The sequence below is a fragment of the Roseburia intestinalis L1-82 genome (assembly GCF_900537995.1).
Classification (GTDB): Bacteria; Bacillota; Clostridia; order Lachnospirales; family Lachnospiraceae; genus Roseburia; species Roseburia intestinalis.
In genome coordinates this window covers 3,076,178-3,133,848 of record NZ_LR027880.1, presented here as the reverse complement: position 1 = coordinate 3,133,848, position 57,671 = coordinate 3,076,178, and the positions used below count along the sequence as shown (strand labels likewise).

General features: G+C 42.8%; 46 protein-coding genes, 1 pseudogene and 1 riboswitch (1 of these 48 cut by a window edge). Of the genes and pseudogenes, 45 read left to right on the top strand and 2 right to left on the bottom strand.

Features of this window, described 5'->3' with window-relative positions; all coding sequences use genetic code 11:
- Positions 1-44: 44 nt before the first annotated feature.
- From yajC to RIL182_RS14630, 32 genes and pseudogenes are all read left to right on the top strand, one after another.
- A complete protein-coding gene (gene yajC, locus RIL182_RS14790) occupies positions 45-368 on the top strand; it encodes a preprotein translocase subunit YajC (protein WP_015520178.1) in 324 nt (107 codons plus the stop codon).
- 124 nt (positions 369-492) lie between these two features.
- On the top strand, positions 493-1,401 hold the full coding sequence (locus RIL182_RS14785) for a hypothetical protein (RefSeq protein ID WP_006856984.1): 909 nt from the start codon (positions 493-495) through the stop codon (positions 1,399-1,401).
- Positions 1,402-1,414: 13 nt separating this feature from the next.
- A complete protein-coding gene (locus RIL182_RS14780) occupies positions 1,415-2,362 on the top strand; it encodes a helix-turn-helix domain-containing protein (protein WP_006856985.1) in 948 nt (315 codons plus the stop codon).
- A gap of 308 nt (positions 2,363-2,670) precedes the next feature.
- A complete protein-coding gene (locus tag RIL182_RS14775; RefSeq protein WP_242655555.1) occupies positions 2,671-3,936 on the top strand; it encodes a radical SAM/SPASM domain-containing protein in 1,266 nt (421 codons plus the stop codon).
- Between the two features lie 25 nt (positions 3,937-3,961).
- Positions 3,962-4,108, top strand: coding sequence for a hypothetical protein (locus RIL182_RS14770; protein ID WP_006857053.1), 147 nt, complete (start codon positions 3,962-3,964; stop codon positions 4,106-4,108).
- A 106-nt stretch (positions 4,109-4,214) separates the two neighbouring features.
- The gene (locus RIL182_RS14765; protein WP_242655556.1) at positions 4,215-4,688 is read left to right on the top strand and encodes a hypothetical protein; all 474 of its coding nucleotides are present in this window, start codon (positions 4,215-4,217) and stop codon (positions 4,686-4,688) included.
- Positions 4,685-6,370 carry an ABC transporter ATP-binding protein gene (locus RIL182_RS14760; protein ID WP_006856988.1) on the top strand — a complete coding sequence of 562 codons (1,686 nt, stop codon included), beginning with the start codon at positions 4,685-4,687 and terminating at the stop codon, positions 6,368-6,370. Before RIL182_RS14765 ends, RIL182_RS14760 begins: the two co-directional genes overlap by 4 nt.
- A 430-nt stretch (positions 6,371-6,800) precedes the next feature.
- Positions 6,801-7,901: a 3-isopropylmalate dehydrogenase gene (leuB, locus tag RIL182_RS14755; protein ID WP_015520185.1), complete on the top strand. Its 1,101-nt coding sequence runs from the start codon at positions 6,801-6,803 to the stop codon at positions 7,899-7,901.
- Between the two features lie 32 nt (positions 7,902-7,933).
- Positions 7,934-9,610, top strand: a complete 1,677-nt coding sequence (gene ilvD, locus RIL182_RS14750) for a dihydroxy-acid dehydratase (protein ID WP_015520186.1) — start codon at positions 7,934-7,936, stop codon at positions 9,608-9,610.
- Positions 9,611-9,718: 108 nt separating this feature from the next.
- Positions 9,719-11,407, top strand: a complete 1,689-nt coding sequence (gene ilvB, locus RIL182_RS14745; protein WP_015560061.1) for a biosynthetic-type acetolactate synthase large subunit — start codon at positions 9,719-9,721, stop codon at positions 11,405-11,407.
- A 20-nt stretch (positions 11,408-11,427) separates the two neighbouring features.
- Positions 11,428-12,510, top strand: coding sequence for a 3-phosphoserine/phosphohydroxythreonine transaminase (serC, locus tag RIL182_RS14740; protein WP_006856993.1), 1,083 nt, complete (start codon positions 11,428-11,430; stop codon positions 12,508-12,510).
- Positions 12,510-13,673: a phosphoglycerate dehydrogenase gene (locus tag RIL182_RS14735; protein ID WP_006856994.1), complete on the top strand. Its 1,164-nt coding sequence runs from the start codon at positions 12,510-12,512 to the stop codon at positions 13,671-13,673. The genes serC and RIL182_RS14735 overlap by 1 nt, the downstream gene beginning before the upstream one ends.
- Before the next feature lie 132 nt (positions 13,674-13,805).
- On the top strand, positions 13,806-15,056 hold the full coding sequence (locus RIL182_RS14730; protein WP_015560062.1) for a DUF1015 domain-containing protein: 1,251 nt from the start codon (positions 13,806-13,808) through the stop codon (positions 15,054-15,056).
- A 155-nt stretch (positions 15,057-15,211) separates the two neighbouring features.
- Positions 15,212-16,126, top strand: a complete 915-nt coding sequence (locus RIL182_RS14725; protein ID WP_006856997.1) for a mechanosensitive ion channel family protein — start codon at positions 15,212-15,214, stop codon at positions 16,124-16,126.
- 419 nt (positions 16,127-16,545) lie between these two features.
- Positions 16,546-16,647, top strand: a pseudogene (locus RIL182_RS22340) (hypothetical protein); the annotation flags it as partial.
- Between the two features lie 155 nt (positions 16,648-16,802).
- On the top strand, positions 16,803-17,006 hold the full coding sequence (locus RIL182_RS14715; protein ID WP_006856998.1) for a cold-shock protein: 204 nt from the start codon (positions 16,803-16,805) through the stop codon (positions 17,004-17,006).
- A 252-nt stretch (positions 17,007-17,258) separates the two neighbouring features.
- Positions 17,259-20,189, top strand: a complete 2,931-nt coding sequence (locus RIL182_RS14710) for an insulinase family protein (RefSeq protein WP_134523391.1) — start codon at positions 17,259-17,261, stop codon at positions 20,187-20,189.
- Positions 20,190-20,207: 18 nt separating this feature from the next.
- Entirely contained in the window at positions 20,208-21,116 is a 909-nt protein-coding gene (gene era, locus RIL182_RS14705; protein WP_006856999.1) for a GTPase Era, read from the top strand.
- Between the two features lie 203 nt (positions 21,117-21,319).
- The gene (recO, locus tag RIL182_RS14700) at positions 21,320-22,084 is read left to right on the top strand and encodes a DNA repair protein RecO (protein WP_006857000.1); all 765 of its coding nucleotides are present in this window, start codon (positions 21,320-21,322) and stop codon (positions 22,082-22,084) included.
- Positions 22,085-22,150: 66 nt separating this feature from the next.
- Complete coding sequence (locus RIL182_RS14695; RefSeq protein ID WP_006857001.1) at positions 22,151-22,903, top strand: hypothetical protein; 753 nt, start codon at positions 22,151-22,153, stop codon at positions 22,901-22,903.
- A 53-nt stretch (positions 22,904-22,956) separates the two neighbouring features.
- Positions 22,957-24,354: a glycine--tRNA ligase gene (locus RIL182_RS14690; RefSeq protein ID WP_006857002.1), complete on the top strand. Its 1,398-nt coding sequence runs from the start codon at positions 22,957-22,959 to the stop codon at positions 24,352-24,354.
- A gap of 6 nt (positions 24,355-24,360) precedes the next feature.
- On the top strand, positions 24,361-25,887 hold the full coding sequence (locus RIL182_RS14685; protein ID WP_006857003.1) for a glucosyltransferase domain-containing protein: 1,527 nt from the start codon (positions 24,361-24,363) through the stop codon (positions 25,885-25,887).
- Positions 25,888-26,077: 190 nt separating this feature from the next.
- The gene (locus RIL182_RS14680; RefSeq protein WP_006857005.1) at positions 26,078-28,816 is read left to right on the top strand and encodes a YfhO family protein; all 2,739 of its coding nucleotides are present in this window, start codon (positions 26,078-26,080) and stop codon (positions 28,814-28,816) included.
- A 24-nt stretch (positions 28,817-28,840) separates the two neighbouring features.
- Entirely contained in the window at positions 28,841-29,914 is a 1,074-nt protein-coding gene (locus RIL182_RS14675; protein WP_006857006.1) for an acyltransferase, read from the top strand.
- A gap of 109 nt (positions 29,915-30,023) precedes the next feature.
- The gene (gene hrcA, locus RIL182_RS14670) at positions 30,024-31,124 is read left to right on the top strand and encodes a heat-inducible transcriptional repressor HrcA (RefSeq protein WP_006857007.1); all 1,101 of its coding nucleotides are present in this window, start codon (positions 30,024-30,026) and stop codon (positions 31,122-31,124) included.
- A 15-nt stretch (positions 31,125-31,139) separates the two neighbouring features.
- Positions 31,140-31,775, top strand: coding sequence for a nucleotide exchange factor GrpE (gene grpE / locus RIL182_RS14665; protein ID WP_006857008.1), 636 nt, complete (start codon positions 31,140-31,142; stop codon positions 31,773-31,775).
- Positions 31,776-31,810: 35 nt separating this feature from the next.
- On the top strand, positions 31,811-33,694 hold the full coding sequence (gene dnaK, locus RIL182_RS14660; protein ID WP_006857009.1) for a molecular chaperone DnaK: 1,884 nt from the start codon (positions 31,811-31,813) through the stop codon (positions 33,692-33,694).
- An 83-nt stretch (positions 33,695-33,777) separates the two neighbouring features.
- The gene (dnaJ, locus tag RIL182_RS14655; RefSeq protein WP_006857010.1) at positions 33,778-34,956 is read left to right on the top strand and encodes a molecular chaperone DnaJ; all 1,179 of its coding nucleotides are present in this window, start codon (positions 33,778-33,780) and stop codon (positions 34,954-34,956) included.
- A gap of 236 nt (positions 34,957-35,192) precedes the next feature.
- Positions 35,193-36,047, top strand: coding sequence for a putative manganese transporter (locus RIL182_RS14645; RefSeq protein WP_022112749.1), 855 nt, complete (start codon positions 35,193-35,195; stop codon positions 36,045-36,047).
- A 28-nt stretch (positions 36,048-36,075) separates the two neighbouring features.
- The gene (locus RIL182_RS14640; RefSeq protein WP_006857011.1) at positions 36,076-36,489 is read left to right on the top strand and encodes a Fur family transcriptional regulator; all 414 of its coding nucleotides are present in this window, start codon (positions 36,076-36,078) and stop codon (positions 36,487-36,489) included.
- 73 nt (positions 36,490-36,562) lie between these two features.
- Positions 36,563-37,651, top strand: coding sequence for a M23 family metallopeptidase (locus RIL182_RS14635; protein WP_015560071.1), 1,089 nt, complete (start codon positions 36,563-36,565; stop codon positions 37,649-37,651).
- Between the two features lie 115 nt (positions 37,652-37,766).
- Positions 37,767-39,437, top strand: a complete 1,671-nt coding sequence (locus tag RIL182_RS14630; RefSeq protein WP_242655558.1) for an ABC transporter substrate binding protein — start codon at positions 37,767-37,769, stop codon at positions 39,435-39,437.
- Between the two features lie 102 nt (positions 39,438-39,539).
- On the opposite strand, the gene typA is transcribed toward RIL182_RS14630, so the two are convergent.
- The gene (typA, locus tag RIL182_RS14625) at positions 39,540-41,378 is read right to left on the bottom strand and encodes a translational GTPase TypA (RefSeq protein ID WP_044998981.1); all 1,839 of its coding nucleotides are present in this window, start codon (positions 41,376-41,378) and stop codon (positions 39,540-39,542) included.
- A 288-nt stretch (positions 41,379-41,666) separates the two neighbouring features.
- Between typA and RIL182_RS14620 the strand changes: the two genes are divergently transcribed.
- The 12 genes from RIL182_RS14620 to RIL182_RS21350 all read left to right on the top strand — a co-directional run bounded on the left by RIL182_RS14620 (position 41,667) and on the right by RIL182_RS21350 (position 55,309).
- On the top strand, positions 41,667-42,302 hold the full coding sequence (locus RIL182_RS14620; RefSeq protein WP_006857013.1) for a single-stranded DNA-binding protein: 636 nt from the start codon (positions 41,667-41,669) through the stop codon (positions 42,300-42,302).
- A gap of 41 nt (positions 42,303-42,343) precedes the next feature.
- A riboswitch (Lysine riboswitch) is annotated at positions 42,344-42,531 on the top strand.
- 165 nt (positions 42,532-42,696) lie between these two features.
- Positions 42,697-43,587, top strand: coding sequence for a 4-hydroxy-tetrahydrodipicolinate synthase (gene dapA / locus RIL182_RS14615; protein WP_006857014.1), 891 nt, complete (start codon positions 42,697-42,699; stop codon positions 43,585-43,587).
- Between the two features lie 104 nt (positions 43,588-43,691).
- Positions 43,692-44,459 (top strand): 4-hydroxy-tetrahydrodipicolinate reductase, encoded by a 768-nt coding sequence (gene dapB / locus RIL182_RS14610; RefSeq protein ID WP_044998983.1) that lies wholly within the window; start codon positions 43,692-43,694, stop codon positions 44,457-44,459.
- Between the two features lie 96 nt (positions 44,460-44,555).
- On the top strand, positions 44,556-46,520 hold the full coding sequence (locus RIL182_RS14605) for a fructose-bisphosphatase class III (protein WP_006857016.1): 1,965 nt from the start codon (positions 44,556-44,558) through the stop codon (positions 46,518-46,520).
- 83 nt (positions 46,521-46,603) lie between these two features.
- Positions 46,604-47,431: a deoxyribonuclease IV gene (locus tag RIL182_RS14600; protein WP_242655559.1), complete on the top strand. Its 828-nt coding sequence runs from the start codon at positions 46,604-46,606 to the stop codon at positions 47,429-47,431.
- Positions 47,432-48,016: 585 nt separating this feature from the next.
- Entirely contained in the window at positions 48,017-49,471 is a 1,455-nt protein-coding gene (locus RIL182_RS14595) for an aminotransferase class I/II-fold pyridoxal phosphate-dependent enzyme (protein WP_015560075.1), read from the top strand.
- A gap of 67 nt (positions 49,472-49,538) precedes the next feature.
- On the top strand, positions 49,539-50,402 hold the full coding sequence (speE, locus tag RIL182_RS14590; protein ID WP_006857017.1) for a polyamine aminopropyltransferase: 864 nt from the start codon (positions 49,539-49,541) through the stop codon (positions 50,400-50,402).
- 97 nt (positions 50,403-50,499) lie between these two features.
- Positions 50,500-51,759, top strand: coding sequence for a saccharopine dehydrogenase family protein (locus RIL182_RS14585; protein WP_006857018.1), 1,260 nt, complete (start codon positions 50,500-50,502; stop codon positions 51,757-51,759).
- An 87-nt stretch (positions 51,760-51,846) separates the two neighbouring features.
- Positions 51,847-52,980 carry a carboxynorspermidine decarboxylase gene (nspC, locus tag RIL182_RS14580; protein ID WP_006857019.1) on the top strand — a complete coding sequence of 378 codons (1,134 nt, stop codon included), beginning with the start codon at positions 51,847-51,849 and terminating at the stop codon, positions 52,978-52,980.
- The gene (aguA, locus tag RIL182_RS14575; RefSeq protein WP_006857020.1) at positions 52,952-54,175 is read left to right on the top strand and encodes an agmatine deiminase; all 1,224 of its coding nucleotides are present in this window, start codon (positions 52,952-52,954) and stop codon (positions 54,173-54,175) included. The genes nspC and aguA overlap by 29 nt, the downstream gene beginning before the upstream one ends.
- A gap of 77 nt (positions 54,176-54,252) precedes the next feature.
- On the top strand, positions 54,253-55,143 hold the full coding sequence (gene aguB, locus RIL182_RS14570; protein ID WP_006857021.1) for an N-carbamoylputrescine amidase: 891 nt from the start codon (positions 54,253-54,255) through the stop codon (positions 55,141-55,143).
- Between the two features lie 16 nt (positions 55,144-55,159).
- Positions 55,160-55,309 carry a hypothetical protein gene (locus RIL182_RS21350; RefSeq protein WP_006857022.1) on the top strand — a complete coding sequence of 50 codons (150 nt, stop codon included), beginning with the start codon at positions 55,160-55,162 and terminating at the stop codon, positions 55,307-55,309.
- A gap of 69 nt (positions 55,310-55,378) precedes the next feature.
- On the opposite strand, the gene asnA is transcribed toward RIL182_RS21350, so the two are convergent.
- Entirely contained in the window at positions 55,379-56,389 is a 1,011-nt protein-coding gene (gene asnA, locus RIL182_RS14565) for an aspartate--ammonia ligase (protein WP_015520213.1), read from the bottom strand.
- Positions 56,390-56,656: 267 nt separating this feature from the next.
- Here asnA and RIL182_RS14560 point away from each other — a divergent pair, with 267 nt between their 5' ends.
- Positions 56,657-57,671, top strand: partial view of a methyl-accepting chemotaxis protein gene (locus RIL182_RS14560; protein WP_006857025.1) — the 5' portion only. The gene runs 968 nt beyond the window's last position; only the first 1,015 of its 1,983 coding nucleotides appear in the window; its start codon is at positions 56,657-56,659; its stop codon lies off the right edge, out of view.

Genomic DNA, 57,671 nt, shown 5'->3' with positions numbered 1-57,671 from the left:
ATTATGTATTGTAATGTCTATTAAATTTAGGAGGAACTGAGAAGATGTCAATTTTAGCATCCACTTCATCCGCATCCACAGCAGCAGGCTGGGGCGGTATGATTATCTGGTTAGTAGTTTTATTTGGTTTCATGTACTTTTTCATGATCCGCCCGCAGCAGAAAGAAGCAAAGAAGAAAAATGCAATGCTGTCAGAACTTGCAGTCGGTGATACCGTACTGACAACAAGCGGATTTTACGGTACTGTGATCGATATCGCAGATGATACCGTGATCGTTGAGTTCGGCAACAACAAGAACTGCCGTATCCCGATGCAGAAAGCTGCAATCTCCGCAGTGGAGAAACCGGAAGAAGCAATGGAGAAATAAGTGTAGTACCAGAAAGCCTGTTATGTGTGGATGAGAAAACATAACAGGTTTTTCTTTATAGGAGTAGAATATTTATGGAATTTATATTCTGCTGCCTGACAGAAAAGTTTTAGAGGGGCAGAAGATGAAATTAAATACGGTAGGGATTGCATTGTCGTATTATCGGGAGAAGTATGGATTGTCCATGACACAGGTTTGTGAAGGAATTTGTTCACCAGCAACGATGTTCCGGATTGAAGAGGGATATCGTGAGGTGGATTCATTAGTCAGTGCGACATTGTTGTCAAGAATAGGAAAGCAGGTTCTTGAATTTGAATTGTTATTGAATGAGAAAGATTACAACTTGTTCCGGTTACGAAAAGATATCCATCGGAATTTAGAAGAGAAAAATCTGGATACAGCGGAGAAACTGTTACAGAGTTATCAAAGTGTAATGCCAAAAAAACAAGTGCTTCATGAACAATATTATCTCTGGGGAAAGGCAGAACTGTTACAGAAACGTGGTGCATCAAAAGAAGAAATCAAGGCTGTATTAGATGCGGCGGTCCTTTTGACAAAACCTTTTTTTGGAAAGAGGAAAAATACTTCTGATTTATACAGTGAAATGGAGATAAAACTTTTTTTGGGGCTGATTCAGTTTTCGGAAGATATTTCATGGAAAGAGGCAGAATTGAAAAGAATGCTGCTTTTTACAAGAAAGTATGATTCGAAAAAAATCAAGGAACAGGCTGAAATGTCCATTCTGAAAGAACTTGCCAGCATACAGGAAGAAAAAGGAGATGCACAAAAGGAACTGGAATACATTGAACAGGCGTTAACACTTGTAAAAGAAAGCAGAACGATGCGTGGACTGGCAGAATTGCATTTTAAGAAGGCAGGACTGTTAAAAGAGCTGATGCAGAGAAACAAGGACATGCAGCAGGAATATCAAAAACAATGTCAGGTGGAACTTACGATGGCTTATTATACGGCACTTGTCATGAACAATGTGGAACTGGTGCAAAAAATAAAAACGACGGGTGACAGAGTGTAGAAAGAGGTGCCATATGGGAAATTATAATGTTGGTGATATGATACGGCTTTCAAGAATTGCAAAGAAAATGACACAGGAAGAATTAAGTGAGGGTGTCTGTTCTGTAGAAACACTTTCCAGAATTGAAAACGGAAAACATAAAGTGAAAAGTGATACATATCGGCAACTTATGGAGAAAATGTACCAGATCACAGAAAAAAATTATGCTGTGTGCGTCAGCAGGGATATGGAACTGATAGAGGAGCGGGAATATTTTGAGGATGCTATGGCAAAGCATGATTTTGAAAAAGCAGACTTTTATATGGAACAGATGAAAAAACTTGTTGGAAAAGACGCATCTACACAAAGATATATCCGCCGGGAAAGTACTTTTTTGGATTATTATATGCAGCGCATTACAGCAGAACAGCTTGTGGAAGCATTAGAAGAGCTTGCAGAAGAAGTTGTACCACAGTATAAAAAATTTCTTGACAGTGATGTGATATATCCTTTCCGGGAACAGGAGATTACACTTTTAAAGCGGCTGGCTGTGGCATATGGCAGAATAGATGAGTATCCTAAAAGTATAAAAATCTGTGAAATGCTGCTGCGCAGCCTGCGGGAAGGATATATGGCAGAATGGGAGATCGAAGAACTTAGTATTGCTGCAAATCTTTCAAAGTATTATGGGGCAGTTGGCGAGTATTGTAAGTCGATGGAACTTTGTGAATATGTTTTGCCGAAAGCAAGGAAACATGCGTATGCATATGTCTTATATTTTATTTTGTTTGATATTGAGTGGAATAAAATAAAAATGATAGAAACCGGGGAACTAGATCAGGGGGAATTAGAGGGGTGTAAGGAGCATATAAAGGGAATTTATTATACGTGTAGGGCAAAAAATAATCAGATTGATATGAGGAATATCAAGAATTTTTATGAGGAATATTTTGGGGAAGCGATAGAGTTGTCCATATTGTAAACATCTATATAAGGTAAATCATCATTTATGGGCATAATGATTTGAGATGTATTTTTTCCCAGGGAAACATTTGTTTTTAATGTAAGTAAAAGTAACATTAAAAATGTTAATCTTGTTAATTTTTTCATATGTATTTGAACCTCGTTTCTATTAATTTAAAAAGATTATATTATAGATATTGCGGAAAGACCATGTCAAAACTGGAAAAACTTTTTTTCCAGTTTTGACATGGTCTTTTAGTGATTTAAAGATTAAAGTAAATGATGTCAACAGAAATAAAATATTACAGTAATGAAAGTGAAAAAAGTATGGATATAGAAACAATAAAAAAAGATTTTCTTTTTACCATAGATGAAGAATTTGGATGTGTTTATTACCTGCCACAGAAACGTCTGGCAAAAATAGACAGAAATACAGCAAAGAATTTAAAAGATTGTCAGGATGGAAAGACTGAATTGACAGATGCATATGAAAATCTGTTGGAAAAATTTAAGAAAAATCAAAGTGTGCATCAAAGTGTATCAGAAGATAATGTAAAGGTTATTCATAAGTTAGAAATTATGGTCTGCACTATTTGTAATCTGAATTGTGTTTATTGTTATGCCAATGGTGGCAATTATTACGGAGAAGAGCAAATGTTATCTTATGAAGTAGTGGATGCTTTAGTCAGATATTTGAAACAGGAACAAATTAAGGTTGAAATGGTACAATTTTTTGGTGGAGAGCCGGCATTGGGCTACAAAATGATTTCATATATCTGTAAAAAGTTTAAAGAAAATGATATATTGGTGCAAAACTATGGAATGGTTACAAACTTTACTTTTTTACCGGAAGAATTGTTAGATGATATTGTAAAATATGGAATCAACCTTACAGTTAGTATTGATGGTCCGAAAGAAATTACAAATGAGCAGAGAATAAGTCGAACTCAAAATATGGATGTGTATGATACGATTGTGAAAAATTTAAATCGCCTGAGGAAAAGAGGAAGAGATGTTAGTGCGATAGAATGTACATGTACAGATTTATACAAAAAACTGGGATATACAGAACAGACATTAAAAAAATTTTTTCATGAAGAATTATCAGTAGAGAACATTATGTTGGAAACTGCAAATGACATCTATGGATCAGACGAAAAATTGATAAATAATGAAATGTATTTTAAAGAAAATCTTTCTTTTATAGAAGAAATGCAGTTCTTACAGATGCTGTATGATGAAAAAAAACAGAATACAGTTTTTTGCAGAGCTGGTTTAAATAATTATGCAGTTTTCCCCAATGGAGATATCTATCCATGCCATATGTTTGTACTTTTAAAAGAAAAATATCGAATGGGGAATATTTTAGATGAGGCATGGGATAAAAGACAGCAGTTTTCAGAAGTTGTTTGTCAATTAAAAAAATTACAATCTGCCTATAGATGTAAGGAGTGTAATGGAAGGAATTTTTGCCATCAATGTGTAGCAGAGGTTGCTTTGAATAAAAATATAATAGATTGTAGTAAACGGGTGTCTTTTTATTCAGAGACTATCAATAATTATGTGAAAAATAAATGCATTAATATAAAATAAACTTAAGATGTAAAAGGAGAAAGATATGATGGAAGAAAGAAAACAGAATGAAAAATTGGTAAAAGTAGAAATGATTGAATTAACGGAAGAAGAAAAAGAATGTATGAAATTATTAGATGAAAAATTAGCAGGTGGAGCAGGAGCAATTTTATGGTGTGCTTGTGTAAATTAGTAAATTAAAAATGCATTTATTTTTAAGGGAAATACCTGTTTGTTACATGTATTTCCCTAAATGTAGTTGTAATACTAAAAATCAAATAGATAAAAATGAGGAGCATATGTATTATCTAATTAAATATGAAGAAAGTGTTGAGAACAGAGTAGCTATTGCGTTAACGGAAAATCCACAAAATGAGATAGCTGTCCTGGCACTTGCAGACTATGAGGACGAAACGATTAGTATAGACGAGATTTATTGTATATTGAGTGAGGGACAGACAGACCTGGCAGCAAAGATTAACATGGAAGATCAAATGAAACTGATAAAGTATTGTGAAAAGAATAACAAGATCCCCGTCGTTATTCATTCGCATTTGTATGCAGAGAAAGAAGTTTCATTTTCAACAATAGATTTAAATTTTGAACATGAATTTCATCATGTGCAGGAAATATTGAATTATTCTGTGAATAGTGTGTTTATAGTGTATGGGAAAACGCAGTCTTATGCCAGATTATGTTTGAAAAATAAATCTATGCCATTTTTGATGGAAGATCAGATAAATTGCATTACATACAGGGAGGGATCTATATGAAAAAGTACATAAAAAAGCATAAGGGAATAGCGGTTCTGTTTATGATAGCAGGTGTTTTAAATGCACTGATAGGCGTGTTTTCTTCTTATACAATGCAGTATGTGACGGAGATTGTCGCAAATGGGAAAAAAGACAGGATAAAAGAGATGTTTCTGATGGTGATAATTTTGGCAGTTGGGCTGGCATTGATTTATTTATTTTACATGTATGCAAAAAATAAATTTTCAATGAAAGTCATATGTGATATCCGCCAGGATTTATTCCAGAGTATATTAAACAGGGATATGACCGGGTATTACAAACAGAATACCAGTTACTATACATCTTTATATCACAATGATTTACAGGTGGTAGAAACGACATTGCTCGCATATTTTATATTGGTCGTCCAGCTGGAAGAAATTGTATTCTCACTTGCTTATGCATTTGTACAGAATGTGGTGCTTTGCATACTTTTAATTGTAGTTGGAATTGTGGGACTGGCAGTTCCTATCATGACACAGCAGATTCTGCAGAAATCCAATATTGAACAGATGGATGAGGCAGCGAAACATAATACACTGATCAATGATGATTTCAGGGGATTTGAAGTTATTAAAAATTATCAGATTGAAGAAAATGTGGTGGGGCAGTATGCACAGGAAAACATCAGATTTGGAAAGAAAAAATTTACCAGCCAGTTTGTGCAGGGTGTTGTTGGAGGAATCACGATGGACGTCCAGCTTACGCTGCAGTTATTAATTGTAATTATATCTGGTATCATGGTACTATATGGAAAAGTCAGTATATCATTTCTGACAGTAGCCATTGCTCTGAGCAGCAGTGTCATAGGTTCTATGTCCACGTTTATTGAGTCATTGATACAGATCAAATCAGGAACACCGATCTGTCAGAAAGTGATGGAAGAGATTGGGGAACAAAAGAAGGAAGAGACGGGGGATGGTATAAATTTCCAGAATCTGATTTCAATGGAGAATGTCAGCTTTTCTTATCCACAGGCGGAGCACATGACATTAAATAATATAAATATTACCTTTGAAAAAGGAAAACGGTATGCAGTGGTCGGGGGAAGTGGAAGCGGAAAGTCAACGCTGACGAAGCTGGTATTGGGGTATTACAATAATTATCAGGGACAGATACGATTTGATGATATGGATATGCATGCAATATCCGAAAAGTCTGTGATGGAGCAGGTAGCAGTCATTCCTCAAAATGTATATGTATTTGAAGATACTTTGCGAAATAATATCACATTGTTTGATCCGTATACAGAGGAAGAGGTAGATATGGCAGTAAAAAAGGCTGGTCTGGATGGAGTTGTACAAAGGCTGGAAATGGGGCTGGAAACCGTGTTGAAAGAGGGTGGATCAAATCTTTCCGGCGGGGAAAAGCAGAGAATCTCCATCGCAAGAGCTTTTTTACACCACAGGAAATTGTGGGTGCTTGATGAAGCAACCTCAAGTCTGGATAATAAAATGGCATACCAGGTGGAAAAAGCAGTGCTTGATATACCAGGCATTACCGTCATTATGATCACGCATCATTATAACAGAAGTAATCTGGAAAAATGCGATGCGATCGTGGTTTTAGAACAGGGAAATATTGTGGAACAGGGAACATTTGAAAAACTGATGGCGGCAGATGGAAAGTTTTGCCGGTTATATAAAATGGGAAATCAGTAAGTGGTCAGTTTTATGATTGAAATAAAGAATATATACCTAAAGAGTAGTGGCAGACAAAATAGCCATCAGAGGGGGATTTTGCCGTCTATAAAACTTGGCCACGCTTTATTTTTGATAATATAGTATACAACAAAGTAATGAAAAGAAAGCTCTTTCATAATACCCAGTTATAAATATTATAAAAAAGAAAAATAGAATCAGAGGTTGCAATGTTGCCAAAATTACATTATTATAGACATTATACATACTGTCTGTTAGTAATGTGATAAAGTGCTGGCACACAGCGGCCGCTGATTTTCTTTTTATTCATAACAAAGCAGGAGGTTCGCAGAGTATGCATTCTATGGTGCAGAAAAGCAGGATACTTTCTGGCAGGCGAAAAAAATCAGTTACACATATCTGACAGGGGAAAAGAAAGAGGGATTAGAGCATGGAATGTAAGATTGGCGTGATTTCCGGTGACGGAATCGGACCGGAGATCGTGGCAGAGGCAAAAAAAGTATTAGACAAGATCGGAACAAAGTATGGTCACAGTTTTTTGTATGAAGCGATTTTGATGGGCGGATGTTCGATTGATGCGACAGGCGTGCCGTTAACAGATGAGGCGATCGCAGCAGCAAAAGCGTCCGATGCAGTGCTTATGGGTTCCATCGGCGGTAATACAGCGACCTCTCCGTGGTATAAATTAGCACCGGAATTAAGACCGGAGGCAGGATTATTAAAGTTGAGAAAGTCTTTGAATTTATTTGCAAATTTAAGACCGGCATATTTATATGAAGAATTAAAAGAGGCATGTCCGCTCCGCGATGATATTATTGGGGATGGATTTGATATGATGATCATGCGTGAGCTGACCGGAGGATTATACTTCGGTGCGCGAAAAACCGAGGAAGTTGACGGTGTGATGACTGCGACAGATACCCTGACATACAGCGAGACAGAGATCCGCAGGATCGCAAAGAGAGGATTTGACATTGCCATGAAACGCCGCAAAAAAGTGACGAGCGTGGACAAGGCAAACGTGCTGGATTCCTCAAGACTTTGGCGGAAAGTGGTCGAGGAAGTGGCAAAGGATTACCCGGAAGTTACCTACGAGCACATGTTAGTTGACAACTGTGCAATGCAGTTAGTCAAAGATCCGAAACAGTTTGATGTTATTTTAACGGAAAATATGTTTGGTGATATCTTATCCGATGAGGCGAGCATGGTGACAGGTTCCATCGGAATGTTGTCAAGCGCCAGCTTAAACGACACGAAGTTCGGTCTCTATGAGCCGAGCGGCGGTTCAGCACCGGATATCGCAGGAAAAGGTATCGCAAACCCGATCGCGACGATCTTAAGCGCAGCAATGATGCTCCGCTATACCTTTGACCTTGACAAAGAGGCAGATGCCATCGAGGCAGCCGTAAAACAGGTGTTGAAAGACGGTTACCGCACCATCGACATCATGCCGCAGGAAGAAGATAAACGAAACGCAGTGACACAGGTCGGCACCGCACAGATGGGAGATCTGATCTGCGAACGAATTTAATATAGATATTAGAATGGGAGATTTGATTTAACATGAAAAGCGATAATGTAAAAAAAGGGATGCAGCAGGCACCTCACAGAAGTCTTTTTAATGCATTAGGCTTCACGGAAGAAGAAATGAATAAACCGATGGTCGGTATCGTAAGCTCCTACAATGAGATCGTACCGGGTCATATGAATCTTGATAAAATCGTAAATGCAGTAAAATTAGGTGTGGCAGAAGCAGGCGGTGTACCGGTGGTATTTCCGGCGATCGCAGTCTGTGACGGAATCGCGATGGGACACATCGGAATGAAATATTCCCTTGTTACAAGAGATCTGATCGCGGATTCCACCGAGTGTATGGCACTCGCACATCAGTTTGATGCACTTGTCATGGTGCCAAACTGTGATAAGAATGTACCGGGGCTTTTAATGGCAGCAGCACGTATCAATGTACCGACTGTATTTGTATCCGGCGGACCGATGCTTGCCGGACACGTTCAGGGCAAAAAGAGAAGTTTATCCTCCATGTTTGAGGCAGTCGGCTCCTATGCAGCAGGAACCATGACCGAGGATGATGTGAGAGAATATGAGGAAAAAGTATGTCCGACCTGCGGTTCCTGCTCCGGTATGTACACCGCAAACTCCATGAACTGTCTGACAGAGGCACTCGGTATGGGACTTCGCGGAAACGGAACGATCCCGGCAGTTTATTCAGAGAGAATCAAACTTGCAAAACATGCAGGTATGGCAGTTATGGATATGTACCGCAAAAATATCCGTCCAAGAGATATCATGACAAAAGATGCCATCTTAAACGCATTGACTGTAGATATGGCACTGGGCTGTTCCACAAACAGTATGTTACATCTTCCGGCAATCGCACATGAGATCGGATTTGATTTTGATATCGCATTTGCAAACCCGATCAGTGAGAAGACCCCGAATCTCTGCCATCTTGCACCGGCAGGTCCTACTTATATGGAGGACTTAAATGAGGCGGGCGGTGTCTATGCTGTGATGAAAGAACTTGCGGACATCGGATTATTAAATACGGACTGCATGACCGTGACAGGAAAGACCGTCGGAGAAAATATCGCAAATGCGGTAAACAAGAATCCGGAAGTGATCCGACCGGTTGACAATCCATACAGTAAGACGGGTGGTCTTGCCGTATTAAAAGGAAATCTTGCGCCGGACGGAAGTGTTGTCAAACGTTCCGCTGTCTGTGACGAGATGATGGTTCATGAGGGACCGGCGAGAGTCTTTGACTGTGAGGAAGATGCGATCGCAGCGATCAAAGGCGGCAAGATCGTTGCCGGTGATGTGGTTGTCATCCGTTACGAGGGACCAAAAGGCGGACCTGGTATGCGTGAAATGTTAAATCCTACTTCTGCAATCGCAGGTATGGGACTTGGTTCATCGGTAGCACTGATCACGGACGGACGTTTTTCCGGCGCGAGCCGTGGGGCTTCCATCGGACATGTTTCACCGGAGGCAGCAGTCGGCGGACCAATCGCACTTGTGGAAGAGGGCGATATCATCCGTATCAATATTCCGGAGATGAAATTAGAGATTGCAGTTTCAGACGAAGAAATGGCAGCAAGAAAAGCAAAATGGCAGCCGAGAGAGCCAAAGGTAACGACAGGTTATCTGAAACGCTATGCATCGTTAGTAACTTCCGGCAACAGAGGTGCTATTTTAGCATTGCCGGAAGAACAGAAATAAAAAAGAAATACAAAAGTTGTCATTCGAAAAGTCATATGTTGTAAAAGACGCATCTGATGATGTAGAAATTAAAAACAGATGAGAATGGCAGTGGAATGGAGGAATAATATGCAGTTAACAGGTGCCCAGATCGTGATCGAATGCCTGAAAGAACAGGGTGTTGATACAGTTTTTGGTTATCCGGGCGGTGCCATTTTAAATGTATATGATGAATTATATAAACATCAGGGAGAAATCCGGCATGTGCTGACATCACATGAGCAGGGAGCATCCCATGCAGCGGACGGATATGCGAGAAGTACTGGAAAAGTCGGTGTATGTTTTGCAACATCAGGTCCTGGTGCAACGAACCTTGTGACAGGAATCGCAACCGCATATATGGATTCAGTTCCGGTTGTTGCGATCACCTGCAACGTTACCGTACCGCTTCTTGGAAAAGACAGTTTTCAGGAGATCGACATTGCGGGAATCACAATGCCGATTACAAAGCATAACTTTATTGTAAAGGATGTTACAAAACTTGCAGATACGATCCGGCGTGCATTTAAGATCGCACAGACAGGACGTCCGGGACCGGTTTTAGTGGATATCCCAAAAGATATCACAGCGGCAAAGACGGAATACACTTCGGTGGAGCCGAAACCGATCGCAAGGGTCACAGATACAATCTGCGAAAAAGATGTTGATACAGCGGTTTCCATGATAAAGGCGGCAAAGAAACCGTATATCTTTGTCGGCGGCGGTGCAGTGATCTCCGGTGCATCGGAAGAATTAAAAGAGTTTGCAGGGAAAGTAAATGCTCCGGTCTGTGATACATTGATGGGAAAAGGAGCATTTGACGGAACAGATGATCTTTATACCGGAATGCTCGGCATGCATGGAACAAAGACATCCAACCTTGGTGTCAGTGAGTGTGATCTTCTGATCGCAGTTGGTGTCCGTTTCTCAGACCGTGTTCTTGGAAATGCTAAGAAATTTGCATCACAGGCAAAAATTTTACAGTTTGATGTGGATGCGGCAGAAATCAATAAAAATATCCAGGTGGATGCCAGTGTGATCGGGGATTTAAAAGAAATTCTGATCCGTGTCAATGAAAAATTAGATGCACAGAGTCATCCGGAATGGATCGGGGAGATCATGGATTTGAAAAAAAAATATCCGCTCACTTATCCGAAAGAGGGACTCAGTGGTCCATATCTGATGGAGGAGATCTACCGTGCGACAAAGGGAGATGCAGTTATCGTGACAGAAGTCGGACAGCATCAGATGTGGGCAGCACAGTATTACAAATACAAAAACCCGCGTACCTTTTTATCATCCGGTGGACTCGGAACGATGGGTTATGGACTTGGAGCTGCGATCGGTGCACAGATCGGCAATCCGGATAAACAGGTGATCAATATTGCAGGTGACGGCTGTTTCAGGATGAACATGAATGAAATCGCAACTGCAGCACGCGAAAAGCTGCCGTTGATAGAAGTAATCGTCAACAATCATGTACTTGGAATGGTTCGCCAGTGGCAGGATCTTTTCTATGAAAAACGTTATTCCGCAACTGTTCTTGACGACGGTGTGGATTTTGTAAAATTAGCAGAGGCAATGGGGGCGAAAGGATATCGCGTGACCAGCCAGGAAGAGTTCAAAGAGGCTTTTAAGGAAGCACTTGAATCAGAAGTACCGGTTTTAATTGATTGTATCATCAACTGTGATGACAAGGTGTGGCCGATGGTTGCACCAGGAGAGGCAATCAGTTCTTCATTTACCGGTGAAGACTTAGCAAAAAAACAACAATCATAAATCAGAGGAGGAAGTTTAAGATGAGCAGAGTGTATAATTTTTCTGCAGGACCGGCTGTATTACCGGAGGAAGTATTAAAAGAGGCAGCAGATGAAATGTTGGATTACAAAGGAAGCGGAATGTCCGTTATGGAGATGAGCCACCGTTCCAAAGTATATGACAATATCATCAAAGAGGCAGAGCAGGATTTAAGAGACCTGATGAATATTCCGGATAATTACAAAGTCCTGTTTTTACAGGGTGGAGCATCCCAGCAGTTTGCCATGATCCCGATGAACCTGATGAAAAACAAAAAAGCAGGTTATATCGTGACCGGTCAGTGGGCAAAGAAAGCATATCAGGAAGCATCCATTTACGGCGAGGCAGTAAAACTTGCATCTTCCGAGGATAAGACATTCTCTTACATACCGGACTGCTCTGATCTTGATATTCCGGATGATCTTGATTACGTTTATATTTGTGAGAACAATACCATTTACGGAACCAAATACAAAAAACTCCCGAACACAAAAGGACATACATTGGTCGCTGACGTATCTTCCTGCTTCTTGTCAGAGCCGGTAGATGTCACAAAATACGGTGTGATCTACGGCGGTGTCCAGAAGAATGTCGGACCGGCAGGTGTTGTTATTGTGATCATCCGTGAGGATCTGATCACGGAGGATACCTTACCTGGAACACCTACCATGTTAAAATACAAGACACATGCAGATGCAGATTCCCTTTACAATACACCGCCATGCTACGGCATTTATATCTGCGGAAAAGTATTCAAATGGTTAAAGAAGATGGGCGGACTTTCCGTGATGAAAGAGCGCAACGAAGAAAAAGCTAAGATCCTTTATGATTTCTTAGACCAGAGCAAATTATTCAAAGGAACTGTTGTACCGGAGGACCGTTCCCTGATGAACGTTCCATTCGTAACCGGAGATGCTGACCTGGATGCAAAATTCGTAAAAGAGGCAACAGAAGCCGGATTTGTAAATTTAAAAGGACATCGTACCGTTGGCGGTATGAGAGCATCCATCTACAACGCTATGCCAAAAGAGGGCGTTGAGAAGTTAGTAGAGTTCATGAAAAAATTCGAGGAGGAGAATGCATAATGTTTAAGTATAACTGCTTAAATCCGATCGCAGCAGTCGGTCTGGATCTGTTTTCGGATCAGTATGAAAAAGTAGATGAGTTAAAAGATGCACAGGCTGCGTTAGTCAGAAGTGCTGCAATGCATGATTTAGAACTGCCGGATACCTTAGAGGCAGTCGCAAGAGCCGGTGCCGGAGTCAACAATATCCCGCTGGACAAATGCGCAGAAAAAGGTATCGTCGTATTCAATACACCGGGTGCAAATGCAAACGGTGTCAAAGAGCTCGTGTTTGCAGGTATGCTTTACGCATCCCGTGATATCGTAGGCGGTATCGAATGGTGTTTAGAGAACCAGAACGATGAGAATATTGCAAAGACTGCAGAGAAGCAGAAAAAGAACTTTGCAGGAACCGAAATTTCCGGAAAGAAATTAGGTGTCATCGGTCTTGGTGCGATCGGTGTGTTAGTTGCCAATGCAGCAATCCATATGGGAATGGAAGTATATGGATATGATCCGTATATCTCTGTTGCAGCAGCATGGAACTTATCAAGAAGTGTTAAGCACATCAGCAACGTAGAAGATATCTACCGTGAGTGTGACTACATCACGATCCATGTGCCGCTTCTGGATTCTACGAAAAAAATGATCAGTGCAGACGCAATTGCTATGATGAAACCAACTGCGATCATATTAAATTTTGCAAGAGATCTGCTTGTGGATGAAGAAGCAATGGTGGATGCACTTGCAGCAGGAAAAGTACACAAATATGTATCTGATTTCCCGAACACAACGACTGTTGGTGCGAAGGGCTGCATTGTGACACCACACCTTGGAGCTTCCACAGCAGAGTCAGAAGATAACTGTGCGATTATGGCAGTGCGTGAGATCCGTGATTACTTAGAAAATGGTAATATTGTCCATTCTGTAAATTTTCCGGACTGCAGCATGGGGGCATGCACAACTGCAGGACGTATCGGAATCTTACACCGCAATGTCAAAGGTATGTTAAGTTTATATACAACGATCCTTGGTGATGCAGGAATCAATATTGACGGAATGGCAAACAAATCAAAAGGCGATTATGCATATGCGCTTTTGGATTTAGACACTTCTGTTCCGGAGAATGTACTTGAAAAATTAAAGAATACAGAGGGTGTCTTAAAAGTTCGCAAGATCTGCTAGAAATCTGACGGTGATTTGTGACAATAGAGTGTTTAAGAAAGGTACATTCTATTGTTTCCTAGATCGGCATAGGAAAGAACTTTAAGGAAAATGGTAACTTAATTCAGAAGAATAAGATGAGGTGCAGCAAAAATGGCAGATATCAGACCGTTTATGAGCATCAGACCAGAAAAAGGGAAGGCAGCTAAAATCGCTGCCCTCCCTTATGATGTTTATAACAGAAAAGAAGCAACTGTGGAAGTGGAGAAAAATCCGGAATCTTTTTTAAAGATTGATCGTGCGGAGACAGGCTATCCGCTTTCTGTGGATATGTATGATGAAAAGGTGTATCAGAGAGCACATGATCTGTTGTGGGGGATGGTAGAGGATGGTTCTTTTATCCGCGATCAGAAAAAATGTTACTATATTTATGAACTTACGATGAATGGACGCACACAGACAGGGATTACGGCGTGTGCATCGATCGATGATTATTTAAATGGCGTCATCAAAAAGCATGAGAACACCAGAGCAGAAAAGGAAGCAGACCGTATTCATCATGTGGATGCCTGTAATGCGCAGACCGGACCTATCTTTTTAGCATACCGCTCGAATCCGGTGATCAATGAGATCGTGGAGAAAGTCAAAGCAGGAGAGGCAGAGTATGACTTTACATCGGAGGATGGAATCAGACACCGTGTGTTTGAGATCAGTGACGATGATAAAATTGCAGCAATCTCACAGGCATTTGAAAACATGGCAGATATCTATATCGCAGACGGTCATCACCGTGCTGCTTCCGCAGTAAAAGTCGGTTTGAAACGAAGAGAAGAACATCCGGACTATGATGGAACGGAAGAATTTAATTATTTCCTGTCCGTGTTATTCCCGGACGACCAGCTTATGATCATGGATTATAACCGTGTGGTCAAGGATTTAAACGGATACTCTTTCCAGAGTTTTTACAAGGAAATGAAAAAACGCTTTGACGTGACGGAGATCACAGATCAGAAAGAAAAGAGACCGCAGGAAAAAGGCAGCTTTACCATGTATATGGAAGGACACTGGTTCCTTTGTAAGTTCCGGGAGGACGATCTTGCCGCAGTGGCAGATGATCCGGTAAAAAGTTTAGATGTATCAATGTTACAAGACCTTCTGCTTCATCCGGTACTCGGCATCGGAGATCCGAAAACAGATGGAAGAATCGACTTTGTAGGAGGAATCCGCGGCATGGACGAACTGGTCAGACGCTGTGAGGAAGACTGTTCCGTTGCATTTGCCATGTATCCGACCTCGATCACAGAGCTCTTCTCCGTCGCAGATGCCGGAAAACTCATGCCTCCAAAATCTACCTGGTTTGAGCCGAAGCTCCGCAGCGGTCTGTTCATTCATTCTTTAGAATAAGGAAATTCCTTAGAGCAGGACAAAATGAGAAATGGAATTTTGAAAACTTATAAAGAACTGAGGAAGTTGTGAATCTGTGTCAGGTTCACAACATTCATAGCCTAAAGATGATTTTTTTAAAATTCAAATTCGAATAAAAACGAAGGGAGCCATATATGCTGGCAGAAAATGTAGAAGGAATCGCAAATGCAACTGAGACCGTCGAAATGTTAAACCAGGCGCAGGAAAACTTACAGGAGGTTGCGAAGAACCCTGGAATCGTAGGCACATGGCTGCAGGGTCTGATCCCGGATCTTTTGAATTTTGCATTTCAGGTTGTAGTTTCGATTATCATTTATATTGTCGGAAGCAAGATCATTAACCTGATCTTAAAAATGTTCCGCAAATCCATGGAACGCAGAGATGTCGATACCGGTGTCAGACAGTTTGTACTGCCATTGATCAAATACGCACTATATCTGGTACTGATCTTTATTATCATGGGACTGTTTGGAATTGCAACCACCTCGGCAGTGGCAGTGCTTGGTTCTGCTGGTGTGGCAGTCGGTCTGGCATTACAGGGCAGCCTTTCAAATTTTGCGGGTGGTGTGCTGATCTTATTGTTAAAACCTTTCCGTGTCGGAGATTACATTATAGAACATTCCGGCGGGAAAGAGGGTACGGTAACAGAGATCTCCATTTTCTATACGAAACTGCTCACCATTGACAACAAAGTGGTCATGGTACCAAACGGTACACTCTCTAACAGCAGCATCACGAATGTTTCCACCATGGAGAAACGCCGTGTGGATCTGGTAGTAGGCATTGCATATGAAGCAGATATCAGAACTGCAAAAGAAGTGTTGTATTCTGTTGCAGAAGCGGAGGAGGCAAGACTGCCGGAAGAAGAGATTCTTGTATTTGTGGATGAACTCGGAGATTCTTCCGTAAACATGGGTGTGCGTATCTGGGTAAAAACAGAGGACTACTGGTCTGCAAGGTGGCGCCTGACCGAGAATATCAAGTATGCGCTTGACAGTCACAATATTTCCATTCCATATCCTCAGATGGATGTGCAGATCAAACAGTAAATGACAGGGAGAAAAGAACGGTGCAATTATCATGGTGTTGGGGTCAGATAGTGCATTTAAACTTCTTGATTGACAAATTGCGCAAAGCCGTGTCTGTTTTGTTCCATTGTACGAAAATAAGAAAATCTAAGCCTGCCTGAGTCAGGTTTTCTCAGAATGACGTGAACGGCAACAACGAGTCCTCCATGACTCGATGCTGCCTTGTTCTGCCATCCGTGGCAGAACATCACTGTGTATTACCAGGCAGTCTAAGATTTACTAATTTTCTCCCAAAGTCACAAAAGCAGTCTCGGCTTTGTGCAATTTGTCAGTCGTTATGTTGTGAATGCACTGTTTGCCCCCAACATCATTATCATACGAAATGTGTATATGTACCGCTTTTTTTGTGTATAAAAAACCCGCAAATACAGTAAAACAGGAGCTTGACAAGTCTGAACGTGAGCAATTTTAACACTTCAAACGTGACGGATATGAGTGGTATGTTTACAGGCTGCGGAACCAGTAAAGTTACTGTGAAATAGTCATAACACTCATATGTGCAAAATTAACAAAGATTTCTAAAAATCGTTGACAAAATAAGTGAGATATGCTAATTTTGATTTGTTAGGCAAAACAGATGACAAAGAGGATTCTGTTGAATGGTTATTTTATGTATTTAGGAGGTTTTTAAAGAGTTATGCAGCAGGGAACTGTAAAATGGTTTAATGCCAAAAAAGGTTATGGATTTATTTCGGACGAGCAGGGAAATGACGTATTCGTACATTTTTCCGCATTGAACATGGATGGATTTAAAGAGTTAAAAGACGGTGAACGTGTTGAGTTCGAGGTTACCGAAGGAGAAAAAGGTCCTCAGGCTGCCAATGTAAGCCGTATCGCATAACAGCAGATGATTCCATAAGTACCAAAAAGGGAGTGTAAATATTACATTCCCTTTTTAAGTTGTATAAAATGTGATATAATAAGACTGCCGAGCGAAGCGAGTGTAGATCACGATCATGTGCTGCTTTTGCGCATGATATAATGAGCGCAAGTGAGTCAACATGCTTGCTTGATTGACGAACGGCGAATTGGATTATGTGCTGTTTTTTGCACATAATATACTAGACATAAGATCATATTTTGGAGGATGATGATGAAACTGACTGATTTGGAAGCATACGAGATTTTAGAACAGTGCCCTTTGCGTGATTTGAAATCCGAAGGGTTTATTTTACGCCATAAAAAAAGCGGTGCAAGAGTTGCGGTAATTTCAAATGATGATGATAACAAGGTATTTTATATCGGGTTCCGTACGCCGGCAGAGGATTCCACAGGTGTACCACATATCATAGAACACACAGTATTGTGCGGTTCGGATAAATACCCGGTCAAGGATCCGTTTGTGGAACTGGTCAAGGGATCCTTAAATACATTTTTAAATGCGATCACTTATCCGGAGAAAACGATTTATCCGGTGGCAAGCTGCAACGATACGGATTTTCAGAATCTGATGAGTGTTTATATGGATGCGGTATTCCATCCGAATATTTATAAACATCAGGAGATTTTTAAACAGGAAGGCTGGCATTATGAGCTTGAGAGCGAAGATGCGCCGATTACGATCAACGGTGTTGTATATAATGAAATGAAAGGTGCTTTTTCGTCTGCAGATGATGTGCTGCAGCGGGAAATTTTAAATTCCCTGTTTCCGGATAACACTTACAGTAACGAGTCCGGCGGAGATCCGGAACGTATCCCGGATCTGACCTATGAGGATTACCTTGATTTTCACCGCAGATATTACCATCCGTGCAATTCCTATATTTACCTGTATGGAAATATGGATGTGGCAGAAAAACTCCGCTGGATGGATGAGGAATATTTAAGCCATTATGAGGAAATTGAACTTGACTCTACAGTAAAGGCACAGAAGCCATTTGAAAAACCAGTGGAGATCACGAAGAAATACCCAATCTCTTCCGCAGAACCGGAGGAAGATAATACCTATCTTTCTTATAATCTGGTTGTGGGGGACATTTTAGATAGAAAACTTTATCTGGCATTTGATGTGCTTGACTATGCATTGCTCGGTGCACCGGGGGCTCCGTTAAAACAGGCACTGATCGACGCGGGCATCGGAAAAGATATCGTTGGCGGTTATGACAGCAGTACCATGCAGCCGGTATTTTCCATCATTGCAAAAAATGCGAACAGTGCAGATAAAGAAAAGTTTCTTGCGACGATACAGGATGTGTTAAACCGTCAGGTAAAAGACGGCGTGGATAAGAAAGCACTGCTTGCCGGGATCAGTGCGTCAGAGTTCCGCTATCGTGAAGCGGATTTCGGACAATTCCCGAAGGGACTATTATACGGCATCCAGTGTTTGGACAGCTGGCTTTACGATGACATGCAGCCATTTATGCATGTGGAGGCATTAGATACTTACCGTTTCCTGCGGGAGCAGGTTGAGACCGGATATTTTGAAACATTGATTGAAAAATATCTGCTTCACAATCCGCATGCGTCGGTGGTTGTGATTGAGCCGGAGAGAGGTCTTAATGCAAAAAGAGAAGAGACACTGGCAGAGAAACTTGCTGCATATAAAGACAGCCTGAGTAAAGAGGAGATCAAGCAGCTTATCGCAGACACGAAACATTTAAAACAGTATCAGGAAGAGCCTTCACCAAAGGAAGATTTGGCAAAAATTCCGATGTTAAAACGTGAGGATATGAAACGTGAGGCGGCACCGCTTTACAATACGATGAAAAAATACGGTGACACGACGGTCGTACACCATGAGATGTTTTCAAATGGTATTGATTATCTGCGCATCCTCTTTGATATCCGTGATATGGAGATCAAAGATCTGCCGTATGTTGGAATTTTAAAATATATCCTTGGCTATATGGATACAGAGCGGTACGGATTTTCAGAACTGGCAAATGAGATCAACATCCACACCGGTGGAATATCCGCAAGCTGTGGTGTTTATCCGCATGTGAAGAAGACGGAGGATATGCAGTTTATGTTTGAACTGCGTGTAAAAACGCTTGCATCGGAGCTGCCCCAGGCGATGGATCTTTTGCGTGAGATCATAATGACGACAAAGATTTCTGATGAAAAGCGCCTGCGTGAGATCATTGCGCAGCTTCGTTCAAGGGTGGAGGCGGCATTTGACGGTTCCGGACATTCGGTAGCATCCATGCGTGCGCTGTCTTATTTCTCAAGAGCGGCATATTATCAGGAGGCAACCGCAGGCATTTCCTTCTATGAGCTGGTCGCTGATTTAGATGAACATTTTAATGAGAAAAAAGATGCACTGATCGCACAGCTTGAGAAAATGGTACAGACGATATTTGTACCGGAGCGCATGATCGTCAGTGTTGTCTGCGAAGAGGCAGATTATCAGGCGGTAGAAGCACAGATCGCTTTCCTGTTAAAAAATCTGTATCCGTCGAAGAAAATCGTGAAAGAGCGGAGTCTGCCAGAGCTTCATTTAGAAAAGAAAAATGAGGGATTTATGGATGCCTCCCAGGTGCAGTATGTGGCGAGAGCTGGTAACTATGTGCGCCACGGATTTTCGTATCACGGTGCATTGCGCATTTTAAAAGTCATTATGGGATATGATTATCTCTGGATCAATGTCCGTGTCAAGGGCGGAGCCTATGGATGTATGAACAGCTATATGCGGAATGGAGATACTTATTTTGTTTCCTACCGTGATCCGAACTTAAAGAAAACGGATGAGATCTATGACGGTATCCCGCAGTATCTTGCCGATTTTAAGGCGGACGAGCGTGAGATGACAAAATACATCATTGGTACGATCAGTGATATGGATACGCCGATGAATCCGAGTGCGAAGGGAGCACGTTCCATGACCGCATATTTACAGGGACTGGATTTTGCGGATATCCAGAAAGAGCGCGATCAGGTGATCGGTGCAACAGATGAGGATATCCGTGGCTTAAAGGATCTGATCGCATCCGTGCTGGAAGAAAAAAATCTCTGTGTCATCGGAAACGAAGATAACTTAAAGAGTCAGAGCGACATGTTTATGCAGCTGAAAAATTTATATGAATAATTTGGGAATGGAGTACGAATGAAAGAAAATTTTAAATCGGGATTTGTTACAATTATCGGCAGACCAAACGTTGGAAAATCAACGTTAATGAATCATCTGATTGGTCAGAAGATCGCAATCACATCCAATAAACCGCAGACCACCAGAAACCGTATCCAGACTGTCTATACGGATATGGAACGCGGACAGATCGTATTTTTGGACACGCCGGGAATCCATAAGGCAAAAAACAAGCTGGGTGAATATATGGTCAACACTGCAGAACACACTTTAAATGAAGTGGATGTGATCCTCTGGTTAGTAGAGCCGTCGAACTTTATCGGAGCAGGGGAACAGCATATCATCGAGCAGTTAAAAAAGACAAAAACACCTGTGATTCTTGTCATCAATAAGGTGGATACGGTCAGCCGTGACAAGATACTGGAATTTATCGATACTTACCGCAAAGTATATGATTTTGCCGAGATCGTTCCGGCGTCCGCCCTGCGCGCACAGAATCTCGATACCGTACTTGACATGATCTTTAAATATCTGCCGTACGGACCGCAGTTTTATGATGAGGACACAATCACAGACCAGCCGGAGCGCGCGATCGTTGCGGAGATCATCCGTGAAAAGGCACTTCATGCATTGGATGATGAGATCCCGCACGGAATCGCTGTCTGCATTGACCGCATGAAACAGCGGAAAGGACAGAACATCATGGACATTGAGGCGACAATCGTCTGCGAGAGGGATTCCCATAAGGGCATCGTGATTGGAAAAGGCGGGGCAATGTTAAAAAAGATCGGTTCAAACGCACGTTATGAGATCGAACGACTGTTAGAGGAACAGGTCAATTTAAAACTTTGGGTAAAAGTTAAAAAAGACTGGCGTGACAGCGATTCCATGATGAAGAATTTTGGTTATAACAAGGATGAGATCTAAACTTACCATTTTTTTGCTGGTATAAGCGAAGCTGTCTGCGGAAATCCTAACATTATCAAGTGATGGATGATGGGAGGATGAGACCATGGATGAAGCCTGGAGCAATTTTATGATAACAGGAAGAGTAACTGATTATTTAAAATACAAAGAGTCGCACGAAGGCAGCTTTGATACCACAGGGAGAGGATGGGAGAACAGACCGGATGGGACAGAATATCGTAGTGACCGGGATGGTCTTAAAGGTAATGCCGATTGGCGATTATGACAGAAGAATCACGCTGCTGACAAAGGAACGGGGCAAGATCACCGCATTTGCAAAGGGTGCAAGAAGACCAAACAGTGCACTTGTTGCTGCGGCAACCCCGTTTTCCTTTGGAGAATTTGAAATGTTTGAGGGAAGAAGTTCCTACACCGTAGTCAGGGCATCCATTCAGAACTATTTCAGGGAAGTTCAGGAAGAACTTGAAGCTACATATTATGGGTGTTATTTTCTGGAATTTGCCGATTATTACTGTCAGGAAAACAATGATGAACGGGAAATGTTAAAGCTGCTTTATCAGTCACTCAGGGCATTGACGAGCGCTGCCTATGATAAGAGGCTGGTCCGCTTTATTTTTGAACTGAAGGCGATGGCTGTCAACGGCGAGGCGCCAAACGTTTTTTCCTGTGTCAGATGTGGTGAAAAAGAAAATTTGCGCTGGTTTGTGACAAGGCGTGGCGGATGTATCTGTGAAACGTGTAAAAAAAAGGATCCGTCACCGGAGGAATCCGGCAGGTTTTTACTGGAAGAGTCGACGCTTTACACAATGCAGTACATCATTTCGGCAAGGGTGGAAAAACTGTATACTTTTTCCGTCAGTGACAGTGTGTTAAGACAGCTGCTGGCGATCATGAAAAGTTACCGTGCAGTTTATCTGGATCATTCGTTTCAGACGCTGAAAATGTTGGAGGGACTATTTACTGGTTGAAATCGGGAATGGGAAATAGTATAATGTAAAACATTGGATATGTAAGACGAATGGAGAATTATAAAAATGAGAAAAGCATGTATGGCAGGTATCAGCGTACTGATTGGCATTTCGATGCTGGCTGGATGTGGAAAATCTCTGGATGCGGATACGGATACGGTGTATGTACAGAAAAACGGAACCGTGCTTTCGGTGGATGTTGAAACGTTAGACAAAGATTATTATGATGAGACGGAGTTAAAGGATTATGTGACGGATGCCGTTTCCACATATACCGGGGAGCATGGAAAGAGTGCGGTCAAACTGGAAAATCTGTCTGTGAAGGACGGTACGGCAACACTTAAGATGAAGTATAAGACGCCGGAAGATTACACAGGATTTAATGGCATTGAACTCTATGAGGGAAAAGTTGTTAAGGCACTCGCAGCAGGATATGATTTCAAGACAGATTTTGTCAGTGTGGAAGATGGAAAGGTGACAGGAACCGCCACAAAGGAGGAAATTTACTCCGGAGAAGATTTAAAAGTAGTTATCATCAAGGCAAACAGAGATGTGAAAGTAGACGGTACAATCTGCTATGTTTCAAGTGAGAATGTAAAACTGACCGGAACAGACAGTGTGTCCATCCGGGATGGTTACAGTTTAAACAGTGGCAGTACAGCCGATGAGAGTGATTCAGATGAAAATATCGCTGATGGAACAGAGAGTATTGGCGGGTCAACAGAGGTGTCTGACACAGACGTCAATGACGATACAACTTATGTAAAAGATGATGGGGCATTTGAAACAGATGTCTACACATACATTATTTATAAGTAAGCATACAAAAGAGGCAGTTTACTGCCATTTTATAGAAAGGTGAGGAATTATTTATGGAAAAATCAATGGACAAAATTGTAGCACTGGCAAAATCAAGAGGATTCGTTTATCCGGGATCTGAGATTTACGGCGGTCTTGCAAATACATGGGATTATGGTAATCTCGGCGTTGAGTTAAAGAACAATGTAAAAAGAGCATGGTGGCAGAAATTTATTCAGGAGAACCCATACAATGTTGGTGTGGACTGTGCGATCTTAATGAACCCGCAGACATGGGTTGCATCCGGACATCTTGGAGGATTTTCTGATCCTTTAATGGATTGTAAAGAATGTCACGAGCGTTTCCGTGCAGACAAGATCATCGAGGATTTTGCGGAAGAGAAAAAAATTGAGTTAAAGAGTTCCGTAGACGGCTGGACACAGGAAGAGATGCGTGATTTCATCGAAGAAAATCAGGTTCCATGTCCGACCTGCGGCAAACATAACTTTACAGATATCCGTCAGTTTAACCTGATGTTTAAGACATTCCAGGGGGTTACTGAAGATGCAAAAAATACCGTATACTTAAGACCGGAGACAGCACAGGGTATTTTCGTTAACTTTAAAAATGTACAGAGAACATCCCGCAAAAAGATCCCGTTCGGTATCGGACAGGTCGGAAAATCTTTCCGTAACGAGATCACACCGGGTAACTTTACATTCCGTACCAGAGAGTTTGAGCAGATGGAGCTTGAGTTTTTCTGTGAGCCTGGCACTGATTTAGAGTGGTTCCAGTACTGGAGAGGCTTCTGTCGTGACTGGCTGATCTCCCTTGGAATCAAAGAGGATGAGATGCGTCTGCGTGACCATGATCCGGCTGAACTTGCATTTTACAGCAAGGGAACAACCGATATCGAGTTCTTATTCCCGTTCGGATGGGGCGAGCTCTGGGGTATCGCTGACAGAACTGATTATGACCTTGGACGCCATCAGGAGACTTCCGGTCAGGATCTTACTTATTTTGATGATGAGAAGAATGAAAGATATCTTCCGTATGTCATCGAGCCTTCACTCGGTGCAGACCGTGTTGTTTTAGCATTCTTATGTGCTGCTTACGATGAGGAGAATATCGGAACCGAAGAAAAACCGGATATGAGAACAGTTCTTCATTTCCACCCGGCTTTAGCTCCGGTTAAGATCGGTGTGCTTCCATTATCCAAGAAGTTAAATGAAGGCGCAGAAAAGGTATTTGCACAGCTTTCACACAAATACAACTGTGAATTTGATGATAGAGGAAATATCGGAAAACGTTACAGAAGACAGGATGAGATCGGTACTCCGTTCTGCGTAACTTACGATTTCGAATCTGAAAATGACGGTGCGGTAACGGTTCGTGACCGTGATACCATGGAGCAGGAGCGTATTAAGATTGAAGATCTGGATGCTTATTTCGCAGAGAAGTTTAATTGGTAGGAGATAATGAAAACATTTACAATCGGAAAAAAGAAAATTGTGTTGAAAGAAGAATGGATGGTCGGATTTATAACAACATGGATCGTTGGACTTTTGGCACATGCCTATCGTTTCTTTAATTTTCTTCCTATATGGGATAGTATTTATAATTTTACGGGAGTCGGTTCTACCTATACCCTGGGACGCTGGTTCTTAGGGTATGCAGGACTGATTACTTCGATGTTTGATCTTCCGTGGGTCAACGGTGCATTTTCTCTTTTTTATATCAGTATCGTTGTTATTTTACTCACTGAAATGTTTGAAATAAAAAATAAGGGAATGATCGTGCTTTGTGCGGCAATTTTTGTGTCCTTCCCGACCGTTGTGTCTTCTTTTGCTTATATGTATACGGCAGATGCGTATCTACTCGCATTTTTGCTGGCTACGCTTGCAGTTTATCTGACTTGGTGTGTCAAAAAGTGGGGAACGATAGCAGGAATGGTCTGTCTTGCATTTGCAATGGGGATTTATCAGGCATATGCAACGGTGGCAATCGTGTTGGTATTGCTTTATATTATCCGGCAGTTTGTCATTGAGAAACTTGACTTCTTAGAAGCAGTAAGAAAAGATTTAAAATATCTTGGAATGCTGGTCGGCGGAGCGGTACTGTATGCGGTTATTTTAAAGATCACATTGATCCGTTATAATATTACACTGCCAGGTTATCAGGGAATCGGTGCTTTGGGGATTATGTCGTTAGGACAGTATAAAGCAGCACTGCAAAAGACACTGTATCATTTCAGGCTGATCCTTGGAATGGAACATGGTGTGGAAAAACACGTTTATTCCTTATTAAATGCAGCGGCATTGTTGCTGATCGGACTGATCTTAATATATCTTTTAGTACGCAATCAGGTTTATAAGAAAAAAATGTCAATGTTAGCCTCCATTGCAGCTGTCTGCCTGATCCCGGTTGGAGCATACTTTATCAACTTTACTTCACCGGACGTGCAGTATTATACGCTGATGGAAATGGCTGTCTGCCTGATCTATCTGCTTATGATCATTATGTTGTTGCAGTTAGACTGGAAAACCTGGATCTCAAAGATACTGAAGGGATGCGGTATTTTTGTGCTTTGTGGACTGGTGTATTATAATGTGATTAACTGTAACATTGCATATTTTAATATGAATCTGAGCTATCATAAATCCATTTCTATCGCAGAGGATGTTTTGCAGCGTATCGAGCAGATGGATGAGTTTCAGAACCAGCATGATAAGGTCGTTATCATGGGTGATTATAATTGTGCAACAGAGAATCTCCAGATTATGATGCCGAGCATTATGGGAATCAGCAATGACTCATTTCTGAATGATTCTTACCATTACACTATTATCTGGAATTATTGTTTTGGAGTCCAGATGGAACAGGCATCCTACGATGAAATGATAGGAATCATAGATACAGATGAATATAAAAATATGCCTGTTTACCCATTAAAGGGGTGTGTAGATTATATCAATGGAGTCATTGTGGTTAGAATGCAGGAATAGGAGGTAATGGATTATTCCATGTTTGTTTTAACAATGGTGTGGATTGCAGGTTTTGATAGTTTTGGCACACGTAATTTTCAGTGGCAGACTGACAGGTTATACAATTTTTTGAAATATGGATTTCATATGTAAGAGAAAGGGGGGACTAAAGACGAGGGGCTTTGGTCCCTTTGTATGTGAGGATTAAAAAATGAGATTCCTAAGGAATAAAGAGGAAAATGTCAGTAAAAAAGTCTGGTTCTTTCTGGCATATACCGTTTGTTTTGCAATCATTGCGGGGGCAGTGTTCTCCGTATTTATCATAAATAAAAAGAGTTTTATATGGGTTCCGGACGGTTTGCAGCAGCATTTCAATGCGCTGCTTTATTACCGTTCCTGGCTGTTATCGATCCTGGATACGCTGGCCACGGAACATAAGATCTCAGTCCCTCTCTGGGATATGCGGATTGGACTTGGATCAGATGTATTGACGACACTTCATTATTATGTCATTGGCGATCCGCTCAATCTTTTATCGGTGTTCGTGCCGGATGAAAAATATATGGAACTCTTTTACAATACGATGGTTCTGGTGAGAATATATCTTGCAGGTCTCGCGTTTTCTGCATACTGCAGATACCATGGACAGAAACCATATTCTACACTGCTTGGAGCAATGGTGTACGATTTCTGTTTCTGGGTTATTATTGCGGTGCGGCATCCGTATTTTTTAAATCCGATGATCTACCTGCCGCTGATTCTGGTCGGGGTGGATAAAATTTATAAAAAACAGAAACCATGGTTATATATGGGGATGCTTGCGGTAGCGACGGTCAGCAGTTTTTATTTTACATACATGATCTGTATCTTTGTTGCCATCTATGCTCTGCTTCGTTATCTGATGTTATTTGGAAAACCGGTTTTAAAGACGGTATGGTACTGGGTATGGCGTTTTGTGGCATACTCACTGGTGACACTGGCATCTGTTTCTGTCATATTACTCCCGGTTGTTGCCATGACACTGTCTACGGGAAGGGCAGGAGCGCAGCATACGTTTTCGATAATGTATCCGTTATCCTATTACCGGAAATTACTGTATGGCTTTCTGATCGGAGGTTCGACCTACTGGAGTGAACTTGGATATACGGGAATCGTCCTCTTAGCGGTGTTGTTACTTCTCTTTGGCGGCAGAAAAAACAGGGGGCTGCGTGCCGGATTTGTACTTATGACACTGTTGCTGTTGTTCCCGTTTGCCGGAAAAATGTTAAATGGAGGCAGTTATGTGGTCAACCGCTATATGTGGGCATACTCCATGCTTGTGTCTTTTATCGCGGTAAAAATGTATCCTCAGATGATGGAGATGCATTTTAAGAAAAAAATTGCACTGTTCTGGGCGGGGATCACCTATATCTGCCTGTGCTTGGAGATGCTTGGAAAGCATCAGAAACAGTATGTATTAGTGGCATTATTATTATTTTCCGTGCTGTTAGTTCTCATTGTCGGAACCGGGAAAAAGATGAAAGAAAAATTTGTTTTTAAGGCGGCATTGTTAGTGGTGGTGATGCTTGAACTGATCTATCAGGGATGGGCAGAATATGCGCCACAGGCGGGCAGTTATGTGGAAGAATTTGCCACGCAGGGGGAGGCACTTTCCATGCTGACAAAAGATGCTGCGGGTAGTCTTGTGAAAAATCATGCGAAAGATACGACATACCGCTATGAGTCCCTGCAGTCTGAGGAGTGGAAAAACACGGCGATGCAGCTTGGAATCAATGGTACCTCCTATTATTTCAGTCTTGCAAACCCGGATATCAACCAGTTTCAAAGAGAAATGTACATCAATCAGACCAGGGATTTCTGTTATTCCGGATTTGATGCGCGCACGATGTTAGAGGTGCTTTCCGGCGTGCGTTATTATGTGGTGCCGTCCGGGAACAGCGGACTGCGCCCATATGGTTATAATGTCTGCTTCAATCGCGGAACGCTTGGCGCCGGGGGACAGTATGAGGTAAAATGCGATGCCTATGAAAATGATTCGGTACTGCCGCTTGGCTTTGCAAGTGATGCGGTAATTCCACGGAGCACATATGAAGCGCTGGAGGTAACGGAAAAACAGCAGGCACTTTTACAGGGCATTGTCGTGGAAGATGATAAGATTCCATCTGCGTTAGCTGATACAAAGACGGAAACGGAATTTACGGATGAAGATATTTCTTATATGATCACAGATATGCACAATGTGGAACTGACCGACCAGGGATTTACTGCGACGGAAAAGAAAGCGTCAGTAACACTTTCCTTTGAGGGGATACCGGAGAGTGAAACTTACTTCATATTAAAAGGGCTTCAGTTTTCGGAGGAGGGAAAGACGTTAACACAGTCGAAGAGCCGTCTGCACATTGATGTGACCTGTGGAAAAATCACCAAAATGATCACATTCCTGACCAGAAAAAACAACTTTTACAGTGGTGTGGATGACTATCTGATCAATGCCGGATATCGTGATGAAAAAGCAGATGAGATCACACTGACCTTTCATGAAAAGGGAACTTACCGGTTTGATGAGATGCAGATTGTCTGCCAGCCGGTAAAACAGATTGCCGGTTGGACGAAAAGTCTGAAACAGGATATTTTAAAAGATGTTGTCATGGATACAAATCACATATCCGGTACCCTTACGGCAGATCAGGAAAAACTGCTCTGTATGACAATTCCGTACAGTAGCGGCTGGCGGGCGTATATAGATGGTGTGGAAACAGAGATTTTAAAGGCGGATACGATGTATATGGCAGTTGATGTGCCGGAGGGAACACATCAGATCGAATTTTATTACTGTACGCCGTATTTAAAAACAGGTGCTGGTTTGAGCGGACTTGGAATCCTGTCGGTGATCGGGATCGTTATTTTCAGGTATCGGAACGGAAGGAAAAAACAAAAAGAAATGGAATAGAGCAGAATAAGGAAAGGATCTGGGATGTCTACGATATATCTATCGGAAAAAAAGGAATACAGAGCACTTGATTTCTCAAAATTTGTGGCAGCATTTTTGGTTGCTGCCATTCATATTCCTCCGTTTGAGGAAATCGCACCGGTATTTTCACACGAATTTCAGCAGGTGATCTGCCGTATGGCAGTTCCGTTCTTTTTTGTGTGCACCGGCTATTTTATCGGAGAAAAAATAACAGACAAAGACAGGGTAAAAAAATATCTTTTCCATATTATAAAGATGTATGTATGGTGGAGTCTGTTATATCTGATACCGATCATTGACCGCTTCTGGGAGAAAAAAAGAAGTGCTGCCGGAAACATATTAGAACTTGCAAGAAGATTTTTTCTGATAGGATCTTACATACAGCTCTGGTATCTGCTTGCGACTGTTGCAGCGGTGCTGTTTTTGTATCTGTTGGTAACACGTTTTCGGTGGAATGTGAAAGGAATCGTGGCAGCGGCTGTGCTGTTGTATCTGACTGGAGTTTTCCACAATACTTACCGTCATGTATTCGATACCGTTTTACCGGCTGCGAATGAGATCCAATGGTATCTTTCTGTATTTGCTACGGCAAGAAACGGATTCTTTTTCGGATTCCCGTTTGTGACCATGGGCTATCTCTTTCGTGTGAAGGCAGACCGGATCCGAAAAAGTGCGTATGGATGGTACACGGTATTTTTCCTCGTGCTGATGATGCTGGAGGAATGGATCATCACGCAGAAGATCGGCGAGTCGTCGCATGATATGTATCTTATGACACCGCTTGTCACTGCAAATCTTTTCCTGGCTGCAGCCTTTGTCCCAGTGGGGGAGAGAATGGGAGCGGCTGCGAAAACAATGCGTGAACTCTCAACGGAAATTTTCCTTTTGCACATGCTGGTATATTTCTGGTACAAAAAGATCATGGAATGCATGGGACTGGATGCAGGGAACCATCTGGTACGTTATATGGTGGTTGTTACAGTTAGTGTTCTGATTGGTCTGATCCTCATATATATAAGAAGAAAAAGGTCTAAACAGGAAAATTATAAAAAAAATATAAAACAACAGAAATTATAAAAATTAGTGTTGACAAAAGAATATGATGGTGCTATTTTAAGTACATAGATGTTAGCACTCCACAATAATGAGTGCTAACAGATAAAAAGGTAACTGAGATCAGAGGCAGATGCCGGATTCTTACAGAAAGTTACAGAGTATGGAGATGGAGAAGAGAATGGACGAGGAATTCGAATTAGACGAACGAAAAACGAAAATTCTTGATGCAATCATCCGCAACTATTTAGAGACAGGCGAACCGGTTGGATCACGAACAATATCCAAGTATACCGATTTGAATCTGAGCTCTGCGACGATCCGTAATGAGATGGCAGATCTGGAAGAACTTGGATACATTTTACAGCCGCATACTTCAGCCGGCAGGATCCCTTCCGACAAAGGATACCGCTTTTATGTGGATCATCTGATGGAAGAGAAAGACCGTGAAGTGAATGAGATGAAGAGTTTCGTCATCGAACACACGGAGAAGATGGAACAGGTGCTGCAGCAGGTGGCAAAGATACTGGCGAACAATACCAATTATGCGACGATGGTTACAGCACCGACGTTTCATAAGAATAAAGTAAAGTTCATCCAGTTATCGAATATGAATGAAGAACAGATTTTAGCAACGATTGTTACCGAAGGCAATCTGGTCAAGAATAAAATTATTCCGGTCAGTGAACCGATCGACAATGAGACAATGTTAAAACTGAATTTCCTGTTAAATGCCAACTTAAACGGTCTTGCATTACAGGAGATCAACCTTGGAACCATCGCAAAGTTAAAAGAGCAGGCGGGCATCCACAGTGATATCATCAGTGATGTGCTTGACACCGTGGCAGAGACGATGGGACAGGATGAAGATATCCGCATTTATACAAGTGGAGCAACCAATTTCTTTAAATATCCGGAGTTAAGTGACTCGGAGAAAGCAAGTGAGCTGATCTCCACATTTGAGGAGAAACAGCAGTTAGCAAGCCTTGTAACTGAAAACCTGTTAGATGATGATAATACAGGAATTCAGGTTTATATAGGAAATGAAAGCCCGATACAGACCATGAAGGACTGCAGTGTTGTGACAGCAACATACGAATTGGGCGAAGGTGTTCGGGGAACGATAGGAATTGTCGGACCGAAACGAATGGATTATGAGAAAGTAATGGATAACCTGAAAACCTTGAAGAATTCTTTAGACGGAATTTTAAACAAGGATAAGGAACAGACATAGAAAGGTGGTTCATAGATGTCAGAGATGGATGAAAAGGTATTAGATGAAGCAATGGAATCTTCCACAGAGGAAAATGCTTCCGAGACCAAAGAGGATGAAAACGTGACATCCACGGAAGAAACAGCCGAAACAGCAGAGAACGCTGATGCAGAAGCTTCCGAAGCGGATTCCGAAGATCCTGATAAAAAGAAATCTTTTTTCAAAAAGAAGAAAGACAAAAAGGATGAGCAGATCGAGGAGCTTACCGATAAGGTAAAAAGACAGATGGCAGAGTTTGATAACTTCCGTAAGCGTACAGAGAAAGAAAAATCACAGATGTACGATATGGGAGCAAAAACAATCGTAGAAAAGATCCTGCCGGTCATTGATAACTTTGAGCGTGGTCTTGCAGCAGTTCCGGAAGATAACAAAGAAGATGCTTTTGTTGTCGGAATGGATAAGATCTACCGCCAGATGCTTACCGTATTAGAGGAAGCAGGCGTAAAACCGATCGAGGCGGTCGGTGCTGAATTTGATCCGAATTTCCACAATGCAGTCATGCATGTGGAGGATGAAACCTTAGGAGAGAATGTAGTAGCAGAAGAACTCCAGAAGGGATATATGTACAGAGATACTGTGGTAAGACACAGTATGGTAAAAGTAGCAAACTAATTATTCCATAGATATTAGATGAGGAGGAAATCATTATGAGTAAAATCATTGGTATTGACTTAGGTACGACAAACAGCTGTGTAGCTGTTATGGAAGGTGGAAAACCTACCGTTATCGCAAATCAGGAAGGTGCAAGAACAACACCATCTATCGTTGCATTTACAAAAACAGGTGAGAGATTAGTTGGTGAGCCTGCAAAACGTCAGGCTGTTACAAACGCAGAAAAAACCATATCTTCTATCAAGAGACATATGGGTACTGATTATAAAGTAGCAATCGATGACAAACAGTATTCTCCACAGCAGATTTCTGCAATGATCTTACAGAAGTTAAAAGCAGATGCAGAAGGATACTTAGGAGAGAAAGTAACAGAGGCTGTTATTACAGTTCCGGCTTACTTCAACGATGCACAGCGTCAGGCAACCAAAGATGCAGGTAAAATCGCAGGCCTTGATGTAAAACGTATCATCAACGAGCCGACAGCAGCAGCTTTAGCTTATGGTCTTGACAACGAGAAAGAGCAGAAGATCATGGTATATGACCTTGGTGGTGGTACATTTGATGTTTCCATCATTGAGATCGGTGACGGTGTCATCGAGGTATTATCTACAAATGGTGATACACATCTTGGTGGTGATGATTTCGATAACAGAATTACACAGTGGATGATCGATGAGTTCAAGAAAGCAGAAGGTGTAGATCTTTCTACTGATAAGATGGCTCTTCAGAGATTAAAAGAAGCAGCTGAGAAAGCAAAGAAAGAACTTTCTTCCGCAACAACCACAAATATCAACCTTCCGTTCATCACAGCAACTGCTGAGGGACCGAAACACTTTGATATGAACTTAACCAGAGCAAAATTCGACGAACTGACACATGATCTCGTTGAAAAAACAGCTATTCCGGTTCAGAACGCCATGAGAGATGCAGGACTTACCAATGCTGATCTTGGTCAGGTATTATTAGTTGGTGGTTCTACACGTATCCCGGCTGTTCAGGATAAAGTAAAACAGTTGACAGGCAAAGAGCCAAGTAAGACATTGAACCCGGATGAGTGTGTTGCCATCGGTGCATCTATCCAGGGTGGTAAACTTGCAGGAGATGCAGGTGCAGGTGAGATCTTACTTCTGGATGTAACACCACTTTCACTTTCCATCGAGACAATGGGTGGTATCGCAACAAGACTGATCGAGAGAAATACAACGATTCCTACCAAGAAGAGCCAGATCTTCTCAACGGCAGCAGATAACCAGACAGCAGTAGATATCAACGTTGTACAGGGTGAGAGACAGTTTGCAAGAGATAACAAATCCCTTGGACAGTTCCGTCTCGATGGTATCCCGCCAGCACGTCGTGGTGTTCCGCAGATCGAAGTTACATTTGATATCGATGCAAACGGTATCGTAAATGTATCTGCAAAAGATTTAGGAACTGGAAAAGAACAGCACATCACAATCACAGCAGGTTCTAATATGTCTGATGATGAGATCGATAAGGCTGTCAAAGAAGCTGCTGAGTTCGAAGCACAGGATAAGAAGAGAAAAGAGGCAATCGATGCAAGAAATGATGCTGATTCCTTCGTATTCCAGACACAGCAGGCATTAGATCAGGTTGGAGCAAACCTTGATCCGGCTGATAAATCAGCAGTAGAGACTGATATGAACGCAGTAAAAGCATTCTTAGACGCACACCAGAATGCAGAAGAGATGACAGACGCTGATGTAACAGAACTGAAATCCCTGCAGGAAAAACTGACAGAGAGTGCGCAGAAGGTATTTGCAAAGATGTATGAGCAGACTCAGGCAGCGCAGGGAGCAGCTGGTGCAGGTCCTGATATGAGCGGTATGGGCGGCAACGCACAGGCAGGTGCATCTTCCGCAGATGATGATGTCGTAGACGCAGACTTCAAGGAAGTTTAATCATCGCAAAATAGTAAAAATACAACGGGGTTTCCGGGGGTTTTCCCGGAAACCCTGTATGCAGTTTGAGAGAGGAAAACGTTATGGCAGATAAGAGAGATTATTATGAAGTCTTAGGCGTGAGTAAAACGGCAACAGATGCTGAGATCAAAAAAGCGTTCCGTGTGCTTGCCAAAAAGTATCACCCGGATATGAACCCTGGAGATAAGGAAGCGGAGGCAAAGTTCAAGGAAGCACAGGAAGCATATGCTGTGCTCAGTGATGCAGAAAAGAGAAAACAGTACGATCAGTTTGGTCATGCAGCATTTGATGGTGGTGCCGGCGGAGCAGGCGGATTTGATTTCTCCGGTATGGATATGGGAGATATCTTTGGAGATATTTTTGGAGATTTCTTTGGCGGCGGATCCAGAAGACGTGGCAACGATGGTCCGATGAAAGGACAGAATCTGCGCACCAGTGTCCGTATTACATTTGAGGAAGCTGTATTTGGCTGTGAGAAAGAGATCGAGATGGTCTTAAAGGATGAGTGCCAGAAGTGTCATGGTACCGGTGCAAAACCGGGAACCACACCAGAGACCTGTCCGAAATGTGGTGGTAAAGGTAAAGTCGTATTTACCCAGCAGTCCTTCTTTGGAACCGTACAGAATGTACAGACCTGTCCGGACTGCGGTGGTTCCGGAAAGATGATCAAGGATAAATGTCCGGATTGCCGTGGAACCGGATATATCTCAAATAAAAAGAAAATCCAGGTATCGATCCCTGCGGGAATTGACAATGGACAGAGTGTAAGGATCCGTGAAAAAGGGGAACCGGGTATCAACGGCGGACCGCGTGGGGATCTGCTAGTAGAGGTAGTTGTATCACGTCATCCGATCTTCCAGCGTCAGGATATGAACATTTATTCTACCGTGCCGATTTCCTTTGCTCAGGCGGCATTAGGCGGTGAGGTGCGTATCAACACCGTGGATGGAGACGTCTTATACGAGGTAAAAGCAGGAACACAGACAGACACAAGAATCCGCCTGAAGGGAAAAGGCGTACCGTCTCTGCGAAACAAAGCAGTGCGTGGTGACCATTATGTTACATTGGTGGTTCAGGTTCCGGCTTCCTTAAATGCAGAAGCAAAAGAGGCATTGCGTAAGTTTGATGAAGTTACCGGTAATACATTAAAGAAGTCAGCAGAGGGCACTGGTACAGCAGAAAAGCCGAAAAAGAAAAAAGGATTCATGGATAAGATAAAAGAATCTTTAGATGATATCTAAAATTTATTAATATGGATGAAAAACAGGGGCAGAGCATGGAGCTTGCCTCTATTTTTTTGATTCATAGGAAATTACATCCTATGAATCAAAATCTCTTTCGGGAAAAGCTTGACATTCTAATATTTCTGCGTATAATAAAAATGCAAACAAGTTGCAAATACAAACTGATTGCAAATACGAATTGGTCGCAAATGTAAGAAATCGACATACATGTCATGTAGGAAATGGGGCGCAATATGTTAGATATTATTTTAGATACTTTATTAGATAGTGTAAAATTACTTCCGTTTTTGTTTATCACATACCTTTTGATGGAAGAGTTAGAGCATAAGACTGGAGGAAAGGCAAAGAACCGTATCAGGAGCGCTGGAAAAAGCGGCCCTGTTTGGGGTGCATTGCTTGGAGTGATCCCACAGTGTGGCTTTTCTGCAGCGGCGTCAAGCCTCTATGCGGGACATGTGATCACAGTCGGAACACTGCTTGCGATTTTCTTATCGACCTCCGATGAGATGCTTCCGATCATGATCTCAGAGGCGGTTGCACCTGTCGTGATCGTTAAGATCCTTGCAGCTAAGGTCATCATTGGTATGATTTCCGGACTTGTTGTGGAGTTTTTATATGTGGGTGTGATGAAAAAGCATGAAAAAGAAATGGACATCCATGTGGTATGTGAGGAAGAACACTGCAGCTGCGAGGACGGCATTTTCCGGTCTGCATTCAAACATACCTTAAAGATTTTTGCGTATATTCTGATCATTTCTTTCCTTTTAAATGTAGTGATCGGGTTCATCGGGGAAGATACACTTGCAGGCTTTTTTACTGCAATGCCGCTTGTGGGTGAGGCAGTAGCAGCACTTGTCGGACTGATCCCAAATTGTGCATCCTCAGTTGTGATCACAGAACTTTATTTAGGCGGTATCATCGGAGCGGGCGCCATGATGTCTGGACTGCTTGTGAATGCCGGCGTCGGACTGTTAGTTTTGTTCCGTCTGAACCGTGACTGGAAGCAGAATGCCGGAATTGTTGCGGCTTTGTATGGACTTGGCGTGTTCTGGGGTGTTATCATAAGAGTGTGTGGGATTGTGTTTTAAATAAAGGAAACAGGAAGGGACGAGGAATATGCCGGGAAGTGGTTATGCGACGATCAGCCGTAAAAAGATTTTGGAATTTTTAAAGAAGAACAGTGACCGGACAGTCGCTGTGGCGGATATCGACCATTATCTGAAAGCGCAGGACTGTGAGGTCAATATCACGACGATCTACCGTTATTTAGATAAGCTGGCAAAGGATGGCACGGTAATCAAATACGTTGCCGAAAAGGGCAATCAGGCGGTATATCAGTATGTGGAATTAGGACACCACTGTGAGGAACATCTGCATCTGCAGTGTGTGAAATGTGGGAAGATCATCCATCTGGAATGTGAGTTTATGGATGAAATCTCAGAGCACATTTTAAAAGATCACGGGTTTAAACTGCAGTGCAAAAATTCAATTTTGTATGGAATGTGCAGTGCGTGCCAGAAAAGTAAATAATAAAAATGCATGATTATTTTTCATCCCGCCTCATATAATGAATGGAAAAGAATGGCAGGGTAGGAGGAGTGTCATGAACATGATATCAGCAGGCAGGAAAACCTGGTGCCAGCGTATTAAAGCAGCCATTATTTTAGAGGGAGTCATCCTTCTTATGGCTGCTTTTATTTTATGGGAAAATACGGCAGGAACAGGGGGGAAAACAGTTACTGCCACATCGGACGGGACGATCCGGTGGGTGGATTTTAATGTGTCTTATGAGGCGTTGTGCAAGGCATATGAGTGTGACGTGGACACATATGGAAGTGAAATGCATATCGACTGGATCGACTTACTTTCTTATGTGGCAGCGAAAAATGGCGGGGAGTTTGGCGCGACAGCAGTGTCAGAACTGAATGAGGCGGCAGAGAAAGTGAAAAATAAGGAGCTGACATTTGATGAGGCGGCAGAGAAGCTCAAGTATTTTTCCTATTATAAGGAGGCATATTCGGCGGTGCTTGGCGGTCTGGTCGGCGAGTATGAGATACAGGAGAGTGAGGGTGGTCCCTATGTGAAAAAATATGGACTGAAAGCATTTTCCCCGATCGCAAAGGGATTTCCGTACAGTGATTATGATGATTTTGGCGTGTCGAGAAGCTATGGATATAAAAGACAGCATTTAGGACATGATATGATGGGACAGATCGGTACGCCTGTGATCTGCATTGAAACAGGATATGTGGAGGCTCTGGGCTGGAATCAGTACGGAGGCTGGCGTGTTGGAATCCGCAGTCCGGATAAAAAGCGATATTATTATTATGCGCATCTGCGTCAGGATTACCCATATCAGGCAAAATTAAAAGAGGGAGATCTTGTGACGGCAGGGGATGTGATCGGCTATATGGGGCACACCGGTTACAGTACAAAAGAAAATGTCAACAATATAGATACTGTACATCTTCATTACGGACTCGAACTGATCTTTGATGAGGAGTGGAGGGAGAGTGGGCATGAGATTTGGGTGGACTGTTATAATCTGACACGGTTTTTATATAAAAACCGTTCCGAAGTGCACAAAGTGAAAGGAACGAAAGAGTGGAAGAGGACTTTTGATATGAAGGAAAATTATTTACAGCGGGAGAAAAAACAGAAAGAAAAATTGGAAAAAAGTGACAAAAAATGATGAATTATGTTGACTTTTTATACAATTGGGTGGAAAATTTAGATTATAGTTTGAAGAAATTAAAATATAAACATACAGAATGAAAGTTATGCTGCATAAAAATCGGGGGACACATATGAAAAATCATAAAGTAGAAAAAGGCTGCATTTTAGCAGTAATTCTTTTTGTGCTGCTATGTATAGGGGGGAGTTTTCCGGTCAATGCAAAAGAAACAGGAAGAGGACGTGTGCTGTTCATCAGTTCCTATTCCTATGCATGGGAGACGATTCCACAGCAGATTGAGGGAATCAAAAAGTCGTTGGGAGATGATGTGACCATAGACTATAAGTTTATGGATACCAAAAATGTTGATACGGCGGAAAATGTACATTTATTTTACAAGAGCCTGAGTTATTATTTAAGCCAGGTACCAGCTTATGACGTGGTCATAGTGGGAGATGATGCGGCGTATAATTTTGTGCTTGTATATCGGAAAATTTTTGGGAATACGCCGATTGTTTTTGAAGGGGTCAATAATGTTTCAAAAGCGCTGGCGATGGATTACAATCCCAATGTAACAGGAATCATAGAAAATCAGACTTATGGAAATACCATAGCACTTGCCAAAAAGATATATCCGGAAGCAGCACATATTGTTGCAATTGTTGACAATACGGTAACCGGGCTTAGTGCAAGAAAGGAATTTTATTCTTACAAAGATGAATTTCCGGATCTGGAGTTTAGTGATATCAATGCATCAGAATTTTCACAGAAAGATCTGATTAAGAGCGTAGAATCTTTCGATGAGAGTACGATTCTTTTATATATTTTATGCAGTAATGATAAGGATGGAAATGTTTATGCATCGGCAGAGTCTGTCCAGATGCTGAGCAGCCGGGCACATATTCCCATGTTTTCCGGTATATCGATAGGTATGGGGAAAGGACTGCTTGGAGGTGAGATCGTTTCCCATGAAGAGATGGGCGAGATCGCCGGGGAGATGGCTCTTAAAATTTTAAATGGTGAACCATGTGAGAATATGGATGTCATAACAGATTCACCGATGACATATTGCTTTGATGAGACGGTTATGAAGCGTTTTGGAATTTCGCGCAGCATGTTACCGGATGATGCAAAGATCATCAATCACGAAGAAACTTTTATGGAGCAGTATGGAAAAGTGATCCGTATCACATCTGTGATCGGTGGGATCATGGTTTTGTTTATCATCTGGCTTGTCCGGGATAATATGCATAAAAGAAAAGTAAACGATACGATCAGCTCGCTCAATAAAAAATTAAATTTTATGGCGCGCTATGATGCGCTGACTTCACTTTTGAACCGGCGTGTGTTTATGGAAGACCTGCAGTACCGGATCAGGGAAAAAGAACCGTTTGGGCTGATCATGTTCGATATGGATAATTTTAAGCGGGTCAATGATGTCTATGGACACAACGAAGGGGATGCGGTGCTTAAGGAAATGGCTGCGCGTGCCGGAGCACTGGTGGATGACGTATTCGAGGTTTACCGGCTGGCGGGGGATGAATTTGTTGCAATTGTGCAAAGCGGTCAGAAAGAAGTGATAGATTCCTATGCAATGAAGATTTTAGACACATTTAAAATACCTTATCGGATTGCCGGTGGAGAGCAGTATCTGGCATCGAGTATCGGCATTGCGGTGTATCCGAAAGATGGAAAGAACAGTACAGAAGTGATCGCTGCGGCGGATCATGCAATGTATAAAGTAAAGAAAAACGGAAAGAACAGCCGGGCATTTTACGATGCCGATATGGAAGAACAGTCGTGAGAAAATAATAAATATTACAGATTGTGAGAAAAAGTGCTGCCATAAACAAAAAGATGATTCGTACCTGCGGGAGTACAAATCATCTTTTTTGTTAGTGAAAAATTATTTTTTCATATTAGCACGTTTGCGTAAGGTTGGATCTAAGATACGCTTACGGATACGAAGGCTCTCCGGTGTTACCTCAAGAAGCTCATCGACATCGATGAAGTCAAGCGCCTGCTCTAAACTTAAAACTTTTGGCGGAACCAGTGTCAGTGCTTCATCAGCAGAAGAAGAACGTGTATTGGTAAGATGTTTTTTCTTACATACGTTTAACTCGATATCCTCAGCTCTTGCACAGGAACCGATGACCATTCCGGCATAAACTTTTTCGCCAGGTCCGATAAATAAAGTACCGCGGTCCTGGGCAGAGAACAGACCATAAGTTACGGATTCGCCGGATTCAAATGCGATCAGGGAACCAAGTTTACGGTATGCGATCTCACCACGGTAAGGAGCATAGCCGTTGAAAATGGTATTGATGATACCGTTTCCTTTGGTGTCTGTCATGAAATCTCCACGGTAACCGATGAGACCACGGGATGGAATATTAAACTCCAGACGGGTGTAACCGCCGGTGATCGGTTTCATATTGACAAGCTCACCTTTACGCTGGCTTAATTTATCGATAACAGTACCGGTAAACTCATCCGGGACATCGACGTAAGCGATCTCCATAGGCTCTGTCTTTTTGCCGTTCTCGTCTGTGTGGTATAAAACTTCTGCTTTGCTGACTGCAAACTCATAACCTTCACGGCGCATGTTCTCAACTAAAACGGATAAGTGAAGCTCACCACGGCCGGATACTTTGTAGCAGTCCGGACTCTCTGTCTCTTCTACACGCAGAGAAACATCGGTATTTAATTCTTTGAACAGACGGTCTCTTAAATGGCGGGAAGTGATGAATTTACCTTCCTGTCCGGCGAGCGGGCTGTCGTTTACCATGAAGTTCATGGAAAGCGTAGGCTCAGAAATCTTCTGGAACGGTATTGCAACCGGATTTTCCGGTGCACAGATCGTATCTCCGATGTGGATATCTGCGATACCGGAGATTGCTACGATCGATCCGATCTTTGCTTCTGCGACATCTACTTTATTTAAGCCGTCAAATTCATATAATTTGCTGATGCGGACTTTTTTCTGTTTGTCCGGTTCATGATGGTTTACCACAACAGCTTCCTGATTTACTTTTAAGCATCCGTTGTCGACTTTACCGATACCGATACGTCCGACATACTCGTTGTAATCGATGGTACTGATGAGTACCTGTGTGTTTGCATCCGGATCACCTTCTGGAGCCGGAATGTAATCAATGATAGTCTCAAACAGAGGTGTCATATCTTTTTTGTTATTTACAAGATCTCCGATCTCGCGAACGGCATAGCCGTCTCTTGCAGATGCAAACAGGAACGGACAGTCTAACTGCTCATCGGATGCGTCTAAGTCCATGAATAACTCAAGTACTTCATCGACAACCTCGTTCGGGCGGGCTTCCGGACGGTCTACTTTATTTAAACATACGATAACCGGAAGAGAAAGTTCTAATGCTTTCATCAGTACGAATTTGGTCTGAGGCATAACACCCTCGAATGCGTCAACGACAAGGATAACACCGTTTACCATTTTAAGGACACGCTCAACCTCACCACCAAAGTCCGCATGACCAGGAGTATCGATGACATTGATCTTTGTACCTTTATAGGTAATGGCTGTGTTTTTTGAAAGGATCGTGATACCACGTTCTCTCTCGATATCATTGGAGTCCATGACACGTTCCTGAACTTCCTGATTCGCGCGGAATACGCCGCTCTGCTTTAGCAGCTCATCGACCAGAGTTGTTTTACCGTGGTCAACGTGTGCAATAATGGCAATATTACGGACATCTTCACGTTTCATTTTCATATACAAAATCTCTCTTTCCTGTGTGAAATGTATTAACTGTAACATAAGGTTAAAAAACCAACCTATATATTTTATCATATTTGTGGGATTCTGCAATATTTTTTTATTCAAAAACCTGACAAAAGTTGTCATTACATTCGTTTTCTTATCGACATGTTCCATGAAAATTTGAATGTGATACATGGTAAAAATATTATGTCAGGCAGGTCATACCGGGCAGAAACGGTTCGAAAAGAAAAAACGCACAAAAAAATATAGGTGTATGACCGCAAGGAAGGGAGAATATTCATGGCAGATAAAATGTTTGAAAACAACCAGGTGTCGATCGTGGGGGAGATTGTATCGGATTTCCGGTTCAGCCACGAAGTGTACGGAGAGGGATTTTATATGGTCGATGTGGCAGTCAACCGTCTCAGCAATTATATGGATTACATACCATTGATGATTTCGGAACGATTGATCGATGTCAATGAGGACATGGTCGGACAGAATATTTATGTGACAGGACAGTTCCGCTCATTCAACCGGCACGAGGAAAAGAAAAACCGGCTTGTACTTTCCGTTTTTGTGAGAGAACTGGAATTTTTAGACGAGATTGACGATGAGGTAAAGAGCAACCAGATCTTTTTAGACGGCTATGTATGTAAGGAGCCAATTTACCGGAAAACACCGCTTGGAAGAGAGATCGCAGATCTTCTGATCGCTGTGAACCGCTCTTATGGAAAATCAGATTACATTCCGTGCATCTGCTGGGGACGAAATGCAAGATTTGCCTCCGGTTTTGATGTGGGCGGACATGTGCAGATCTGGGGCAGGATCCAGAGCCGCGAATATGTCAAAAAATTATCGGAGACGCAGACGGAAAAAAGGGTTGCATACGAAGTATCCGTCAGCAAAATTGATTTTTTAGAGGAATTGGATTGACAGTAGAAATAGATGGTGCTATGATTGCTAAAAGATACATATTGCTTGATAGAGGTTGCGTGCTTTAAGAGTAGTTTTCCGGATGTGGCAGAAGCAGAGGATGGAGGATAAAAGGAAAGAACGCCGAAGGAGTATATTTGCTGCGGATATGTTCCTGGGCATAAGGTAAAGAACCTTATGACTGTCATCTTAAGCTGAAATGGCAGAAAGATGGGGCGCTATCGGATTCGACATATACTGGGTAATACATATGATTAGAATTTACGAACCGGCTCATCAGAGTCGGTTTTTTTAATTCATAGGGAAATTACGTCCTATGAATAAATAAAATACCGTGTGCACAAAGCAGTGTATCCTAACGTATCATAATACAGGAACCAGGAGGATTATTAATATGTCTATTTTTAAAGGAGCCGGTGTGGCAATCGTAACACCAATGAAAAACAATGAGGAAGTAAATTATGACAGATTAGAGCAGATGATCGAGTATCAGATCAATCAGGGAACGGACTGTATCATTATCGCAGGTACAACAGGTGAGAGCTCTACGCTGACGACAGAAGAGCATGCAGAGGTGATCAAAGCTGCTGTTAAATTTGCAAAACACCGTATTCCGGTCGTTGCAGGAACCGGTTCAAACTGTACCAGAGAGGCAATCCACCTTTCGGAAGAAGCGGAAAAAGCCGGCGTGGATGGACTGCTCTGCGTAACTCCATATTATAACAAAGCAACACAGGGAGGTCTGATCCGCTACTACACAGAGATTGCAAATTCTGTAAAACTTCCTATTATCATGTACAATGTTCCAAGCCGTACCGGATGCAATATCCTTCCGGAGACAGCTGCAAAACTGTACCATGATGTTGAAAACATCGTTGCGATCAAAGAGGCAACCGGAAATGTTGCACAGGCAGCAAAGACCATGTATTTAACGGATGGAAAGCTTGATCTGTATTCCGGCGAGGATGGAATCGTAGTACCGTTAATGTCGATCGGAGCAATCGGTGTGATCTCCGTATGGTCAAACGTGGCACCGAAGGATGTACATGATATGTGTATGGCATTCTTTGACGGAGATACGAAAAAAGCAATGGAGATCCAGCTAAAGGCACAGCCGCTCATTGAGGCGCTGTTCTCCGAAGTGAACCCGATCCCTGTTAAGAAAGCGCTGAATCTGATGGGCATGGAGGCAGGACCGCTTCGTTCCCCGCTCACAGAGATGACAGATGCCAATGCTGCAAAACTTGCGGAAACAATGAAGAATTATGGGATCAAGCTGGCGTAAGGGGCAGTGGAACACGGAAAGCCAGATTTGAAAAAACACCGGAAATGTTGGTTCGCAGCGTTTCCGGTGTTGCTTTAAATAAAGAAAAGAGAGGAAAAAACAATATGATAAGAGCAATTATGAGTGGATGCAACGGAAAAATGGGACAGGTGATCACAGGGATCTGCAAGGAGGATGCAGAGATTGAGATCGTGGCAGGAATCGATCTCTACGATGGCATCAAAAACGATTACCCGGTATTCCCCAATATCTCTGTCTGTGATGTGGCAGCGGATGTGATCATTGATTTTTCCAATGCAAAAGCAGTGGATGATCTTTTGGTATATAGTGTGGACAAGCAGATCCCGGTAGTACTCTGCACGACAGGACTTTCTGAGGAGCAGTTAAAAAAGGTGGACGGGGCATCGAAAAAAGTTGCCGTATTAAAATCTGCCAACATGTCGCTTGGAATCAATATGTTAATGGAACTGTTAAAACAGGCTGCAACCATTTTAGCACCGGCCGGTTTTGATATGGAGATCGTCGAAAAACACCACAACCAGAAACTGGATGCGCCGAGCGGTACGGCACTTGCACTTGCCGATTCCATGAATGAGGCGCTTGGCAATGCATATACCTATACTTATGACCGCAGCAAAGAGCGCAAAAAGAGAGAAAAAACAGAGATCGGTATCTCTGCAGTGCGCGGCGGCAGCATCGTAGGAGAACATGAGGTGATCTTTGCAGGACTTGATGAGGTGATCGAGTTTAAGCATACTGCATATTCCAGAAGTGTATTTGCAAAAGGAGCTGTTCAGGCAGCAAAATTCCTGTCCGGAAAACCGGCGGGATTCTATGATATGGGGGATGTGATCAAGGCTACGATCGCGTAGAGCATTGACAATAAATTAACGTTGGTTGCCCCCGCTCATTTCCTATGATAAGATAAAAAAGCAGCAAATGAACGTGAAAAAGAAATGAGGAATACTATGGGGCAGACCGACCTGCGTTATTTAAAAAGTTTATCAAATCAGTATCCGACCATTGCCACAGCGGCGACAGAGATTATCAATTTACAGGCGATTCTTAGCCTGCCAAAAGCAACAGAACATTTTATCACAGATGTGCACGGGGAGTACGACCAGTTTTTACATGTGCTAAAAAATGGATCCGGTGCCATCAAGCGGAAAATAGAGGATGAATTTGGCAATGCAATCAGCGCGGCGGAGAAAAAAGCGATCGCCACGCTGATCTATTACCCGGAACAGAAGTTGGAACAGGTGTTAAAGACGGAAGATAATTTGGAGGACTGGTACAAAGTCACCTTATACCGCCTGATCCGCATCTGTAAAAATGCATCTTCCAAGTATACAAGGTCAAAAGTGCGGAAAGCACTTCCAAAAGACTTTGCCTATGTGATTGAGGAACTTTTGACCGGCAGACAGGAGATATCCGATCAGGAGGCATATTATAATGAAATTATCCGGTCGGTCATCCGCACCGGAAGGGCGGCGGAGCTTGTGATCGCGTTCTGTAATCTGATCCGCCGGCTTGTTGTGGATCATCTGCATGTGGTCGGGGATATTTTTGACAGGGGACCATATCCGAATCTGATCATGGACACACTGATGGAGCATCACTCTGTGGACATCCAGTGGGGCAATCACGATGTGTACTGGATGGGAGCGGCGTCGGGCAGTGCGGCATGCATCTGTAATGTGATCCGCATTTCTGCAAAATATGGAAACCTTGATCTGTTAGAGGACGGTTACGGGATTAATCTGGTGCCGCTGGCAAGATTTGCGATGAAGTGGTATGATAAGGATTCCTGTGACTGTTTTAAGCTGGATTACCGGGAAGATGAATATGATGTGCACGACGCATTTTTAGATGAAAAAATGCATAAGGCGATCACGATCATGCAGTTTAAACTGGAAGGTCAGCTGATCAAAGAAAACCCGGAATTTGAGATGGAGAAAAGACTTCTTCTCGATAAGATCAACATCGAAAAGGGGACCGTGTGTGTGGAGGAAACCGAGTATCCGCTCAAGGATGTCAGTTTTCCGACAATCGACTGGGAAGATCCATATCGTCTCTCAGAAGATGAGGCGGATGTGATGGAGCGTCTTGTGACTGCATTTGTGAACTGTGAAAAACTGCAGCGTCATGTGCGTTTTTTGTATACACAGGGAAGTCTTTACAAAGTATATAATGGAAATCTTCTCTATCATGGATGCGTGCCGCTGAATGAGGATGGCACGTTTACCAGAGTTAACGTTTTTGGAAAAGAATATGCCGGAAAAGAGCTTTATGATGTGCTTGAGGGCTATGCGCGAAAAGGCTATTATGCGATCGACCCGAAGGAGAAGAAAAAGGGACAGGACATTTTATGGTTTATCTGGGAAAACCAGAATTCCCCGGTGTTTGGAAAGGCAAAGATGACGACGTTTGAGCGTTATTTTATTGCAGATAAAATAACGCATCAGGAGCCGAAAAATCCTTATTACAGGCTGCTTGAAAAAGAGGAAGTGGTCAACCGGATTTTAGAGGAATTCGGGCTTGAAGGTGCGGAGGCGCACATCATTAACGGTCATATTCCGGTGGAGGCAAAAAAAGGAGAGTCTCCGGTCAAATGTAACGGAAAGCTTCTGATCATTGACGGCGGTTTTTCCAAGGCATATCAGCCAAAGACGGGGATTGCCGGATATACGCTGATTTATAATTCTTATGGTCTGGTGCTTGCGGCGCATGAACCGTTTGAATCGGTAGAAAAAGCGGTGCAGGACGGAAGCGATATCGTATCCCATACGGTTCTGGTGCAGCAGGTCGTGCGGAGAAAAACGGTTGCCGATACAGATATCGGAAAAAGTTTAAAAGAGTCGATCCATGATCTTGAGGAGCTGCTCGCGGCATACAGAGCGGGCACGATCGTGGAGAAGAACCGGGCAGAATAAAAGAGCATTCGCATATACAGACAGGAGTATTATTGTGCACAAAATTAAGGTGCGCGAAGCGCAATGCAGAAATGAGGATTGATATGTTAATAGGAAATCATTTATCCGCATCCAAAGGATATGCGGCGATGGGAAAGGCAGCGCTGGCGTTAGATGCCAATACCTTTGCTTTTTTTACAAGAAATCCGCGTGGCGGTAAGGCAAAAGAAATCGATGAAAAAGATGTGGAAAAGTTTTTAAATTTTGCAAAGGAGCACGAATTTGGAAAGATTGTTGCGCATGCGCCATATACGATGAACCTCTGCGCTGCAAAAGAGGATGTCCGTTCTTTTTCAAAGGAAATGCTGCTTGATGACTTAAAACGCATGGAGTATACACCGTACAATTATTATAATTTTCATCCGGGTGCCCATGTGGGACAAGGGGCGGAAAAAGGGATCGCATTGATTGCGGAAGCATTAAATGAAGCCTTGAAACCGGAGCAGACAACGACCGTTTTACTTGAGACGATGGCGGGAAAAGGAACTGAGGTTGGAAGAACGTTTGAGGAGTTAAGAGAAATCTTAGACCGTGTGGAATTAAACGATAAAATGGGAGTCTGCCTCGATACCTGCCATGTGTGGGATGGCGGTTATGACATTGTAAACGACCTTGACGATGTGTTAAATGAGTTTGACCGTGTGATCGGGCTCGACCGGCTGAAGGCAGTTCACTTTAATGACAGCATGAATGACTGTGGCTCCCACAAGGACCGTCATGCGAAGATCGGTGAGGGAAAGATCGGTGCAGAGGCGATGCGGCGCGTTGCATTGCACCCGCTTTTAGAAGGAAGACCGTTTATCTTAGAGACACCGAACGATGATGAGGGGTACAGACGGGAGATACAGATGGTCCGGGAGTGGACGCGGTAAGATCGCTGCAAACCTGAATAGAAAATAAAAATATCCTAAAATGAAATAAAAAAGAAAATACCAGAATTTTACAGAATACGTTATTGCATTTGCCATGTGTGTATGCTATACTTCAAATCACATGAATGCGAAAATTGTTTTCATGCAAATATTCGTTACAATAGATGGAAAAGGATCTATTGTTTGCCCACCAAGAGATTGGTTAAGCCCATACGGACAGGCGGGGCAACTGCCGATTGCGGTGTAAGCCGCGTTATTGATTGAGTTAGAAGCTCAAATTTTATAAGTTGATTACGGGGATGATACCCGGAATCCAATATCACTTGTGAAACGGTCAATAAGAGTAGTATACGCAAATATTTGCTGGCAAAGATGCCAACGCGGACTCTGGAGAAAATAGTTTTTGCAGAATGTAGATAGATTACATAAAGTATGACTATGATGATAACGACGATAGAAGAACAGGTGATGGATGCCTGTTCTTTTTTTTGCGTTTTTCAGCCTGACGGTAATGTCAGGGAAAAACATTTGATGAAAAGCAGAGCATGCAGATTTTTATGGAAGCCAAGGGGGATTTTTTTAGTCATGGACAAAGAGCAGCAGATGCGTGCGCCGGTTTATGAGGCACTGGAAAAGTTAAAAAAACGAAGAGTGGTGCCGTTTGATGTGCCGGGACATAAGAGAGGAAGGGGAAATCCGGAGCTGGTAGAGCTGTTGGGAGAAAAATGTGTGAGTCTGGATGTCAATTCCATGAAGCCGCTTGACAATCTCTGTCATCCGGTTTCGGTGATCAAGGAAGCGGAGGAGCTTGCCGCGGAGGCATTTCGCGCGGAACATGCATTTTTTATGGTTGGCGGAACCACTTCCTCCGTTCAGGGAATGGTGCTTTCCTGCTGTAAGGCAGGGGATAAGATCATTTTGCCGCGAAATGTGCACAAGAGTGTGATTAATGCACTGGTGCTCTGTGGAGCGATTCCGGTTTACGTCAATCCGGAGGTCGATGTGAAACTTGGCATTTCACTGGGAATGCAGGTGTCAGAGGTGGAACGTGCGATTTTGGAGAACCCGGATGCAGTAGCAGTTTTAGTCAACAATCCGACTTACTATGGAATCTGTTCGGATCTGCGGTCTATCGTGAGAGTGGCGCATGAACATCATATGCTGGTGCTGGTGGATGAGGCACATGGAACGCATCTGTATTTTGGGGAAAATCTTCCGGTATGTGCCATGGATGCTGGGGCGGATATGGCGTCTGTCTCCATGCACAAGTCGGGGGGAAGCCTGACGCAGAGCTCTCTTCTTCTGACCGGAAAGGGTGTGAACTGGGAATATGTCAGCCAGATCATCAATCTGACGCAGACGACGAGTGCATCTTATCTTCTGATGTCGAGCCTTGATATTTCGCGGAGAAACCTTGCCTTGCGAGGAAAGGAATCTTTTGCGAAAGTGGCACAGATGGCGGAGTACGCGAGGGATGAGATCAATTCTATCGGTGGATTTTATGCGTATGGCAAAGATATGGTAAACGGTGGCAGTGTCTATGATTTTGATGTGACAAAACTGTCTGTATATACGAGAGATATCGGGCTTGCAGGCATTGAGGTCTATGATCTGCTGCGGGATGAATATGATATTCAGATCGAGCTTGGAGATATCGCAAATATTCTTGCCTATATTTCCATCGGTGACCGGATACAGGATATTGAGCGGCTTGTGGGTGCACTTGCAGACATCAAACGGCTGTATTCGAAAGATCCGGCAAAAATGCTGAATACGGAATATATTAATCCGAAGGTTTTAGTGTCGCCGCAGGTGGCATTTTATTCGCAAAAGGAATCCATGCCGGTTCGTCAGACAGCGGGAAGGATCTGCGGTGAATTTGTCATGTGCTATCCGCCTGGAATTCCGATTTTAGCGCCGGGTGAGATGATCACGCCGGAGATCATTGAGTACATTGTTTATGCAAAAGAAAAGGGATGCTCTATGCAGGGAACGGAGGATCCGGAAGTTGAAAATCTGAATGTGCTTGCAAAGAAATAACAGCATAGATCAGCAAAAATAAAGATTCCTGTGAAAAGAAGATTTTTTCAAAAGAAGGGAGAAGATCATGGAACTTTGGTTTTCGGATTATCACACGGAAAAAGTCAAGGTGTCGGTCAAGGTGCAGAAACAGTTATTTGGTTTACAGACCGAGTTTCAGCGGATCGATGTGTTTGATTCGGATGAGTTTGGGCGTTTTTTAAGTTCCGACGGTAGTATTGTTTTTTCGGAAAAAGATGAGTTTGTCTATGATGAGATGATTGTGCATGTTCCGATGGCGGTGCATCCGCATGTGAAAAAGGTGTTAGTCATCGGCGGCGGTGACGGCGGCGTGGCACGAGAGCTTGGCTATTACGATGAGATAGAGCAGATCGATGTCGTGGAGCCGGATCGTGTATTTGTCGAGGTCTGCAAGGAATTTTTTCCGGACAATGCATGCGGGTTATCGGATGAACGCGTGACGGTGTACTATGAGGATGGATTGAAATTTTTGCGGATGAAACATGACGAGTATGATCTGATCATCAACGATGCGATTGATCCGCTTGGACATACTGCAGGACTGTTTACCAAGGAATTTTACGGAAACTGCTTCCGTGCCTTAAAAGATGACGGAATCATGGTATATCAGCATGGAAGTCCGTTTTACGATGAAGATGAGGAATCCTGCCGCGGTATGCACCGGAAAGCGAGTCATAGCTTTCCAATCAGCCGCGTGTATCAGGCACATATACCAACGTGTTCTTCCGGATACTGGCTGTTCGGGTTTGCGTCAAAGAAATATCATCCGCTCGATGATCTGGATGCAAAGCGCTGGAAAGAGCGGAAGATAAAAACCTGGTATTATACCACCAATCTGCACAAGGGAGCATTTATGCTGCCGCGATATGTGGAGGATATGTTAGAGGAAGAAGAAGGACGTAAGAAATAATAAAAATTAAATTAAAATTTATTTTTTCACACGCAAGATTTGTGCCCCGGCACAAACTTGAGATGCGCAAAAAGACAGCGCAGGAAAGGAGATTAAAATGGGAAGATTATTAATTATCGGATGTGGCGGAGTTGCAGGAGTTGCGATTCACAAATGCTGCCAGAACAGCAAAACTTTTACGGAGATCTGCATTGCGAGCAGAACAAAATCGAAATGTGACGCCTTAAAAGAGAAACTGGAAAAAACAACGGACACTGTCATCACAACAGCACAGGTGGATGCGGACAATACGGAGGAACTGATCGCCCTGATCAAAAAATATCAGCCGGATGCTGTGTTAAATGTTGCTTTGCCATATCAGGATTTAACAATTATGGATGCCTGCCTTGCATGCAAAGTAGACTATATCGATACCGCAAATTATGAGCCGGAGGATACGGATGACAAAGAATGGCGTGCCATCTATGAAAAACGCTGTAAAGAAGAGGGATTTACAGCATATTTTGACTATTCCTGGCAGTGGGCATACCGTGAAAAATTCAAAGAGGCAGGAATTACGGCATTGCTTGGAAGCGGGTTTGATCCGGGAGTGACCAGTGTATTTACCGCTTATGCCCTGAAACATTATTTCGATGAGATCGAGACGATTGATATCTTAGACTGTAACGGCGGCGACCACGGCTATCCGTTTGCAACCAATTTTAACCCGGAGATCAACCTGCGTGAGGTTTCCGCAAACGGTTCTTACTGGGAGAATGGTCACTGGGTAGAAACAAAACCAATGGAAATTAAAAGAGAATATAATTTCCCACAGGTTGGCGAGAAAGATATGTATCTGCTGCATCATGAGGAAATTGAGTCCCTTGCAAAAAATGTACCTGGAGTAAAGCGGATCCGTTTCTTTATGACCTTTGGACAGAGCTATCTGACACATATGAAATGTTTAGAAAATGTCGGAATGCTCTCAACATCACCGATCGAGTATGAGGGCAGGGAGATCGTACCAATCCAGTTCTTAAAAGCACTGCTTCCGGATCCGGCATCTTTAGGACCGCGCACGGTTGGAAAAACAAATATCGGCTGTATCTTTACGGGAAAAAAAGACGGAAAAGAAAAGACGATTTATATCTATAATGTCTGTGATCATCAGGAATGTTACAAAGAAGTCGGTTCCCAGGCAATTTCTTATACAACAGGTGTTCCGGCTATGATCGGTGCAGCGTTAGTTGTCGATAAAGTCTGGGACAAAGACGGTGTATTCAATATTGAAGAGTTTGATCCGGATCCGTTTATGGATATGTTAAACCAGTATGGTCTGCCATGGGTTGTGGACGAAAATCCGCAGACGGTGGCATAAAATAAGAATATGTGTGAAACGGGTTGGATAAAATTTTAAATTTGTCAGCTTTTGCGCAGCGGATTTTTGCAGAAATGGAGAATTATCATGAAATGGCAGGAGATTCCTACCCCGTGTTATGTGGTAGATGAAAAGAAGCTAAAACAAAATTTAAAAATATTGCAGAATTTGGAACAGGAAACCGGCTGCCATGTGCTTCTGGCACAGAAGGCATTTTCCATGTTTTCACTGTATCCGCTGATCGGGCAGTATATCAGCGGAACGACGGCGAGCGGAATCTTTGAGGCGCGCCTTGGAAAAGAGGAGATGGGAAAGGAAAATCATGTATTTGCACCGGCTTATAAGGAAAAAGATATGGAAGAACTGGTGCAGATCTGCGATCACGTTATTTTTAATTCCTTTGCGCAGTATGAAAAGTATCAGCACTATTTTTTGCAGCAGGAGTGCACTGCAAGTGCCGGGATCCGCGTGAACCCGGAGTGCTCCACACAGGAAGGGCATGAGATCTATGATCCATGCGGACCGGGATCAAGGCTTGGTGTGGTTAAAAGTGAATTTCCGGATCAACTGCCGGAGGGAATCGAAGGATTACATTTTCATACACTCTGCGAGCAGAATGCGGATGATCTGATCACGACCTGGCATGCGTTTGAGGAGAAGTTTGGCAGTTATTTAAAACAGGTAAAATGGCTGAACTTAGGCGGCGGTCATCATATTACAAGAGCAGACTATCAGTTGGATGAACTAAAGAAATTAATCTGTGAGATCAGGCGAAAATATAATGTCCGGGTCTACTTGGAACCGGGTGAGGCGATCGCATTAAATGCGGGCTATCTTGTCACGGAGGTTATGGATATCGTACACAATGGAATGGATATCCTGATTCTGGATGCATCGGCGGCATGCCACATGCCGGATGTGCTTGAAATGCCATATAGACCGCCGCTAAAAGACGGTTATCTGCCGGGCGAAAAGCCGCATACCTGCCGGCTTTCTTCCATGACCTGCCTTGCCGGGGATGTGATCGGTGATTACAGCTTTGCACAGAAAAAACAGGTGGGAGACCGTCTGGTCTTTGAGGATATGGCAATTTATTCCATGGTCAAAAACAATACATTTAACGGGATGCCGCTGCCCGGAATTGCAGTCTTACGGGAAGATGGAGATGTCGAGATGATAAAGGAGTTTGGTTATGAAGATTTCAAAGGCAGACTGTCCTAAGATGATAAAAGATACAACACCGGTACAGGACGGATTTTTCATGCCGGGTGAGTTTGAGCAGCATCAGGGATGTATCATGATCTGGCCAGAGCGTCCCGGTTCCTGGAGAAATGGCGCGAAGGAAGCAGAAACAGCGTTTTCAGCTGTGATCCGTGCAATCGCCGCGAGTGAGACAGTGTATGTCGCTGCCGGAAAAAAGGGGATTGACCATGCAAAAGCATTTGCGGAAAGTCTGAAAAAAGAAGAAAACTTACATCCGGTGGTTGTCTTTGAGATGGAGACCGATGATTCCTGGGCGCGGGATGTTGCGCCGACCTTTCTGGTAAACAGAACGGATGGAAAGATTTCAGACCTGACAGCAGCAGGAAATGGTACGGCGCAGACAGGTGATGATGTAAAAAACTCACAGGTGCGCGGTGTAAACTGGTCTTTTAATGCCTGGGGCGGTGAAGTGGATGGACTATATGCTTCTTATGAAAAAGACAATGCGTTTGCATGGAATTTCTGCAGAAAATTCGAGTTTGACTGTTATGATGCCGAACCGTTTGTGTTAGAGGGCGGTTCTATCCACAGCGACGGAGAGGGAACATTGCTTGTCACGGAGTCCTGTCTGCTCAGTGCGGGGAGAAACCCATCGCTTACAAAGGAGCAGATTGAAGAACAGTTAAAGTGTTACCTTGGCGTGGAGAAAGTTTTATGGCTGCCACGCGGGATCTATCAGGATGAGACCAACGAGCATGTGGACAATGTCTGTGCATTTCTAAGACCGGGTGAAGTTGTGCTTGCATGGACCAATAACCAGAATGATCCGCAGTATGCGATGTCGAAAGCGAGTTTTGATTATCTAAGTTCGGTGCGGGACGCAAAGGCCAGAAAGCTGATCATCCACAAACTTCCAATTCCGGATATTCCGGTCTGTATCACCAAAGAAGAACTCGAAGGATACGAATTTGAGGAAGGTGAAGATGTCAGGGAAGTCGGAGAACGGCTCGCCGCCTCCTATGTAAACTTTTATTTTTCCAACAATGCGGTAGTCATGCCTGTATTTGGCGGAGAAAACGAAGAAAGCGACCTGCGTGCACAGCAGATTATGGCAAAACTCTGCCCGGACAGAAAAATCATACCGGTGTACGCAAGAGACATACTGACAGGCGGTGGAAACATCCACTGTATTACACAGCAAATTCCCTTATAGGGAATTTATTGTACAACTTTCCGCATAGGAGAATTAATTCACTGTGCAAAAATAAAAAGAACAGAAAGGATACACGCATGAGACAGATAAAAGCAGCCGCAATTCAGATGAAATGCGACCTGGAGCACAAGAAAAACTTACAAAAAGCAGAACAAATGATCCGCAAAGCTGCCGCGGAAGGCGCAAATATCATTTTACTGCCGGAACTTTTTGAGCGGGAATATTTCTGCCAGCAGCGCAGATATGATTTTTACAGCTATGCAAGAACTGTGGAGGAGAGTGAAGCTGTGGCAATGGGAGTACGTCTTGCAAAAGAATTGGGCGTGGTGCTTCCAATCAGCTTTTATGAGCGTGATGTCAATAACCTCTATAATTCGATCGCATGCATTGATGGAGATGGAACGATCCTCGGTGTGTATCGGAAAATCCACATCCCGGATGATCATTATTATCAGGAAAAATTTTATTTTACACCGGGAGATACCGGATTTAAAGTGTTTGATACAAAATACGGTTGCATCGGTATTGGAATCTGCTGGGATCAGTGGTTCCCGGAGACAGCGCGCGCGATGGCGCTGCTCGGTGCAGAATTATTGTTTTACCCGACAGCGATCGGCTCGGAACCGATTTTAGAATGTGACAGTATGCCGCACTGGAGACGCTGCATGCAGGGACATGCGGCTGCGAATCTGATGCCTGTCATTGCCGCAAACCGGATCGGCAGGGAAGTAGTGCAGCCATGTGCGGAAAATGGCGGACAGGAGTCGGCACTGGAATTTTATGGTTCCTCATTTCTGACGGATGAAACAGGAGAGGTGATCTTAAGTGCTTCCAGAGATAAAGAAGAAATCCTGAGCCAGACCTATGAACTGGATGAACTTCGGGCAAAACGACTGGAATGGGGACTTTTCCGGGACAGAAGACCGGAATATTACGGAATCATAGCAGGAGAAAAAAACGGGAGATAGTGAGAACCAGACGGGATTGAAAAGACCGGAAGATAGTGGAAATCACACGGGACTGAAAAGACCGGAAGATAGTGGAAACCGCACAGGACTGAAAAAACAGAAAGATGAAAAAAACAGGTATGTTTTTGTCAGCAGGGAGCAGGGAAAGCTCATTGCTGACATTTGAAACATACCTGTTTTTTATCAGGCATCAGTGTTGATGACAGGATATCTGCGGAGCATATGCCCGTTCCTGTTACAAAAGCTGAATACCGTTCTTTTCACATTCTTTTGCGATAGCTTCCGGCCACAGGGAAGACTGTACTTCTCCAATATGTGCCTTGCGAAGGAAGAACATACAGATACGGGACTGTCCGATTCCACCACCGATTGTATAAGGAAGCTCTTCGTTGATGATCGCTTTCTGGAAAGGAAGTTTTGCACGCTCCTCACAGCCTGCTTTTTTGAGCTGGGAGAGAAGCGCTTTCTTGTCAACCCGGATACCCATGGAAGAAATCTCAAGTGCGATGTCAAGTACCGGATAGTAAACAACGATATCTGCGTTTAAGGACCAGTCATCGTAATCCGGAGCACGTCCGTCGTGAGGCTCTCCGTTTTCCAAAGTATCGCCGATCTTCATGATACATACGGCACCTTTGGTTTTTGTAATATAATATTCACGTTCCTTTGGTGTGTTGTCAGGGAACATTTCTTCCAATTCCTGAGTCGTGATAAAGAAGATATCATGTGGAAGAATCTCTTCTATATAATCGTACTGGATCGCCATATATTTTTCTGTCTTGCGCAGGCAGTTATAAACAGTGGTAACTGTTTCTTTTAATGTCTCGATATTACGATCCTCTTTATGGATGATTTTTTCCCAGTCCCACTGGTCTACGAAAATAGAGTGGATGTTATCCGTGTCTTCATCTCTGCGGATCGCATTCATATCGGTATACAGGCCTTCACCGTAGTCGAAACCGTATTTCTTTAATGCGTAGCGTTTCCATTTTGCGAGAGACTGTACAACCTCTGCCTCTTTCCCGTTCTGCTCTTTGATATCGAAAGTAACCGGACGTTCAATACCGTTTAAGTTGTCATTGAGACCGGATAACGGATCAACAAAAAGTGGAGCCGAAACGCGGGACAGATTCAGACGAAGTGCAAGCAGGTTCTGGAAAAAATCTTTTACTGTTTTGATTGCAATCTGTGTATCGTGCAGATTTAATTCTGAATGATAATCTTTTGGAATGATTAAATGTTCCATCTAAGGTTCTCCTCTCTGGTATAAACCGCATGCAGCGGCATGATACCAATCCCGTGTGCCTGATATATGTATGAAAAAGAAAATGGCACACTAATTTATTATAGCACAGCAGGTCTCATTTTCAAGAAAAGATCATACGATTTCTTGAAAAATACATGTATACAATATAAATTTTAGCGAAAACGGTTTGTGATACATATTGACGAAAAACGACGAAGATTTTATAATTTATGTTGTAAATTTTATGTAAAAAAGAGAGGACAGCTTATGAAAAAACAAAAAACGGTGTCGATTAAGGCAAAGTTACTTGGTGTGATCATACCAGTCGTAATTGCGATCGTTGTGGTACTTGTTGTGGCTGCTTATCAGATATCTGCAGGGACGATCAAAAAATATTCCCAGAATTTACTGCAGTCTTCGGTAGAGAACCAGGCATCCCAGATAGAAGCATGGCTGAATGAAAACCTTGCTTCATTTCAGATGGCGAAGAAGATCATTGAGGATTTGAAGCCGAGTGATGAAGAGTTAAAGACAATACTGGATGGTTATTATGGCTATAACAGTAATTATCCGGAGGGACTTTATGTGGCAGATTCCACAGGACAGCTCATAACGGCATCAGAATCAACAAAAAAGGAATCAGATGTAACAAACAGTACCTGGTATAAAGAAGGACTTACCAGGGTGAATATGGCAGTCGGTTCAGCTTATCAGAATGCAGATGGCGTGAATGTGATCAGTGCTTCCGGTATTTTAAATGACGGATCTGATAAAGTGCGTGTTATTTCAGCAGACATGACATTAGACCGTATTGCAATTATCGTAAACTCTTTTATTGAAATGAATGATGCGGAAGCATTTCTGGTTGATAAAACCAGCGGTGTGATCCTGGCAAACCGTGATTCATCTCTTATTTCCCAGACACTCGGGGCAGAAGGACAGAGTCATTTTTACCAGCTTACGGCAGAGAAAGCTGCAGAGAAAGACTATAATTTTGCTACACTTGATGGAAATATGACGGTATTTCAGGAAGTAGACGGAACCAACTGGCTTTTGATATCGTATATTCCGACCAGCATTGTACTTTCGGATCTGACACAGCTTCGTAATATTATGATCGTAATCAGTGTGATCTGTATTGCATTGCTCTGTGTACTGATCGAACGTGTAACTCATGTTGTAATCAAACCTGTCAAGGAAATGACAAGAGTGATCACAGCGATGACTTCCGGTGATTTCACGGTTTCTATTAAGACAAAAGGCAATGATGAGATCGCAGTCA

Bases quoted from the DNA above. Each gene is read 5' to 3' on its own strand.
- yajC (WP_015520178.1), top strand. From the start codon at position 45: ATGTCAATTTTAGCATCCACTTCATCCGCATCCACAGCAGCAGGCTGG.
- RIL182_RS14785 (WP_006856984.1), top strand. From the start codon at position 493: ATGAAATTAAATACGGTAGGGATTGCATTGTCGTATTATCGGGAGAAG.
- RIL182_RS14780 (WP_006856985.1), top strand. From the start codon at position 1,415: ATGGGAAATTATAATGTTGGTGATATGATACGGCTTTCAAGAATTGCA.
- RIL182_RS14775 (WP_242655555.1), top strand. From the start codon at position 2,671: ATGGATATAGAAACAATAAAAAAAGATTTTCTTTTTACCATAGATGAA.
- RIL182_RS14770 (WP_006857053.1), top strand. From the start codon at position 3,962: ATGATGGAAGAAAGAAAACAGAATGAAAAATTGGTAAAAGTAGAAATG.
- RIL182_RS14765 (WP_242655556.1), top strand. From the start codon at position 4,215: ATGTATTATCTAATTAAATATGAAGAAAGTGTTGAGAACAGAGTAGCT.
- RIL182_RS14760 (WP_006856988.1), top strand. From the start codon at position 4,685: ATGAAAAAGTACATAAAAAAGCATAAGGGAATAGCGGTTCTGTTTATG.
- leuB (WP_015520185.1), top strand. From the start codon at position 6,801: ATGGAATGTAAGATTGGCGTGATTTCCGGTGACGGAATCGGACCGGAG.
- ilvD (WP_015520186.1), top strand. From the start codon at position 7,934: ATGAAAAGCGATAATGTAAAAAAAGGGATGCAGCAGGCACCTCACAGA.
- ilvB (WP_015560061.1), top strand. From the start codon at position 9,719: ATGCAGTTAACAGGTGCCCAGATCGTGATCGAATGCCTGAAAGAACAG.
- serC (WP_006856993.1), top strand. From the start codon at position 11,428: ATGAGCAGAGTGTATAATTTTTCTGCAGGACCGGCTGTATTACCGGAG.
- RIL182_RS14735 (WP_006856994.1), top strand. From the start codon at position 12,510: ATGTTTAAGTATAACTGCTTAAATCCGATCGCAGCAGTCGGTCTGGAT.
- RIL182_RS14730 (WP_015560062.1), top strand. From the start codon at position 13,806: ATGGCAGATATCAGACCGTTTATGAGCATCAGACCAGAAAAAGGGAAG.
- RIL182_RS14725 (WP_006856997.1), top strand. From the start codon at position 15,212: ATGCTGGCAGAAAATGTAGAAGGAATCGCAAATGCAACTGAGACCGTC.
- RIL182_RS14715 (WP_006856998.1), top strand. From the start codon at position 16,803: ATGCAGCAGGGAACTGTAAAATGGTTTAATGCCAAAAAAGGTTATGGA.
- RIL182_RS14710 (WP_134523391.1), top strand. From the start codon at position 17,259: ATGAAACTGACTGATTTGGAAGCATACGAGATTTTAGAACAGTGCCCT.
- era (WP_006856999.1), top strand. From the start codon at position 20,208: ATGAAAGAAAATTTTAAATCGGGATTTGTTACAATTATCGGCAGACCA.
- recO (WP_006857000.1), top strand. From the start codon at position 21,320: ATGGGACAGAATATCGTAGTGACCGGGATGGTCTTAAAGGTAATGCCG.
- RIL182_RS14695 (WP_006857001.1), top strand. From the start codon at position 22,151: ATGAGAAAAGCATGTATGGCAGGTATCAGCGTACTGATTGGCATTTCG.
- RIL182_RS14690 (WP_006857002.1), top strand. From the start codon at position 22,957: ATGGAAAAATCAATGGACAAAATTGTAGCACTGGCAAAATCAAGAGGA.
- RIL182_RS14685 (WP_006857003.1), top strand. From the start codon at position 24,361: ATGAAAACATTTACAATCGGAAAAAAGAAAATTGTGTTGAAAGAAGAA.
- RIL182_RS14680 (WP_006857005.1), top strand. From the start codon at position 26,078: ATGAGATTCCTAAGGAATAAAGAGGAAAATGTCAGTAAAAAAGTCTGG.
- RIL182_RS14675 (WP_006857006.1), top strand. From the start codon at position 28,841: ATGTCTACGATATATCTATCGGAAAAAAAGGAATACAGAGCACTTGAT.
- hrcA (WP_006857007.1), top strand. From the start codon at position 30,024: ATGCCGGATTCTTACAGAAAGTTACAGAGTATGGAGATGGAGAAGAGA.
- grpE (WP_006857008.1), top strand. From the start codon at position 31,140: ATGTCAGAGATGGATGAAAAGGTATTAGATGAAGCAATGGAATCTTCC.
- dnaK (WP_006857009.1), top strand. From the start codon at position 31,811: ATGAGTAAAATCATTGGTATTGACTTAGGTACGACAAACAGCTGTGTA.
- dnaJ (WP_006857010.1), top strand. From the start codon at position 33,778: ATGGCAGATAAGAGAGATTATTATGAAGTCTTAGGCGTGAGTAAAACG.
- RIL182_RS14645 (WP_022112749.1), top strand. From the start codon at position 35,193: ATGTTAGATATTATTTTAGATACTTTATTAGATAGTGTAAAATTACTT.
- RIL182_RS14640 (WP_006857011.1), top strand. From the start codon at position 36,076: ATGCCGGGAAGTGGTTATGCGACGATCAGCCGTAAAAAGATTTTGGAA.
- RIL182_RS14635 (WP_015560071.1), top strand. From the start codon at position 36,563: ATGAACATGATATCAGCAGGCAGGAAAACCTGGTGCCAGCGTATTAAA.
- RIL182_RS14630 (WP_242655558.1), top strand. From the start codon at position 37,767: ATGAAAAATCATAAAGTAGAAAAAGGCTGCATTTTAGCAGTAATTCTT.
- typA (WP_044998981.1), bottom strand. From the start codon at position 41,378: ATGAAAATGAAACGTGAAGATGTCCGTAATATTGCCATTATTGCACAC.
- RIL182_RS14620 (WP_006857013.1), top strand. From the start codon at position 41,667: ATGGCAGATAAAATGTTTGAAAACAACCAGGTGTCGATCGTGGGGGAG.
- dapA (WP_006857014.1), top strand. From the start codon at position 42,697: ATGTCTATTTTTAAAGGAGCCGGTGTGGCAATCGTAACACCAATGAAA.
- dapB (WP_044998983.1), top strand. From the start codon at position 43,692: ATGATAAGAGCAATTATGAGTGGATGCAACGGAAAAATGGGACAGGTG.
- RIL182_RS14605 (WP_006857016.1), top strand. From the start codon at position 44,556: ATGGGGCAGACCGACCTGCGTTATTTAAAAAGTTTATCAAATCAGTAT.
- RIL182_RS14600 (WP_242655559.1), top strand. From the start codon at position 46,604: ATGTTAATAGGAAATCATTTATCCGCATCCAAAGGATATGCGGCGATG.
- RIL182_RS14595 (WP_015560075.1), top strand. From the start codon at position 48,017: ATGGACAAAGAGCAGCAGATGCGTGCGCCGGTTTATGAGGCACTGGAA.
- speE (WP_006857017.1), top strand. From the start codon at position 49,539: ATGGAACTTTGGTTTTCGGATTATCACACGGAAAAAGTCAAGGTGTCG.
- RIL182_RS14585 (WP_006857018.1), top strand. From the start codon at position 50,500: ATGGGAAGATTATTAATTATCGGATGTGGCGGAGTTGCAGGAGTTGCG.
- nspC (WP_006857019.1), top strand. From the start codon at position 51,847: ATGAAATGGCAGGAGATTCCTACCCCGTGTTATGTGGTAGATGAAAAG.
- aguA (WP_006857020.1), top strand. From the start codon at position 52,952: ATGAAGATTTCAAAGGCAGACTGTCCTAAGATGATAAAAGATACAACA.
- aguB (WP_006857021.1), top strand. From the start codon at position 54,253: ATGAGACAGATAAAAGCAGCCGCAATTCAGATGAAATGCGACCTGGAG.
- asnA (WP_015520213.1), bottom strand. From the start codon at position 56,389: ATGGAACATTTAATCATTCCAAAAGATTATCATTCAGAATTAAATCTG.